Below are 57,671 nucleotides of genomic sequence, written 5' to 3'. Positions count from 1 at the left end.
CGAGCCGCCGCATGGCCTCCTGGAACACCGGGTACTCCTGCGCGCCCTGGAGGCCGAAGCGCTCCCCGACGACGAACGTGGGCACCGCGTTGACGCCCAGGGTCCGCGCCTCCTGGATGGCGTCCTCCACGACCTTCGTGTAGCGGCCCTCCTCGACGACGCGCTGCACCGCGTCCGAGTCCAACCCCGCCTCCTGGGCGGCGCCGCGGAGCGTGTCCCACTGCCAGAGGTCCTGGCCCTCGCTCCAGTAGCGGCGCAGGAGGGCGGCGTGGAACGGCTCCAGGCGGCCCTGCGCGCGGGCGTACTCGGTGGCCTCGTGTGCGCGGCGGGTGGATGGGATGAGGTCCCGCATCACCAGGGTGAGCCCGGCGGATTGGGCGCGGAGCTTCAGCGGGTTGTTCGGGTCCTTCATCTTCTCGCGCACGTAGTCGGGCAGGGGGAGGCCCTCGGGCGGCGTCTCCGGGCGCAGGTAGAAGGGCCGCCAGTCCACCTGGACGTCGTACTCCTGCTTCAGCTTCTGGACCTCGGCGTAGCCCACGTAACACCAGGGGCAGACGTAATCGGACCAGACGCGGACGGTGATGGGCTCGCTCATGGGGCCGTGTCTAACCGCGTCGAAGCGCCGCGTCATGACGGAGTGCGCCGGGGCCGCGCGTGGGTGGCACCCCGGGTACGCGGAGGTGGACAGCGCGGGCCGTAGCAGGCAGCGTCCACCCCCGACAACCGTGCCCGTGACGCGCCCCTCGGGTGGGGTGACGGCGGTGCGACTGAACCAGGAGTCTACCTTGTCGCTGTCGCTTCTCGCGGCCCTGGCCCTGAGCGCCACTCCGGCGCCGGCCCGGCCCCAGCCGTTCACCCACCACGACATGATTTCGATGCGACGGCTGAGCAGCCCGAGCGTCTCGCCGGACGGCAAGCAGGTCGCGTACGTCCTGCGCACCACGGACCTGGAGGCCAACCGGGGACGCACCGACTTGTGGCTCGTCGGCGTCGACGGAAACGCCGCGCCGCGCCAGCTCACCTCGCATCCGGACGCCGACTCCGAGCCCACCTGGGCGCCGGACGGCAAGAGCCTCTTCTTCCTGTCCTCGCGCGGCGGCTCCTCGCAGGTGTGGCGGCTGGCCGTGGACGGCGGCGAGGCCGTGCAGGTGACGAAGCTGCCCCTGGACGTGGGCGCCTTCCGCGTGTCGCCGGACGGCACGCGGCTGGCCGTGGCGCTGGAGGTGTTTCCGGACTGCCCCACGCTGGAGTGCACGCCGCAGCGCGAGGAGGAGCGCTCCAAGCGCAAGGCCACCGGCCGCACCTACGACAAGCTCTTCGCGCGTCACTGGGACACGTGGAAGGACGGGCGGCGCTCGCACGTCTTCGTCCTCCCCGTGGCCGGCGGCGCGCCCGTGGACGTGATGAAGGGCATGGACGCGGACAGCCCCTCCAAGCCCTTTGGTGGCGCGGAGGAGTTCACCTTCACGCCGGACAACAAGAGCATCGTCTTCGCCGCGCGGGACGTGGGCCGCACCGAGGCCTGGTCCACGGACCTGGACCTCTTCGTCGCGCCGATTGATGGCAAGGCGAAGCCGCGCAAGCTGACGGAGAAGAACCGCGCCACCGACACCAGCCCCGTCTTCAGCCCGGACGGCAAGACGCTGGCCTACCTGGCCATGTCGCGCCCCGGCTTCGAGGCGGACCGCTACCGCGTCATCCTCCGCACCTGGCCTGGCGGCCAGGAGCGCGTGCTCACCCAGGACTGGGACCGCTCCGTGGGCAGCCTCGCGTGGAGCGCGGACGGCAAGACGCTCTTCGCGAGCGCCGGGCACGTGGGCCAGCAGCCCGTCTTCGCGCTGGACGTGGCCACGGGCAAGCCCACCCAGTTGACGAAGGATGGCGCCGCGGGCGCGCCGCAGCCGGCCGCGGGAGGCCGGCTCGTCTATGTGTATGACGACCTGGATTCTCCCGCGGACCTGCATGTGATGAACGTGGATGGCTCGGCTTCGCGCCAGCTCACCCAGGTGAACCAGGACGCGCTGGCCCGCATCCGCTTCGGCGCCTTCGAGCAGTTCTCGTTCCCCGGCTGGAACAACGAGACGGTCCACGCGTACGTCGTGAAGCCGGTGAACTTCGACCCGAAGAAGAAGTACCCGCTGGCGTTCCTCATCCACGGCGGGCCGCAGGGCTCGTTCGGCAATCACTTCCATTACCGGTGGAACCCGCAGGTGTACGCGGGGCGTGGCTACGTGGCCGTCATGGTCGACTTCCACGGCTCCACCGGCTACGGGCAGGCCTTCACCGACTCCATCTCCGATGACTGGGGTGGCAAGCCGTTCGAGGACCTGCAGAAGGGTCTGGCCGCGGCGCTCAAGCGCTACAGCTTCATCAACCAGGACAAGATGTGCGCGCTGGGGGCGAGCTACGGCGGGTACATGATCAACTGGATTGCCGGCAACTGGCCGGACGGCTTCAAGTGCCTGGTGAACCACGACGGCATCCTCGACGAGCGCATGGGCTACTTCGACACCGAGGAGCTGTGGTTCCCGGAGTGGGAGCACAAGGGCACGCCGTGGGAGAACCCGGAGGGCTACAGCAAGCACAACCCGATTGAGCACGTCGCGAAGTGGAAGACGCCGATGATGGTCATCCACGGCGGGCAGGATTTCCGCGTGGTGGAGACGCAGGGCCTGGGCACCTTCACGGCGCTCCAGCGGAAGGGGATTCCCTCCAAGTTGCTCTACTTCCCGGAGGAGAACCACTGGGTGCTGCGCCCGGCCAACAGCGTGCAGTGGCACGACGAAGTCCTGGGCTGGCTGGACCAGTGGACGCGCAAGTAGTCACCGCGTGATGTCGTAGGACTCGGGGCTCGCATCGTGAGGTGCGGGCCCCGCTGTCGTTCATGGCTCAGGGAACGCCCATGCAGGCGCCGATGCAGGCGGTGCGAATCTGCGAGCAGGTGCGGCTGCCGAGGCAGTCCGCGCATTCGGCGACTTTGTCCCGGCGGCGGTCCTGGTCCTGCCGCTCCATCCAGGCTCTGAGGTCGTCCTCGCACGACTGGACGTTGAGCGTGTCCGAGAAGCACTCCTTTCGTTTCTCGCAAATGGTGTCCGTGTCGCTGAAGCAGCCGTTCAGCAGCGCGCCCACGGTGACGGCGAAGGTCAGGGTCAGCGTCCGAGGCATCATGCGAACCATCATGCCTCGTGCGCGTCCCCGGCTTCATCATCGGGATTCAGGGGTGTACGGCGTGTGAGCGCGCGCCGCGCGCCGGGTCAGGGCTTCGGCGGCGCTTCGTGCGCCGGGCCGGAGCCGCCCACGCCCGTGTCGCCTTCCAGCTTGCCCAGCATGGACCAGGCCTGGTGGCGGTGCGCGGGCACCTGCTTGCTGAGGTCCTGGAGCATGGCGGCGAGCTCGGGCGTGGCCTTGGGCATGGCCTTCTGGGCGGTGAGGACCATGCCCAGGACGGCGTCATGTCCCGCGACCTGCGAGGCCAGATAGGCGGAGTCGAAGGGGGCGCCGCGGATGACCTGGAGCTGCTCCAGGGTGGCCTTGTCCTTGGCCATGGAGGCTTCCTCCGCGTCGTTCATCGGCTTGGGGGCTTCGGCGAGCTTCAAGCCCTTGCTGCGCGCGTAGGACGTGAGCTTCTGGTCCAGCGCGGTGTGCGCCTTCATCATGATGGCGCCAAACGCCTTCACGTCCGGATTCTGCGAGCGCTGCTGGGCGAGCTGGCCCGTCTTGATTTCGTGCTGGTTCGCCAGGTGTAGCCGGTCGAGCAGCGCCTTCTCGTCCGTGGGGGCGGTGTAGCCGCGGTAGGTGGCCATGCCCTTTTGAACGGACACCGTGTCCTGTTGGGAGGGCGGGCTGTCGGGCATGCCGGACTGGGCGAAGGACGCGCTCTGGGTGAACAGCGAGGCGACGAGGACGAGCCCCGGGAGGGGATGTTTCATGAAGTGCTGCTCCTTGTGTGGGGGAATGCGGGCGCGCACGTTGGAGCGGCGTTGGCGCGAGATGCACGGCACGAGAGGACGTGTTCGTGCGCCACTTCACTCGGGGGAAGGGCTGGGTGCGGCGGAGGACGGTGGCGCTGCCCAGGTGGCCGACCCGCTGCGTTCAGTGCTTGACCGGACGTGGCGGGTCGGGCGCGGGCGGTGGGTGGCGCTGCGGGGTGGACGACGTTGGCGGAGGATGACCAGGGTCGGCGATGTCCTCGCGGTGTTGCCAGGGCCAGCGTCCCTCCAGCTCCACGGTGAGGGTGAGGCTGAGGAAGGTCCGGATGAGGACGATGAGGCCCAGCACCAGCACGGCATCCAGCGTGGGCCGCTGGCTGACGGTGCGGATGATGTCGGCGGCGACGAGGAACTCCAGGCCCAGGAGGATGGCGCGGCCCAGGTTCATCCGGAAGCGGCGGTAGGTTTCACCCGCGGGGAGCGGCTTGCCCGTGACGAGCAACACGAGGGCGAGCACGGCCCCCAGGACCATGCTGCCCACGCCGGCCCACTCCATGAGCTGGGCGGCAAGCGAGATGATGGATCCGACCTCCATCGAGCCTCCCGTGCGGGAAGCTAGGCATGGGAGTCATGGGACCAGGGAGCAGCCGTTGCAACGCCTGACGGCTCAGCTGCTGACGGCCCTTGGGTCAGGGCATCCCTTGAGCCGGTTCACCGCTGACCGCGACGAAGGGGCGCGACGCCATTGCTCTTCGCGGGTGCATGGAAGTCGGCGATGAGCCGGGCCAGGAGGTCGGGCTTCTCCACGAGGAGTCCATGCGTCGCACATGGGACCACGGCGAACTCGCCATCTGGAAGGGCCTCATACATTTCGATGGCGTGTTCAAAGCGGACCTCGTCATCATCGCCCATGACCACCAACACAGGGCGCTTCAGGCCGCGGAGGTCATCGACTCCGATGGCGGGCTCCCGCTCGTGGAGACGCGCGGATTTCGCAACGACGGCGGGCCAGTGTTCGAGGCCGTCGGGGGACAGCTCGGCGTAGGGCCTGGCCATGAAGTCTGGCAGCGGCTCACCCAAGACGCCGTCACGCCAGCCCTCGACGCGAAAGGGGGCTGCTCCGAATACGAGGCTCCGGACCAGGTCGGGCCTCGCGAGCGCCAGGTACAGGCCGACAATCGCCCCATCGCTCCACCCGAAGACGTGCACGTTCGAGAGCTTCAGCCGCTCAAGCAGGGAAGCTGTGTCCGCCGCCATGTGAGCGAAGCTCCAATCGCCCTCGGCGTCCGGCGTGCGCCCGTGACCGCGTTGTTCCGGCGTGATGATGCGATATCCGTCACCGAGTGCCGCGACGAGCGGCTGGAGCGCACGGGTATCGGTGCCACCTGGATGCAGGAGCAGGAAAGGCTCTCCTTGACCGTGCTCCGCGAACCATAGGTCGTGCATACGTGTCGCCGAAGCGCGCTTCATTTCCCCGCGTCCGGCTTCTCGGGCCGCGCTGCTTCCCGCGGCGTGTCCGACGTCCCCGACACGTTCATCTCCGACAGCCCGCCCTCGTCACGCAGGAACTGCTGCGCCACGCGGTCCACCTCTTCGGCCTTGAGGCCCGTGAGCAGCGCGCTCGCCTGCCGCGCGCGGCCCGCCAGCGCCGTTTCGCCCATGGAGTCGTGGATGCGCGTGAGGGCCAGGTGGATTTCCGGGTCGAACGGGTCCGACGCCAGCGCCTCCAGATAGGCCGTCTTCGCCTTCGGGTAGTCCTTCCGGTACAGCAGGATGCGGCCCAGGTGGACGTTCGTCGAAGGTGAGCCCGGGTGCACGCGCAGGCTGCCGCGCAGCACGCGCTCCGCCTCGTCCAGCCGCCGCAGCTCCAGCAGCGCCAGCGCGTACTTGTTGGACACCGACTCGTACTTGTCGCCCACCAGTTCGTGCGCCTTGGCGTACTCCTCCGCCGCGGCCTTCACGCGGTTGCGCTCGCGCAAGAGCTCACCCAGGTGCGCGAACTTGCGCGCCGGCACCTCCGTCACCTCCTGGAAGTCGCCGAAGGAGATTTCACGCCCCTTCTTCTCGCTGTCGTCCTTCACCTTGCCCTTGGCGTTCTCCTTCAGCACCACGCGGTCCTCGCGCGGCAGGAGCTCGGTCGGGAAGGGCTGCTTCTTGATGTGCGCCAGCCAGGACTTCTCGAAGAGGGCGAAGGGCATCCCCATGGCCGCCTCCACCGCCTTGCGGTCCTTCTGCCCGGCCTTCAGCTCCTGGATGATGGCGCGCAGGCCCGCCGTGCCCTTGACGCTGTGCACGTAGTCGATGGCGTAGAACACCTCCGCGAACGCGGTGGCCGCGTCCTCCGCCGTGGGCAGCAGCGCAATCGACGGGTGCATCTTCTCGAACGGGATGAGCGTGTCCGCCTTCACCCGCTTGCCCAGCAGCGCCTGCGTGGAGGGCGTCATCGCCAGCCCCGCCTTGCCGCGCCAGCGCGACTCCAGGAACTTGGCCAGCCCTTCATGCAGCCAGATGGGCACCGTGTTGCGGCTCATCTGGCTGATGACCAGGTGGATGTACTCGTGCGCCAGCGTGTCCTGCCAGTCGTAGCCGCGCGCCACCGCCTTGGGGCTGGTCACCATCAGCTTGTTGAACTTGCAGATGGCGATGGTGCCCGTGGTGCCAATCTGCTTCTCCGTCAGCGTGCTCACCTTCGACAGCTCGCGCGCGTTGCTCACCACCTCCACGCGAATCTTGCCGCCCGGCGGCGTCCAGCCCAGGTCCTCCTTCATCGCCCGGTGGATGCCCTCCAGCGTCTCCAGCGCGTAGGGCACCAGCACCGCTTCCTTCCCCTTGGGGTACTGGAAGATGAAGTGCTCGCTCTCCGCGCGCTCGTGCCCCTGGGTGATGGCGCGCGTGTCCTTGGCCAGCCGCAGGTAGCTGCCCGGCTTGTCCTCGATGTGGGCGCCCTCCAGGAGCGCCACCGCGTCGTCGTAGCGGCCCTCCTCGAAGGCCACCCGGCCCTGGAAGTACTTCAGCGGCTCCACGTCGGCGGGGAGGAGCTTCTCCACCTCGGACAGCTCTCGCCGGGCGCCGGGCACGTCCCAGTCGTCCAGCGCCGTCTCCACGCGCTCCAGCCGCTCCTTCACCTCGTCCTTGAGCGAGCTGGCCTGGGCCCACGTCGCCTGAGGCACGCAGAGCAGCCCCACGGTCATCGCCGCGACAAGGGCCCCGAATCCGGAAGAATGCTTCAGCGCGTGGCGGCTCACTTCACCAGCTCCTCGTAGTAGCGCTTCACCTGCTCCCGGTACTTCTCCGGAGCCCCCTGCTTCATCGCGTCCAGCAGGTCCTTGCGGAACTCCTTCGGCGCCTGGAAGGCATCCTCGTCCGGCAGCTCCACCTTCTGCTTCGGGTCTCTCCCGTTGCCTTGCTGGCGGCGGCCCATGCCCATGGGCAGCGGGAGCCCGCCCTTGCCGCCGCGCTGACCTTCCTGCATCTGCTGCTGGAACTGGCGCAGGCCCTCCAGCGCCGCCTGCTGCTCGCCGTAGCCACGGCCCGGGTCCTTGCCCTGCATCCGGCGGGCGGCCTCACCCATGCGCTGGCCGGCGCCCTCCATCTGCTGCGTGGCCTCCTCGCCGAAGATGGGGGCCATCTGCTGCATCTCCTCCATCTGCTGACGCAGGCCCTGCGCGCGCTCCTCCAACTGCGACTGCTGTTCGCCCAGTTGCTGGAGCTGCTGCTTCTCCTGCTGTGACAGCTGCGAGCCCGGCGGCGGGAAGAGCGACTGGAGCTGCCGGTTCACCTCCGACACGTTGCGCGCGTCCCGGTTGAGGCGCTGCGCCAGCTCCGTGGACTGCTTCACCACCTCTTCCGGGTTGCCAAACATCTCGTCCAGGTGGCGCTGCTGCTCGCCCATCATCGACAGCTGCCGGGCCGCGTCCTCCGCCCGGGCCGCCGCCTCCGCCGCCAGGTCGTAGTCGTTCACCTTCAGCGCGTTCTCCACGTTCTGGAGCTCCGCCTGGGCCTCCTCCAGCGGACGCGCGGCGCGGCTGTTGAGCTGGCTGGGCTCCAGCGCCTTGTAGTCCTCCTGCGCCTGCTGGACCTTGCGCATCAGGCTGTCCTTGATGGACTCGCCCTTCTCCGACAGCCGCTCGCGGTTCTGCGAGCGCGCCTGGTCGCGAAGCTGCTTCGTCTGGTCCGCGACGCGCTGCTGCTCCTGCACGGTGCCCTGCAGCTCCTCCATGAACTCGCCGAACTTCTCCGCCAGCTCGGGGTGCTGCTCGCCGCCGAACTCGTCGCCGGCCTGGTCCAGGTTCTCGAGCATCTCCTCCATCTGCATGCCCAGCTCCTGGAGCTTCGCCAGGGCCTCATCCGCCTTGCCCTCGCGCATCAGCTTCTCCACGTCGTCGAGCGCGCTGCGCATGTCCTGGTCCTTCATCATCTCGGACAGGGCCTCGGCGTTGAGGTGCTCGTCGCGGATGCCCTTGCGCATCTCCGCCATGCGCTGCATCAGCTCCTGGATGCGGGACTTGAGCTGCTGGAGCTGCTCCATCACCGCCTGCCGCGAGGCCTCGTCCGGATTGGACTTGTACTGCTCGATGAGGTTCGCCAGCTCGCGCCGCTCGTTGGACAGCTGTTTGGCCATCTCCTGGAGCGCCTCCAGCTTCTGCCGGTCCAGCAGCGACTCCAGGTAGAGGATGTCCTTCTCCAGCTCCGCAATCTCCTCACTGACGACGGCGGTGAGGCGGTTGCCCGTGCCCCAGTCCTCGCCGCGGGCGCGCTGGGTGCGCAGGTAGAGCCGGCGCAGCTCCGCGGTGCCGCGGATGTGACTGCCCAGGGACTCGGAGATGTTGCTCAGCGCCGAGACGAGCTCGGTGGGCACGTCGCGCTCGCGCGCCAGCTCCTGCGCCAGCGTCCGCATGTCCGCCACCAGGCTCTCCCCGCTGGCGTCCACCGTGGCCCCGGCGGTGATGGCCTGCGGGTCCTTCTGCCGCGCGCGCTCCGGGCCTTCCAGCCGGTCCGCGAGGTGGTCCACCATCCGGCCCCACAGCTGCTCCGCCTTCTCCAGCGCGGTGCGGCGGTGCTCGGCCGCGGAGTACACGCGCAGCACCTGCGTGCGGCTGACGCCCTTCTTGGGGCCCTCCACCGCGTCGTTGTCCTGCGCCTCCACGTAGTAGGTAATCCGGTCACCCGGATCGAGCTTGAGGTTGCCCAGGCTCCACGCGTACGTGCCCCGGTGGCGCCGGCCGTCCTCGCGCGGCAGCGGCACGCGCGTCTCCTGCTGGGCGCCGGGCGCGCGGAACACGAGCGCCATGCCGGACAGCCCGTAGTCATCCGACGCCTCGTACTTGAGCGTCACCTGGTCGCCCGGGTCGACCTCCAGCTCCACCGTGGGCGTCAGCAGCGACACCTCGGGCGCCTTGTCCGCCTCCACGGTGAGGGCGATGTCCGGCCCCACCGCGAGCGCCTTGTCCCGCGCGCCGTAGAAGGCGAAGCGGTAGTGGCCAGACTGCTTCGCGACGAAGCTGCCCTCCAGGTCCCGGTTGCCCGTCACCTTCAGCGGCAGCGCCTGGCCGTTGACCACCAGCTCCGCGCGCTCCACCGGACGGTCCGAGCGCGTCTTCAGCAGGATTTCCGTCCCCGCCGGCGCGCTGATTTCACCGTTCGTTCCGGGCACCGTGCGCGGGGCCAGCCCGGTGTACGCGGGGTAGCGGTACGTCAGCTCGATGTCGCCGGTGATGGGCTCCACCTGCGCCTGGGCCTTGGGGCTCGCCGCCACTTCGCGGATGCGCGCCATGCCCGCGGACCAGCGGTCACCGAGCACGACCATCAACACCAGCAGGGCCAGCAGCGCGCCGCCCGCGCCCAGGGCCACGCGACGCACCGGGCGGCTGTCCACCACGGTGCGGACATCCACCGTGCGCGCCCGCGTGTCCAGCTCCCGCAGGAAGGCGCGCGCGAGCGCCGGAGAGCCACTGCCCGGCGCGTCCGGCTCGCGCATCAGCTCCACCCCGGCGAGCACGTCCAGCGACAGCTCCGGGCGCTTCTCTCCCACCAGCCGCGCGGCGAGGACGTCGTCTCCCACGCGGCGGCGGGCCAGCCACAGACCGAAGACGCACGTCACCGCCACGCCCAACGGCAGCGCCGTCCATAGCAGGGACGCGCCCGCGCGCGGCGCCACCAGCGCCAGGAAGCCCCCGGCCACCAGCAGCAGGCACGCGGTGGCCACGCCCAGCATGAGGCCCTGGAGCCACAGGAACCGGCGCTGCCGGCCCTGGACGGTGGCGAGCAACGCCTCCACGCCCGGAGCCTCCAGGGGAACATGGGCCTGTGACGCGGGAGGTGACGGCGGGGGCGGAGGCGGGAGCTCGGGGCCTGGTGTCTGAGGTGTGTCGAGGTTCACGCTGTCCTGTCCGCTCAGTGGCGAGGCAACCCCTGGGAGGGCGGCCTATTTCCCGATTTTCTAGCAGCCTCCCCCTTCTTGCGAAGCATAACGACCCAGGAGCCCGGTCGAAGGGCTCCGGGTGTCTGGCGCTGGAAGGAGACGCAAGGGCGAGGGTCCGGGAGGTAACGCGGTCGAGCGGGCGGGCCGCCGGCTCATCGAACGACTTGCTTGCGGGCGCCCGCCTCGTCGAACTCGACCTCGGGCATGGGGACGCCGCCCAGCTCCTGGGCCAGCGCGGTGAGCACTTCCTGCGTCGCGACGATGCGAGGCCGCGAGAGGCGCGCCAGCACGCGCTGCACCGCCGACTCCACCGTGCCCTCGGAGGGGATGTCGAGCGAGCGCCCCTCGTCCGTCAGGGCGAACAGCGCCTTGCGCCCGTCGAGCGGGTCGGACTTGCGCTCCAGCAGGCCCCGCTTCTCCAGGCGCTTGAGCACGCCCGTCAGGGTGCTGGGATGGACGTGGAGAATCTGCGCGAGCATGCCCGCGGTGATGTCGGGGAAGCGCCCCACCAGGCGGATGACCAGGCGCTGCGGACCCGTGAGTCCCAGCGAGGACTCCATGCGCTTCGACGTGGACTGGAGCCCGTGGTCCACGGCCCAGAGCAGACGCATGAATTCGAGCACTTCACCGAGGGGAGGCCCTTTGTAGGTCCGCTCACCTTCGTGGGATTCCAGCGGCGCTCCTGCCGGGTCCTTCGGGGATTCTTCTGCCGTCACCTGCTGCCTCCGTGTCTCAAGCCAATGGTTTGAGTCGCAGCAGGTCTATCGCGTCGCCGTCCGACCTGCTGCTGAAAAACCATTGGCTGTTGACCGCCCGCGAACAGGACCGTCAAGCCCCCGCCCTGAAGGCCGGGGGCCAGGGGAGCGAGCGCTCAGAGCTCCTCGAGCGTGAGCCGGAGGATGGAGCCCGTGTCGTCCCGGTCCAGGACCTTGAAGGTGGCACCGGGCGGGATGAGCACCTCCTCCTCACCCGGCTTGAGCGAGGCGCCCTGGATGTCGCGGCCCGTCTTGGTCCGGATTTCGAGGACGGCGTCGCCATCGAACTTCGCGTCCGGGTTCTTCGCCGTGCTGGTGAAGGCATCCCGGGTGATGACGGCGTCCTTCGTGTAGGCGTCGTAGTACTGCTTGCTGTCGCCGCGGAACACGGTGCCCTGGAACTTCGGCAGCTCGTTGAGGGCCGCGCGGGTGACGGCAATGCCATCCAGGTTGTTGCGCAGCGCCTGGGTCGTGGGGCCGGCGCCATTCCTTGCCAGCGGGAAGAGGACCTGGCCGTTGTACGGCTTGAATTTCTCCTGTGTGTATTTGTAGATGGAGACCTTGCCCTCGTCGGAGAGCCCGTTGATGTCCGCCACGCTGGTGGCCGTCTTCGGGTAGTCCTTCTGGTTTTGCGTCAGGTGGGTGTTCGCCATCTCCACGTAGGGCTCGAACTTCCCCTCCGTGAGCACGCTCATCTGCTTGCGGTAGTTCTCCACCGTGGTGGTGTCCACGGTGAAACCTTCGTTGAACACGTTGGCCAGCTTGACGCGCTCCGCGTCACCCGCCTTCACGTGCGGCCCGCCCTGGGCGAACACCGCGCGGATGAGGTCGGCCTTGGGGCCGACCTCCGCCTTGAGGGTGGCGAAGTCGGCGGAGCTGGCATCACCCTGGCTGCGCTGCAGGCCCTGGAGCGCGGAGAAGCCGCCGTCGCTGATGTTCTTGATGGCGCCCCGGGGCACGCCCTGGGCCACGAAGGGCGCGATGACCGAGTCATCCCGGAGGACGCCGGGGCCGACCGCGACGGGGACTGTCGTCGGCGGGGTGGTGACGGGCGCCTTCGCGCCGCCCAGCGAGGGAGGCGGGGGCGGCGACGTGAGGCTCGGGGTGCGGACCGTGTTGGTGGGCGTGCCGGACACGAAGGCATCCGGCGGCGTCGGAATGCCAGTCGACGTCGACGGCGCCGAGGACGTCTTGGGCGGAGGCGGCGGAGGCGGCGTGCCGGTCGTCCGCGTGGGCGTGATGCTGGTCGTCTTCGTCGTCGTGTTGTTCGTGATGCGACCCATGGCTCTGTCCCCCTCCTCTTGGTGCGTGCCAGGAGGTTGATGTGCGCTTGTTCCCCATTCTCGGTGCCGGTGTGGCCGAGGTTGTGTCCGGAGGGGGGTGGAGCAGGAATCATCAGCCTGATGACGGATGCCTGGGCTGATGCGCACGGGACGCAGCGCCGGCCGGGGCGCGGGGAGCGGGCTCCCCGCTCCCGGACAGGGTGTTACGGCGCGGGGGCCACGGTGGGCTTGGGCACCGGCTTCTGCGCGGGCGCGGGGGCCGGAGCGGCGGGCTTGGCGGGCATCTGCAGCGCCTTGCCGTTCTCCTGGACGATGCGCCGGTACCAGGCCTCCTGGTACTTGGGGTGGTTCACCTTGCCCATCTCATCGCGCACGTTGCCGTCGATGTACTTCACGAGCAGCGTCTCACCGAGCTTGCGCCAGCGGGCGTGGACCTTCTCGCCCTGCTGGAGCGAGTAGTCGGTGAGGTACTGACGCGCCTCCTCGGGGCTGCGCTTGAACTGCTCCTGGGCGCGCTTCTCGATGTCGGCCTGGTCCGCGAGGAACTGGCCTTCCAGCGCGCCCTGCTCCTTCTGCACGTCATTCACCATGTCGCTCCAGCGCCCGTAGGCCTGGTTCGACACCCAGTTGAACACCCAGAAGGAGGAGTCCCAGGAGAACTCACCGCGGCTGGCCACGCCCTGCGCGAAGTTGCGCGGCACCTGCCGGATGCCGGCGTACATGGGCGTGTAGACGGTGGTGAAGGTGTCATCCACGCCGAACCAGAGCACGCCGCCAATGGGCGCCGGCAGCCAGTCCCGCATCTGCGCGACGAAGGAGAAGCCCGTCTGCTGCGTGGAGATGGCGCGCTCGTGGACGTACTGCTTGCCGTCCACCTCCCACGTCATCGGCCGCCAGCGGTACGGCAGCGCGTAGGGGCCCGCGCCCACGTCCTTCGACATGTCCAGCGGCGTGCCCCCGAAGTGGTCCCGCATCAGCGCCATGGTGTCCTGCACGGACAGCTTCTTGTCCGGCTTCACCCACAGCGGCAGCCGCTTCTGGGGCGTCGCGCCGGTCGCGTACTCCGCGCCCAGCTTCATCGACGGCGCCGCGCGCCGGAAGATGCTCCACACGCGCGCCTCGGAGAACCGCTGCCCGCCGAAGTCGATGGGGTTGTACGTCTCCGCGAAGTTGAAGTCCTTGTCCGCGCCCTTGAACCAGCCCTTCGCCCGGGCGAAGGAGATGACGTCCGGCGAGTAGAGCGTCGTCTGCTTCTCGTTCTGCGGGAACGTGCCGATGCGCGCCTGGTTGGCGTGCGCGGAGAGGTACCCGTCGGGCAGCTTGCGGGCCACCCACACCGCGCCCTTCTCGCCCTTGCCCTTGCCAATCATCTCCAGCAGCCAGGCCTCCTTCGGGTCGGCGATGGAGAACGACTCTCCGCTGGAGGCGTAGCCGTGCTCGGCGACCAGGGTCGTCATGACCTGGATGGCCTCGCGCGCCGTCTTCGCGCGCTCCAGCGCGATGTAGATGAGCGAGCCGTAGTCGACGATGCCCGCGGGGCCCGCCAGCTCCTCGCGGCCGCCGAACGTGGACTCGCCGATGGAGAGCTGGTGCTCGTTCATGTTGCCCACCACCGAATACGTCGCGGCGGGCTGGGGGATGCGGCCCAGGAACTTGCCCGTGTCCCACTCGATGATGTCGCGCATGGCGCCCGGCGCGTGGCGGCGCGCGGGCGTGTAGTACAGCTCGCCGTACAGCTCGTGTGCGTCCGCGGCGTAGGTGATGAAGGTGGCTCCATCCGCCGTGGCTCCCTTGGAGACCAGCATGCTGGTGCAGGCGAGCACGGGCGGAGCGACCAGCGCGGCGGTGACAGGCAGCGCGGTGAGCAGGTTCGTCAGGCGTCGGTTCATGGCGGCGGATGGTACCAATCCACTCCCGGATGGCTACCGCTCCCACGGGGCGCTTCCCTGTTTGCCCCTCATGGGCCCTTGCACCACGGGGCCGCCGCGCCAGGCCACGAGAGAAATCCCGGGCGGCGGCCCCCCTTGCCGGAGCTTCAGTCTTGGTTGTTCGTCGTGCTCACCTCCTTTCTCTCAGGAGGGGCGGGCACCTGTTCGACTCGCAGCGTCGTGGGCCCGCTCAGCGCCAGGTGCGCCTTGAGCTTGAGGAACTTCTTCTTGCCGAAGCCCTTCACGCGCACCAGCTCCTCCACGCGCTTGAAGGGCCGCTTCTGGCGGTGCGCGATGATGCGCTGCGCCGCCTTCTCACCGACGCCCGGCAGCAAATCCAGCTCCGCCGCGCTGGCCTCGTTGAGGTTGACCGTCCCCGTGTGCTGCGTGCGCAGCTTCGCCGCCCCCGCCACCCCGGGCCCGCACAAGAGCAGGCCCACCACCACCGCGCACAGCGCCCTCACGAGTGTCCACCCACCGGCGCCGCGTCCAGCCCCAGCTCGCCCGCGTAGCGGCCCCCGCTCATCCCCGCCGTGTCGCGCTTCTCCGCCGCCTCGCGGACATGCAGCTTCCCGTCCAGCGGCAGCACGTCCAGCAACACGTTGAGCGAGCCGTCCTTGTTCACGAAGGCGCTCCCCGCCCGCACCCAGATGCTCCCGCCCTTGCCCTCGCGAATGGAGAAGACCGCCAGTCGCTTACCCGCCGTCAGCATCATCCACCTCCACGCTCCGCATCGCGCCACCACGGCGCGGCTGCCTCGTCGGCTTGACCGCCTGAGGTCGGGGAGGGCTTGAGCAGCCCGCGTGCCAGCGGTGTTCTCCTCGGGGCGCCTTGCGCACACCGTGCGTGGAGGTGAGAACCGTCCAGCGGCGAGGACGGGCAGCGAGACTCCAGTGGCTTCTCAGCGGACGAGAGCGCGGCGCCACGCTCGGGAGGGCGCGAACGCGCGCTCAGGCATGGTTCGCGTCGAGGTGTCTGTCCGCCGGGGCCGGCCGCTGCGCGGCGGGTCCGCTGCGGGGAAGCGCGACCGTGAAGGTGGCGCCGCGCCCCGCCTCGCTCTGGACCCGGACCGCCCCTCCCAGCCGTTCGACGAGCTGACTGACGATGTGGAGGCCCAGGCCCAGCCCTCCATAGTGGCGCGATGACACCGCGCGCTCGAAGGCCCGGAAGATTTGCGCCTGTTGTTCCTCCGGGATGCCGATTCCCTGGTCCCTCACTTCCAGGAGGGCGGTCCTGGCGTCCCCGCTGACCTGGATTTCAATGGGCTTGCCCTCACCGTACTTGATGGCATTCGAGAGCAGGTTGGTGACAATCTGATCGAGCCGCGACCGGTCCCAGAGTCCTGGCATCGGCGTGTCGGCATGCACCCGGAGCGTGGCGCCGGAGAGGGCCAGCTCGGGCGCGAAGCGAGCCGCGATGTCTCGGACCAGCGCGGTGAGGTCCACTTCCTCCAGCTCGAGCTCGAGCCGCCCGGCATGGATGCGCGAGACATCCAGCAGCGTGTTGACGAGCTTCGCCATCCGCAGCGCCTGGCGTTCGATGCTTTCGACCGACTGGCTCACGGTCTCCGCCGACGCGGTGCGGAGCGCTCCCGACCGGGCGCGGCGCAGCAAGCCCTGCACGGACAACTGGAGGGAGGTGACCGGGGTCTTCAGCTCGTGAGAGGCAACGGAAAGGAACTCATCACGAAGGCCAATGGCCTGCTGGGCTTCCTGATAGAGCCGGGCGTTGTCCACGGCCATGGCCGCGCGGCGGGCCAGCTCCTGCGCGAGGGTGAGCTCGGCCGGGCCATAGCGGCTACCGTCGTCCATCCGGGCGAGGGTGAGCGCGCCGAGCGTCCGGCCACGCGCGAGCAGTGGCACCGACAGCCAGGACTGGAACTCGAGGCCGCCGCACCCGAGGGGCGTGGCGCCGCAACCCTCCAAGACGAACTCTGGCTCGCCGCGGCGGAGCACTCGCCCAGGGCCCTGCGTGGCATTGAGGTCCGGTGGCGCGTGGTCGTCCTGCGCGGACCACCGGGCTCGCAGCGCCTGGGATTGAGCCACCGCGAGCCGCTGAGGGGCATGCTCGTTGTCCAGCAGGTCGACCGCGCACCAGTCCGCGAACCGCTGGACGGTCAGCGCCGCCACGCTTCGCAGCGCGTCCTCGGGGGCGAGCGAGCCCGCGAGCAGTCCCGAGGCTTCCGCCAGGAACGCGGACCTCCCTTCCTGCTCCTCGGCGCGGGCCCGCGCTTGCTGCTCACGCAGGAAGGTCTGGTCTCGCTCCCGCTCGGCCCGGCGTTGCTCGGTGATGTCGATGCCCGTGCCGATGATGTACTCAATCGCTCCCGTCGGGCCGCGGAGGACATTGCTGGACCATGAGATGAGTCGGCGCTCTCCCGCTCGCGTGAGCCAGCTGCTCTCATCCTGCTCGTGCCCCTGGCCCGTGGTGAGCTGGGCGAAGTCCCGCTCGACGCGCGCCGCTTCTTCCGGAACCTGGAGCTGCTCCCAGAACCGCGCGCCGCGAACCTCCTCGAAGGAGTAGCCGGTCATCTCCTGGCATGCACGGTTGAAGCGGACGATTCTGCCCTCCGCATCCAGGACGATGACCAGCGCGCGGGCTGTATCCAGGACCGCCGAGCTGAAGTCCCGCTCGTGCTGGAGGTCCCGCTCCGTGCGCTGTCGAGCGGTGACGTCCCGGAAGTAGACGGCCCGCCCATAGTAGAGGCCGTCCGCGCTCATCACCGGGGCGTCGTACTGCTCGAAAATCCGCCCATCCTTGAGCCGAAGCGTGTCTAGTCCCGACGCGTCTCGGTGCTCGATGAAGAAGAAGGTGCGCGCCGTGAACCGGGCGGGCTCCTCCACGAGCTCCGCCGCCGCGCGGACCCACGCCCCGTAGGATGCGGACAGGAGTTCCTCCTCCAGCCCCCACAGCTGCACGAGGCGGCGGTTGTGCGTGAGGACCCTTCCTTCCAGGGTGGAGATGAGGATGCCCTCGTCGGTAGCTTCGCTCAGGGACTCCAGCAGCGTCTTCTGCTGGTGGAGCGCGCGCTCGTTGTCCAGGACCCGTGTGAAGAGCTGCCGGTGCATGAGCGCGGTACGGAGCACGCCACCGAGCCGCTCCACCATGCCACGGTACTGTCGCGGCAGGTGCGGCTCGCGGTCGAAGTACAGCAGCAGCGCGCTGGCGCTGTGCGCCGCGTCCGCTCCGATGATGGGAATGGACCAGCGCAAGAGCCCCGGCAGTTCCAGCTCCGGGAACGGCAGGCTCACCTCGGCGGGCCCTTGCTTCCCTCCGGGCTCGGAGCGGGCGGGAAGCGGAAGCTGGCGGGACGCCGCCGAGAGTCCACTCGCGCCCTGAAGGACGACCTGGCCCCGCGCGTTCACCTGGACCCAGAGCGCGACCATGCACCCCAGCCGCTCCGCGACACGGTCCATGAAGGCATCCGCGGGCTTGCTCGGGTCGAAGAGGTCGAGCGCCGCGACGGTGAGCTCCTGGAGCACGCTCAGCAGCGCGAGGCGCTCCTCGGTGAGCTTCCGGTCCGCGTCGTCGCAGGAGTCCACCATGTCCGACCTTGTCCCATCACCCTGGAAGGGCGAGCACCACCACCGTCTTGTTGTGGAACTGCGGAACGCCACCTCCCATGGCCCCCACCTCGCCAAGGGTCAGACAGCCCACGAGCGGAGTGCTCTCCCCGAGCGCTCCCTGGACGCGTGAGAGCTCGTCCAGGATTTCCTCGCCCAGGATGGGGTAGCGGGAGAAACAATCGAACACGACCGCGCCGCCCAGCGCGCCAGGGCTTCCTCTCCGAGCCAGGGTGGCCGCACCCGCGGCCGCGTCCAACAGGTCCGCGCGCGCTCCTTCCATCACCCGGACCAACGAGCCATCAGGTATCTCGGCGACGCAGCGGACCGAGCCGTCGGGTCCGATGGAGATGGGGTCGCGAATCACGAACTCTCCATTGGCCTGGGGAATCCCCAGCGGGTGGGTCATCGAAAAGCGGGCGAAGCCCTGCTCGTCCAGCGCGTCTCCGCGGCTCGCGGCCGTGCGCCGGTAGACCTCGAACGCGCTCTCGTAATCGAGCTCGATGGCGGTCGCGCCGTGGGCCTTCGTGACCTGGGTCGGTGGGCCGTAGGGATACCAGCCGTGCTGAATCCCGACGCCTATCGGCGCCTGGGCATCCAAGGCAATCACCACCGCCTGGTCCCGGTAGGCCTGCCCATCCGTGAATTGGGCCGTCGTGGCGCTCCGGAGGTTGCCTCCCGCTCCGCCCCCTACCCAGACGACGCCCGCCCCTGCCTCCTGCTGCGCCCCACGCACGACTTCCGTTGAATTCCCGCTCAGCGCGTCCGGGAAGACGAGCAGCACCCGGCGGCGCCCCGGCGGCATGGGAGGCAGCTTCCCAATGGCCCGTGCCACCGCGTCACGTCCGGCCGCTCGGGGGTCCTTGCTGACGGGCCCTCCCAGCCCCGTTCCGACCTGCACGTCCACCCCGCAGACGAGCGCGACCACCAGTCCCTGGAGCAGCAGCTCGGTTCCCGCGAAGACGCCCGCCGCGCAGCAGCCGGCCCAGGGAATGTCCCGGAGCTCCCGCCGGAGCGCCGACGCCAGGTCCACCGCGTCATATTGGTCCGTGCAGAAGACCAGGGCGAAGGTGGGCGCGTCCGCGCCTCGCAGCGCCTCCGCGCTCGCCTCCCGGGCGGCGACTTCGCCATCGGGCGAGCTGCTCTTTCCAATCCGCATCCGCATCCCACTGGAATCGATATCCACGCGCGTACTGGCGTGCAGGTGGCGCCGGCTTCGTCCGGCCGAAGCGGACGCCTTGTGGGCCTGCCTTGATTGACACCCCCTCGTTCGCCCGGTTGTATCCGCGTGCTCATCGAGTCAATGCAGCGTGTGCTTGAAAAGGGGGACCTCGTGAAAAGCGGAACCGTCATCTTCGCTCTGGCCGTCGTGATTTCCGTGGGGTGTGGCGATGCCGCGGACCCGGACCCGAGCGGGTGTCCCGAGACGGGCACGGGGACGTTGGAGTTGTCCATCCAGGGACTGCCGGCCTCCGCCAGCCCTCACGTCCTCCTCCGCCGAGGCAGTGAGTCCCGGGAGGTGCGCGCGGGTGGCCGGCTGGAGGGGCTCGCGGCGGGCATGTGGACGCTCTCTCCGGAGCCGGTGGCGGTGAGCGGCGGCCGGGTTCGCGCCGCCTATGATGCGCCGGCGCGCCAGCTCTGCGTCGTGGATGGCGAGGTGGCGAATGCGGCCCTCTCATACGCGCTCATCCCCAGCAGCCAGCGGCTGTGGCTGTCCACCAGCAACGGGGCGGCCGAGGTGGAGGCCTTCGCCGCCGCGGACCTGGAGGTCACGGGCGCGCCGTCGGCCGCCGTCCGGCTCGGTTCGAGCCCGGGCATTCCCCGGGCTTCAGGGCTCGCGTTCGACAGGCGTGGCAACCTCTGGGTGGCGCTGGGGTCGGGGGAGCTGCGGCGCTACCCCGCCGGTGACCTGGGCGCGTCTGGCGTCAAGAGCCCCGATGTCATCATGAGCGGCGGCGTGTTGAGCGCCGGGAGCCCGGGTCCCATCGCCATGGCGTTCGATGCCGCTGGCGACCTCTGGACCTCCATCGGGTTCAGCGACACCGTCATCCGGTTTGGCGCGGCCCAGCTTGTCTCCGGCACCGCTCCGGCGCCGCAGGTCGTGCTGAGCGGGCTGGGAGACCCCTCCACGCTCGCGTTCGACGCCATGGGCAACCTCTGGGTGGGAGACGTGACGGCCGGGGCCTCCCGCGTCCACAAGGTGGCCGCATCGAGCCTCCAGGTGTCCGGCGCCGTGACGCCCGTTGTGAGCATCGACGTGATGGAGGCCGCTCCGGGCAGGAGCTTCGCGGGCCCCGCGGGGCTCGCCTTCGATGGGGAGCGGAACCTGTGGGTTTCCTATGGCGCGAGCGGCGTCGTCGTGCGGCTCACGCCCGCTGACCAGGAGGGCTCCGGCGCGGTGAGCGTCGTTCCGAGCATCCAGATTGACGCGGGCGGCCCCAAGGAAGTCGCCTTCGACGAAGACGGGGGCCTGTGGATGGCCTACGACTCCGGGAGGATTTCCCGGCTGAGCCCGAGCCAGCTCAGCGTCTCCGGCGCGCCCACGCCTGATGTCGTCATCTCCAGCCCCGACCTCGGGGCCACGCATGGCGTCGCGGTGTATCCGGCCCCCGCGAACCTGCCGCTGTTTCACCGGTTGCCGTGACACGGCGCGGGCGGCTCGGTACTTCCCGCGCTGAATCGATTCGGGAGTTGACGGCAGTGAAGGGGGCGCGACGGCGATGGGGATGCAGGGAGTCCGTATAGAAGTCCAAGACGCCGTGTCGTTGTCGCTGGAAGGCGACGTCTTCGTCTTCACCGAGCTGGTGCTGCTTCCCAAGAGCCACTTCCAGGAACGCTTCGCGAGGCTCTGGGCTGAGGAGGGGCATCCGCGGCAGACGGTGCAGTTGAGGTGAGGGCTACGCCCGTGTTTCGGGATGACGCACTGTTGTTGCAACTACTCAACGATTGCCCCTGCCCAGACCAACGCAGCGCGGACGCAATGGAACAGCATGCGCCCCGACTTCCGGCGCCACTGGGCAAATCGATTTGGCGCGTGGCCCACCGACTGGGACAACATCGTTCCGTTCCCGCAGGACCTGCACCAGCAACTCCCGTCCGCGTACAAGCAGTGTTACGCGAACAACCCACCGTGACCAGGACCGGGGTGGACTATCCCTATGGAGAATGCCCCTTTCATAAAGGACCTTCTCGCGGAGGTGTCGCGCCTCCACTTCCCGAACCCTCCTGCGACGCCCGAGCAAATCGAAGCGTTCGAGCACAGCGCAGGTTGGCGTCTGGACCCGGACTTGCGCGCCTTCTATCTGCACTGCAACGGTGCGCGCCTCTTTGACCGCATGGACCCTGCCTTCGCCTTCGTTCCGCTGGCGGAGCTTCGTCGTGCCCGGCTCGTCATGCGTAACGACGACAGCGAAGATGCCGGGCCCGCGTCTTGGTATGCCCTCTGCCGTGTGCGGGATAGCAACTTCATCCTGCTTGACGTGAGCGAGCAGTATGACGGCCGCTACCCCCTTCGTGACGGCTACAACGAGGCGTTTCCAGACCCGGGCTACTGCCCCAAGATTGCCAGGTCGTTTCGGGAGTTCTTGATGGGGGCGCTCAGGTCGGAGGAGCGGTGGTTCTGGCTGTCAACCGACGATTAGTGGTGTCATCTGCCGGGTGCGCGGGTTGAAGAAGTCCGCGCCGCCTCGGGCGTCCACCTCCAACAGACGCCGCGCGGCCCGCTGTGGATGGGTTGGAAGCCGCATGGCCTGGGCCAGCCGCGCCACGGCCGTCTTGAACTCGCGCCGCTCCACCTCCACCGGTCTGGCTTCGCCGCTGCGTGGCGCATCGGCGCGATGACGCCCCGCACCCCGCACCGGCCTGCGCGTCAGGGCGACGCTCGACAGGCGGCGCGGCCGAATGGGGCCACCGTGACGAACTCCCCCATCCGACCGCGACCGCTCACATCATGGAAGCTCAATCCCTTGCAGTTCGCGCTCAGGGCCACTTCCCATAGATGACGCGCACGTTCTCCGAGGGCAACATGAGCGCCGCGCCCGGCCGGGAGCCAGGGAGCTTTTCCGCCCCACCGTTGAGCGACAGCGATATGCAAACATTTAACTCCGTTCCGTCCGGATGCACTAACCGGGTGTAGCGCCCCACCACGGTGTCACCGCCCGTCCACAGCCGACCATGAAGCCGTGTGCCAATTTCAATGTAGCCCGCACTGTCTGTGATTTCCGAGACAATCTCCCCGTCCCCCACCACGATGCTACAGCCCCAGCCACCGAAGTACTCGCGACCCGCCGCCTCGCAGTGCTTTACATTCAACCTGGGCTGCTTCACGTCCACCAGGACGGGAAGTTCCTGGCCGTCGTCGATGCCGTAGCTATCCATGTCCTTGACGGCTTCCTCGGGACAGCTCTGGGACGAGGGCCGCACCTGCTGCGCGGGGCACCCCATGAGGGCGGCGGACAGGGCCGTCGCCCCGGCGCACTTCGCGAGGAAGGCGCGGCTTGGGGGGAGCGAGGCAGTCCTTGGTGGCTTCTTGGCGGTGGGAGCGGGAGACGGCGGACGGTTGGAGGCACTCACGGAGGGACTTTCCTTCACGTCGGAAGACGGCTGGGGCGAAGACGCTATCGCACTGGCAGATGGCGCGGGTGGGGAAGGGGGCCCTCCGGCGGTGAGGGACATGCGCTCACGCTCTGCTCCAGCTTCGGCCTGGGGTGAAGACACCGTCGGGGTGGGCCGCGCGCCGGAGGGAGCGGAAGTGGGCGCGGCCTCGGAGGAGGAGGCCGTCGGCGCAGGCCGTTCGCTGGTGGGCGAGGGGTGGGGGGCGGACAGGGCTTCATTTGCGGCGGGGGCGGGCGGTGCGCCCGCGCTCGCTGGGAGCGGCATGGCGTGGGTCCCGGTGGGCGTCGCTCCCCGCTCGGGTTGGGCCTCCGTGGCGGTGGGCGCCAGCCACGGGTAGGCGAGGGTGCCCGCGACTGCGAGCGCCGTGAGGGCCAGCGCCAACGCCGCCACGCGCCACCTCCTCCCGAACAGTGCCCCCGCTGCCTGGGCCAGAGCGCCCCTGCCCACCGCCCTGGGCGGCTGCACGGTGGCCTCCCACGCCTCGCCACGCCGCTCGCCCAGCTCCTCCAGCGTCTCACGCATGGCCGCCAGCGCGGGGCGCCGCGCCTCCACGTCGCGCGTCATCCAACGCGCCACCCACGCGCTGAAGTCCTCTGGCACGCGCGGGTTGGCCACGCGCGCGTCCGGCGGCGGCATTGAAGCGCTGTTGACGGCGATGCGCGGCGCCTTGCGCGCCTCCGCCGGAGTGGCCGGCTCCGCGTCCGTCAGCGCGTCATAGAGGCACACCGCCAGCGAGTAGAGGTCGTCCTCCGCCGGGAAGGCATAGCGCGCCTCGGGGTTGTTCTGGTTCTCCTTGTAGAAGCTCACCGCCTCCGGTGAGCGGTAGCGCGTGGTGCCCGGCGGCAGCGGCGCGTCCGTCAGCCCATATGCCCCGGAGTACTCACCCGCCCCCAAGTCAATGAGGACGGGCTCGCCGTCCACCTTGCGCACCATGATGTTGGAGAGGGAGATGTCGCGGTGGCGCACGCCCCGCTCGTGCATGTACTCCAGCGCGTGCGTCAGCTTCGCGAAGAGGCGCGCCACCTGCTGGAAGGTGGGGCGCTGGCGCTCAATCCACTCCCCCAGCGTCCAGCCCTCCACGTACTCCAGCACCAGGTACCCGCGCCCATCCTGCGTGCGCGACCACCCCTTCACCTTGGCGATGTACGGGTGCTCCAGGCGCACCAGACACACCAGCTCCCGCAAAAGCCTCTCATCCGAGCGGCTGTTGTCCAGGCTGAACTGGCGGTGCTTGGACACCTTGACGGCCACGGGCAGGCCCGCCCGCACGCCCCGGTATACGTCGCCGTAGGCGCCGCCGCCCTTCCACTCACGAATCCGGCAGCCGTCCAGGCGCGAGCCGGGCTTGAGGAAGCCAAAGAGGTTCAGCGTCGACATGGGCTTGCCCTATTCCCCCGCGGGAGTTCCGTCCTGGAGCGCCATATCTGGAATGACCAGGGGGACGCCCCCGCTGGCCGCTTCTACCACCAGCCGGTACGTGCCCGAGGAATTCCCAGCCGTCCAACCGAACTCCACCACGACACGGCCAGCGTCGCCGTGGAGAGGGGCTGCCGGCGCGAACCGCACGGCGCGCGCCGCCACGCGCTGGCCGGTGACGGCGTCCTCCAGCCAGGCCCTGCCCGGACGCCAGGGCTGACTGGTGTCGTTCGCGACCTGCGCTTGGAAGACCACCCATGTCTTCGCCAGGAAGCGAGCGGCGTCATATACCGCGATGCTCACGGCGCTGTCCTGCCGAGGGGCATGAAGGCGGGCCACCTTGACGCCACGCGTATCCACCTGTCTGGACAGCACCCAGTCCGCGGGACCCTTCGACGCGCCACGCTCGCGTTGCTCGGCCAGGGCCGCTTCACAGGCGGCGCAGCGGGCCTCCAGCTCCGCCAGCCGAGCGCGCAGCAGCTCCGGCCCGCTGGCATCCCGGAACACCAGCACCTGCGCGTCCACCACGTCCGTCGCGGTGGTGAGCTTGAAGACGGGCGCCACCCGCGAGGACGCGCCGGACAGCGGCACGCGCAGCGTCACCGGCTTGCGCAATTCCGCCAGCGCCCGGAGCGTGAGCGAGCGCTCCCCCACGGCCAGGATTTCCACCAGGGTGGTGTCATTCAGCACGGCCTCTCGCCCATTGACGGGTGTGTCGAAGGTGAGCGTCGTGGGAATGGCCGTGGAGATGTGTACGGGCTCGGCTGCCATTGAAAGCGTGACGTTTCGCGTCCGGACCCTGCTGGGAGGGAATGTGCTCTCCGGGGACGCTGCCCACGCCGCGAGAGACCAGAACGTCAGAAGGAGGCTGGAAAGGCGTGTCGAGACACAGAACCCCATGCGTTGACGCTAACAGACGGCTCTCGCCTTGCGTGCCCAGCGGCATGCCAGCGACGAGGGTAGCAGGGCTGAGCGTCTTCCGTGCGCTTCGCTCATGACGCGCAACGAACCGTTGAGTGGCCGGGCGGGGGGCTTCCGTCCCCCGTTGCCAGGACGGTAGCGTTGCCCGCATGGCATCGGGCACCGTCTTGCTGCGACTCTGCGTGTTGGGAGGGCTCCTCGCGGGTTCCGCCTCGCTGGCGGCGGAGGCCACGGAGGCTCCCCGCGCCGAGGAGGCTCCCGGGTCCTACGAGTCCTCCTCCGTGCAGTGGCAGCTCCTGGTGGGCGGCCTCGCCTCGCTCGACGGCTACGCCTCAACGGGCTACCAGGGATGGTTGCTCGGGGCTGGCTGGGAGTTTCCCCGGCTGCGCATCCGCTTCCAGTACCTGGCAGGCCTCCCGTCGAGCATGGTGGACGCCCGCACCGAGGTGAAGCTGGAGCAGTACGTCTTCGGCTTCTGGCTGGACACGCCCGTGCTCCGCTCGGGTGCGTGGCGTTGGAGCGTGGGCGCGGGGGCGGGCTTCCTCCTCTTCGGCCGGACGGCTTTTGCCCGCGTGGGCGGGCTGGACACCGCGGGCCCCCGCTTCCTCCCCGCGCTCCTCACGGGGCCGGATACCTCCCTGCGCTGGCGCTTCTCCCGGTACCTCGCCGTGGAGGGCTCGCTGGCGATGGACGCCGTCTTCGGCCGCCCCCGCATCGGCTTCCAAGGCCCGCAGGGCTTCGAACCGCTCTATGAGGGCTGGGCCGTCCGGCCGCGGCTGAGCGTCGCGATGCTGGTCTTCCCGTGAAAGGTGGCCGTCCGATGAACAACCGTACTGACTTCGCATCGCACACGCCTCGCGGGCCCTTCCGGCACCTGCTCGCCCTGGCGCTGCTGGCCTGGAGCGCAGGCTGCGCCGTGGAGGACCCGATTGCACGACTGCGCGGCGCGGACAGTGGCACGGGCACCTTCTCCACCGACGACGAGGCCCTGCCCTTGGGTGAGGACAGCCTGGAGTTGGCGCTGCCGGATTGTGTGGAGGTGGATGCCGACTCGGGCGTGGCCTGCGAGGACGCGGGGACGCCGGACGTTCCGTAGTCGCCGGGTGGCAGGCGTGGGTGGACCTCCCACGCGGTGGGAGCCGGCGGTGAATCGCACGCCCCGAGGTCCAGGAACTGGCGCGGCCGGCGTCTCGTGTCCATGTTGCGCGCGTCCATCCGGTGAACAGGAAGGTGCGCGTGTTCCAGCCAGCTCCTCGCGATGCGCGGACCCAAGACGGGAGCTGGCCCGTGTTGCTGTGGGAGCCTGCTTCCCCTGGGACGTCGCGCTCAGCGGAGAAGGCGTCGACGCCCTGCGCCATGGGGCCCGTGGTGCTGGAGGTGCGCCCGCGGCTGCGCCCGGCGGATGGCGACGTGACGGTGGGCAGCGGCGCCGAGTGCGACATCGTCCTCGCCGAGCCCACGGTGTCCCGCCTGCATGCGCGCCTTCGTCGTGAGCCGCACACCGGGCTGTGGTGCGTGACGGACCTGGAGAGTGAGCGAGGGACGTACCAGGACGGGGTGCTCATCCTCCCGGGCCGGCCCGCGCCGCTGCTGTGTCGTTCCCGGCTCACGCTGGGGAACGTGGAGCTCCTGTTCCTCCGGACGTATGCCGTCGAGCAGTCCGTGCGCGCGTCCTCGCTGACGCCCCCGGTGCGCTTGACCCGCCGGAGGTGACCTCCTACAAAGGGCGCGCCCTTGGGTGCCCATGCCGGGCTTTCAAGAGGGAAGCCGGTGCGAGTCCGGCGCGGTCCCGCCACTGTGAACGGGCAGCCCTGAGGTCAGGGCCGGGGGCTTCGGTTTGTCGCCACTCCAGCCGCGGCCGAGCGCCGCTCCGGGGGAAGGCGGAAGTCCTCTTCTGGCATGACGCGCCGTGCGCCAGCCGCCAGAGTCCGTCAGCCAGGAGACCTGCCCAGGGGTGCGGCCGAGCCTTTCGCGGGCCCGGGCGGTTGGCCTTCTCTCTTCGTCGGAGGGAGCGGAAGGCGGAGCATGCGGTGGACCTTCCTCGCCGGGCCTGTCGTGTGCCTGGCGCTCAGCCTTCCACGTCCCGTCAGGGCGCAGCCCTCCGAGGCCGAGCCCGCCCCCACGCGCACCACCGTGGTTCGCGGCAGGACACCGCCTCCGCCTGAGTCTCCGGAGCGGAGGGACCCGACGGGCGCCATCACCGTCATCGACGCGCGGGAGCGCGCGGGCGAGGCGCGCGACACGGCGGAGCTGCTCGTGGGCTCGGTGGGGCTCGCGGTGCAGGACTCCGGAGGCTACGGCCAGAGCAAGAGCCTGGTGGTGCGGGGCGCGTCGTCCAACGGCGTGCTCGTGTTCCTGGATGGGATTCCGCTCAACGGCGCGGGCGGCCTGTCGGACCTGTCGCTCATCCCCTCCGCGCTGGTGGAGCGCTTCGAGGTGCTGCGAGGTGGCGCGGGCGCGCGCTATGGCTCGGGCGGCCTGGGCGGCGCCATCAACATCATCACCCGCGCGCCAGGGCCGAACCTTCGCACCAGCGGCGAGGTGACCTACGGGAGCTGGAACACGGCGCTGGGCCACGTCGCCGCCACGGGGCCGATGCTGGACGGGCAGGCGCTGCTGCTGGTGCACGCGGGCCGCTCGGATGGCGACTTCGCCTACGACGTGGACGACCTGCCAGCCGTGGACGGCAACCCCCAGGTCTCCGAGCGGCGTGCCCGCAACAACGCGCGGGGAGGGGGCGCGCTCCTGCGCTACCGGCGACGGCTCGTGGGAGGCTCGCGGCTGGATGCGCTCGCGGAGCTGTCCCTGGAGGACCGCGCCATTCCGGGCACCGTGCAGAACCCCCAGTCCACCGGAGACCAGTCGCTGGGGCGGCTGGCGCTGGGCCTCCGCTGGTCGGGCGTGCTCGACGGGCTGGGGCAGGGGAGCGCGCGAGGCTTCTTCCGGCGTGATGGCCTGGAGGTGACGGGGCACATCCCCGGCGCGGGTGGCGCGCAGCGGCACTCGGTGGGCGGCGTGGAGCTGGAGGGCCGCGGGCCGTTGGGAGCGCGCCAGGCGCTGACCGTCACGGTGGCGACCTCGGGTGAGACGGTGACGCAGGAGGAGGGCGCACAAGCCGCCTCGTGGTGGCGCGGCAGCGTGATGGCCATGGACGAGGTGCGGCTCTTCGGCGGCGCGCTGGACGTGGTGCCTTCCATGCGGCTGGAGCGGGTGGGGCCGTACTGGCTGCTGTCGCCGAAGCTGGGCGCCTCCGTCGAGTTGGGGCGCGGCTTCGGGCTGCGCGCCAACGCCGGTCAGTCCCACCGCGCGCCGTCCTTCCTGGAGCTGTACATCCGGCAGGGCACGCTGCTGCCCAACCCCGGATTGAAACCCGAGCGCGCCCTGTACGCGGACGCGGCGGTGAGGTGGCGCTCCGGCCTGGAAGACGGCGAGGACACCGCGCCGCGCTGGGGCCTCACGCTGGGCGGCTTCGCGGCGCTGTACGAGAACCTCATCGCCTATGAGCTGTACCCGCCGCTGATGGCGCGCCCGTACAACTTCGACGCCGCGCGCGTGTGGGGCCTGGAGCTGGAGGGCGAGGCGCGGCCCTTTCCCTGGCTCCTGGCCAGCACGGGCTACACGTACCTGCGCACGGAGAACCGATACGGGGACCCGCGCTTCTTCGGCAAGGACCTGCCGTACCGTCCCAGGCACAAGTGGGTGGGGCGGGTGCGCGCGGGGCCAGACTGGCTCAACGCCCGCGCGGAGGTGCTCTACCAGTCCGCGCAGCGCATCAACCGCACCGGCTCGCTCGACTTGCCCTCGCGCACGTGGGTGAGCGCGGGCGCGTCCAGCACCTTCCTGCAGGGGCCGGACCTCACCCTGTCCGTCGAGCTGAAGAACCTCCTCGACGTCCGGACCTTCGACTTCACGGGCTTCCCGCTGCCGGGACGCGCCGTCTACGTGACGCTCGCGGTGGCGCTCGAGCCAGGCGCGTCACCCTCTTCCTCCTCCACTCAGGAGCTCCATGACTCACCCGCGTCCCCTGTCCCCTGAGCCGCTCCTTCCAACCTTGCTGCTGGCGGCCGTGGCGGCGCTGCTGCTCACCGGGTGCCCGGAGGAGGGCGCGGTGTGCACCTCCGGCCTGTCCGTCTGCGGCGAAGCCTGCGTGGACCTGGGCGGCGATGCCGCGAACTGCGGCGCCTGTGGCAACGCGTGCGGTGACGGGCAGACGTGTCAGGCCGGCGTCTGTGCCTGTCGCCCGGGGACGGAGTCCTGCAATGGCGCGTGTGTCGCCACGGCGAGCGATGCCGCGAACTGCGGCGCCTGTGGCAACGCGTGCGCCGCCGGGCTCGTGTGCGAAGCCGGCGTGTGCCGCGAGGGCTGCTCCGAGGGCGGCTTGCGGTGCGGGGACTCGTGCGTGGACGTGCGCGCGGACGTGCTCAACTGCGGCGCCTGCGGCAACGTGTGCCCGGACGTACAGACGTGCCACGAGGGCCGCTGCGGCTACGACGTGGTGGCGGCCTGCTACACCAACGGGCAGCTCGTGGGCATCCAGGCGGGGACGGACCAGCTCGGGCCGCGGCGTCAGTTCGGTTCGGGGGTGCAGACGCTCGCGTCCTGGGACGGCTACGTGCTGGCCGCGGACGCCACGGCGTCCAAGCTGCTCCAGGCTGCGGGCGGCGCGCTGGGGACGGTGGTGGAGGAGGACTCGCTGGGCGGGGTGGCGGGCTCGCCCAACGACATCCTGGTGGACCCGCCTTATGTCTACGTCGTGGACTCGGTGAACAACACCTTGCAGGTGCTCAAGCGGGAAGGCCCCTCCCAGGGCGCGGGGCTGGGCCTGCGCACCGTGACGCAGGTGAACCTGGGGGCGAACACCAGCCCGCAGGCGGTGGCGAAGTGGGGCACCACGCTGTACGTCCCCTTGTTCGGCACGGGCGGCTCCATGTTCCAGTTCGGCAATGCCGTCGCGCGTGTGGACATCTCCAACCCCGAGCAGCCGCGCAAGGTGGACACGATTTCGCTCACCGGGCTGGACCTGAAGCCCTTCGACGGCGGCACGGTGTTGCCGCTGCCCTACTCCGTCGCGGCGACGGAGGCGGGGGTGTACGTGAGCCTCACCAACCTGAATCCCTACGACGGCTACAAGCCCAATGGCCCGGGCATGCTCGCGAAAATCGACCCCGCGAGCGGCGGCGTGAGCGCCATCGACCTGGGCGCGGCGGATTGCCTCAACGCGGGTTACGTGGAGGCCGTGGGTGAGCAGCTCGTGGTGGCCTGCCTGGGCGAGGCCGAGTACGACGAGGCCAACGGGCACAGCGCCAGCGCCGTGCGCGCCACCGGGCTGGTGCTGGTGAAGAACGACGCGCCCGTGGCGGCGTACGCGCTCAAGGCGGGGTGTGAGCCCGGAACGCAGGGCTGCAACCTCTCCGTGGCCAGCCGCTTCGCCGTGGCGGAGGGCGCGGTGTACCTGGCGGATACCAACGCGGGCCGCGTCTTCGTGGTGGCGGTGGAGGACGGGCGGCTGGTGGAGCGCCGCGGCTTCTCTTCGCCCCAGGCGCTGGGGCCCGCGCTGGAGGCGTGCCCCGTGGACCCGCGCCGGCCCGTGTCCAATGCCATTGACGTCACCGCCCTGCACTGAGGAAGCGCACGCCATGCCGATGATGACGATCTCTACTTCGCGTCCCCGCTCGGGCACGTCCGTCCTGCTCGCCACGGTGCTGTGCCTGCTCGCCGGGACGGTGAGCGCGGCGGAGACCTCGAGGCTGAGGACGCTGGGACCGCCCGTGCCTTCCAAGGTGCGGCGCGTGGTGACGCTGGCGCCCTCGCTGTCGGCGATGGTGCTGTCCCTGGGCGCGGGGAGCACGCTGGTGGGCGTGTCCCGCTTCGACGAGGCGAAGGACGTGGCGAAGCTGCCCCGCGTGGGCGGCTTCACGGACCCTTCCGTGGAGGCGGTGATTGCGCTCAAGCCGGACCTCGTCCTGGTGCAGCCCGGGCCGGGCAACCAGCGTCCGGTGGAGAAGATGGCGGAGCTGGGTGTGCCCGTGTTGCTCCTGCCGCTGCACTCCGTGGCGGATGTGCTCGCGGCCATGCGCGCGGTGGGGGAGGCGCTCGGACGGGAGAAGGAGGCGGAGGCGGTGGTGGTGGGCATCGAGGCCACGCGCGCGCGCATCCGGGAGGCGGCGAAGAAGCTGCCCGCGCCGCGGGTGCTGTTCGTCTATGGCTTCGAGCCGCTCGTGGTGGCGGGGCCCGGCTCCTTCGCGGACGAGCTGCTCCGGGACGCGGGCGGCGTCAACGTGGCGGCGGACGCGGGCTCCGCGTACCCGGTGTACTCGGTGGAGCGCGTGGTGCGGGCCCGGGCCTCCGTGGTGGTGGATGCCGCGGACGTGGACGTGGGCAAGGACAAGCTGCGGGCACTGCCCGGCCTGTCCAGCGCCCGCTGGGTGGACCTGCCCTCCATGTCGCTGCTGCAGCCGGGGCCTTCGCTGGGGCGGGGGCTGGAGGAACTCTTCCGTTTGCTGCATCCGGAAGGAACGGGTAAGGCCGCGCCGTGAGCGAGTCGGCGACATCCCAGCGTGCCCAGGGCGGAGCGGGAGGTTTTCGCGCCTCGCGCGCGGTGATGTTGTTCGGGGGCTTCCTCGTATTGGCGGTGGGGTGCCTGGCCGTGGCGGTGCGCTTCGGTGAGCAGTCCATCTCCCTCACCGCCGCGCTGACGGAGCCCACGTCCACGGATGCCGTCATCTTCTGGTCGCTGCGGCTGCCGCGCGCGCTGCTGGGGGCCATCGTGGGCGCGGGGCTGGCGGCCTCGGGCGCCACGCTCCAGGGGCTCTTGCGCAATCCGCTGGCGGACCCGTTCGTGCTCGGCGTGTCCGGCGGGGCGGCGATGGGGGCGACGCTGGCGCTCGCGGTGGGGCTCGGCACCGTGGGGGACGTGGCACCGGGCCTGGGCGGCGCCATGGCGCGACTGTCCGCGCCCGCGCTCTTCTCCTTCCTGGGCGCGGGGGCCGCCATCCTCTTCGTCCTCTCCGCCAGCCGGGGCTCCGCGTCGCGCGCGCCCTATGCCGCGCTGCTCACCGGCGTGGTGTTCAACGCGTTCGCCTCCGCGGCCATCACCCTGGTGAAGACGCTGTCCGACCCCGACCGGCTGGGGGAAATCCTCTACTGGCTCGCCGGCGCGCTGGGGTACGAGCGCGGCGGTACGCTGGTGCTCTCCGCGCTGCTCCAGGCCGGCGCGATTGGCGTCATGTGGGTGCTCTCCGCACGGTTGAACCTGCTGTCGCTGGGGGACGATGACGCGGCGTCCCTCGGTGTGCCGGTGGCGGCGACGCGCCGCTGGCTGCTGCTGGCCACCAGCGCGAGCGTCGCGGGCGCGGTGGCGCTCACGGGGTTGATTGGCTTCGTGGGGCTCATCGTGCCGCACCTGCTGCGGCTGGCCTTCGGGCCGGACCAGCGGCTGCTGGTGCCACTGTCGGCGCTGGGCGGCGCGGCCTTCCTCGTCCTGTCGGATTTGCTGGCGCGGCTGGCCTTCCCCTTGTTCGGGGCCGAGCCTCCCGTGGGCGTCGTCACCGCGCTGCTGGGCGGTCCGCTGTTCCTCGCGCTGCTGCGGCGGCGGGTGCGGCTGGGGGCCAGTCATTGACAATGGCTTGCACCCGCCATATCCCCGCCCGCGTCCTCGGTGTCGCCGTGAAGCCACGGCGACTCAAGGGAACCCGGTGTGAATCCGGGACTGCCCCGCAGCGGTGAGCAGGAACGAACGCCGTCACGTGAAGCACTGGCCCGGAGCGGGCTGGGAAGCGACGGCAAGTAGGTGGGTGCTCCGTGCACCCGCGCCTGCGAGTCCGAAAACCTGCCGAAGACCCGTGCCCCTGGCACGGACATCACCGAGGCCTCCGAGGGGAGGCGGCGGGGGCGGTGCTGTCCGGCGCGTGTGATGTGCGCCGGGGCGCTGCCTTCGGCCGTGTCCTCCTGGAAGCCCATCCGCCCGTGGGGGCGGAAGAGGGAGCGAGGACACCATGAAGTACGCCGATGTGAAGCGCGCGGGAGCCCGTACGAAGTCCCTGATGTTCGCCACGGCCAGCCTGGTGCTGGCGGTGGCCACCACGGGCTGCGGCTCCGAATGCGTGGACGCCTTCGACTGCCGCAGTGAGAACGGCCCCGCGCCCGAGGGCCAGGCGTGGACGTGCGCCTCCGAGAAGTGTGAGACGCGGCCCATCCAGCAGCTCCCCGAGGAAGACGCGGGCACGGAGCCGGACGCGGGCACGGAGCCGGACGCGGGCACGGAGCCGGACGCGGGCACGGAGCCGGACGCGGGCACGGAGCCGGACGCGGGCACGGAGCCGGACGCGGGCACGGAGCAGACGTGTGAGACGGCGCCGCACGACCCCGTGCTCGGCACCCTCCAGCTCCAGACGGGCTTCGAGGCCACGGGCTCCGCGCCGCTGCCGGCCGACGTGCTGGCGCTGGCCGCCTCGCCGGGCCCCACGTACACGGTCTACGCCGTGCGCGGCAGTGGCATGGGCATCGACGTCGGCATGTACTCGCTGGGCATCTGGCCCGACCTCCAGCCGGACGACACGAAGCTCTTCGACGTCGTCTCGCCCGCGGACCGCGCGGGGACGGCGACGGTGTTCTCGAACGGCTTCCTGGTGAACGACAGCCGGTATCTCTTCGCGGGCTACACCACGTCCGCGACGGGCGCGCTGGGCTCGGTGGCCGCGTATGACCTGGCGGCGCCCGCCGCGTCTTCCTACATCGATGCGCAGGCCAACTTCACCGCGGCCCACTTCACCGCGGGGGAGGACTCCGTGCTGCTCGTCAACAGCGTGGGCCTGGGCACCGCGGGGGGCGGCCTGGGCGTCTTCGGCCTGGTGACGTCCGAGACCCCCTTCCAGACGGTGCGCCTGGCCAACTTCCCGGCGGGCGAAGCGGGCGCCAGTGGCTTCACGGCGGTGGCGGACAATGGCATCGCGATGCTGGGCTTCTCCAGCAGCGTGGACTTCAGCAACAAGGCCCGCGTGGTGGCGCCGTCGGTGCTCGCGGATGCGCTGCGCGGCGGAACGCCCTTGGACCTGGGCACGCAGGCCGAGCTCGTGGTGGACAGCGACTTCAACGCGGCCTCCACCTTCGGTGAGGGCGTCGTCGTCAAGCGTGGCGGCTACAACGAGGACTGGCAGTTCGTCTCCACCGACGTGTCTCGCTACGCCCTGTCCCTGGGCATCGAGCCTGGCGCGGTCGTCATTGGCGAGCGCACGCCGGTGCTGTCGTTCGTGGATGCGTGCACCTCCGTGACGCAGCTGGCGCACCTGGGCTCGGACCTGCTGGTGGGCGTGGATGACAAGAACGGCCAGCGACTGGTGCGCATCCAGGTGGCCCGGTGAGCCGTCGCGGCCTCCGCCGCTTCGCCTGGGGCACGGCGCTCGCCGTGCTCCTGGGCGCCGCCGCGTGTGGTGACGCGTCCTCCAGCGTCGACGAAGACGCGGGAGCGCCGGATGGCTCCACGCCGCTGGAGCCCGATGCCGGACTGCCGCCCGAGGACCCCTACGCGGACGAAGTCGTCCTCTTCGAGCCGGGTGACAGCGCGGGCTTCGGGCAGGACCGCTTCCCGGACGTCGTGCTCGGGCCTCCTTCGGGGCTGGGGCCGGACAATGGCTCGCTGGACGTGCTCTCGCTGGGGCGGGGCGGCACCATCGTCCTGCGCTTCACCGACCTCGCGGTGGTGGATGGGCCGGGCGTGGACCTGCTCGTGTTCGAGAACACCTTCCTCGTCGGGGGCGGACCGGCCACGTACTCCGAGCGGGGCATCGTCTCCGTCAGCGACGACGGCGTCACCTGGTACGAATTCCCGTGTGCCACCACGGACGCCGCGGGTGGCTATCCGGGGTGCGCGGGCGTCGCCACCGTCCAGGCCAATCCGGCCAACGGCGTCAGCGCCACGGACCCCGCGGTGGCGGGGGGTGACGGGTTCGACCTGGCGACGGTGGGCCTGAGCCGCGCGCGGTACGTGCGCATCGTCGACGCGGGCAACAACCGCTACGGCGGCACCTCCGGGGGCTTCGACCTGGACGCCGTCGCGGTGGTGAACGGTGTGTCGCTTCGGAGCGGCACCCCGTGAAGCGGCTCCCGCCACGGCCATGTCCCCTGTCCGTGACGGGGGAGGTGGACCGCCGCGCCGCGCTCGGCACGCTGCTCAAGGGCACCTGTGCCCTGGCGGCGCTCGGGGCGGGGTGCGGTGACGGGTGGCGGGAAGCCGTGGTGCTCGACCCTCCCGATTCGGGAGGGCCGGGCCCGTCCTGCGCGCCGCGGGTGCCCTCGGGCCCGCACGGAGAGGACTGGGTGGAGGTCCCCCTGGCCGCTCATCCCGCGCTGGAGGTCCCCGGCGGCGCCGCGGAGGTCCGCCTTCCCCAGGCGCTGCTGGACGTGGTGGTGGTCCACACGTCACCTGGCTGTTACGCGGCGCTCTGGCGCATCTGCACGCACGGTGATTGCGCCGTGGGCTGGGTGCCGGCCGACGGCGTCATGGAGTGCCCCTGTCATGGCTCCCGCTTCACCCAGGAGGGACAGGTGCTGAATGGCCCGGCGACCCGGCCGCTCGCGGCCTTCCCCGTGGTGAGGCAGGGCGCCTCCCTCTTCATCCACCGGCCCCGCTGAGCAGCCGCTCGAAGCAGCCGTACCGCAGGTGAAATGACGCGGTGCGGAGAGACACGTCCTGGTGCGGGGTTGCGGGATACCCGCACCGAGTCAGTGTCTCCTTCTCTCAACAGGCGGGAGAGTCGTGTAAGGTCGTGCCCTCGATGTGGCAGATCATCATCAACGGGCCCGGCTACTTCGACACGTCGTACGATCTGCCTGAGGGCGTGACGAGCCTCGGCCGCGCGGACGAGAACGATATCGTCCTGGGCGGCGACCTCGTGTCACGCCGACACGCGCGGCTGTACGTCGACGGCGACGTGCTGCGAATCGAAGACCTGGGCAGTCGCAACGGCAGCCGCATCAACGGAGCGCCCTTGCAGGGCTCTCGGCAGCTCGTCGCCGGAGACTCGGTGGCGCTGGGGGAGAATGTCCTCGCCGTGCGCCAACCCAACACCGTGGAGAACGCGGCCACGGAGATGGTGGACCTGGGCGCGGGCGGCGTCGTGCGCTTCGGCCACGGCCAGGACGTGGGCCCCTCCGTCCTGCTGGCGAAGAACGTGCGCGACGCGGACGTGCTGCGGCTCCTGGACAACGTGGGCCCGGTCTCCTTCGACGACAGCTTCTCCGCGTCCGCGCCGTTGCCCGCCGCGAGCCCGCGCGTGGGGCAGGAGACGCTGGTGCTGTTGTTCCGCACCGCGGAGGCGCTCTCGTCGGCCGCCACGCTGTCGTCGTTTCTGGACACCACCATGGACCGGCTGCTGGCGGTCACGGACGCGACCACGGCGGTGGTGCTGCTCAAGCACGCCACGGGCGCCATGGTGCCCGCCGCCGTGCGCCACCGCGGCCGGCTGGCCCAGGGCGAGGTGCCCGTCTCGGATGCCATCGTCGAGGAGGCCCTGCGCCAGGGCCGCGCGCTCGCCGTGGGTGACGTGCGCGATGACCGCCGCTTCGCGGGCCGGGAGAGCGTCATCCTCTACGGCGTGGACCGCGTGCTGTGCATCCCCATCGGCGCCGAGCCGCCCTACGCGGGCGTGCTCTACGTCAACCTGTCCGCCAAGGGCGACGCCAGCGTGGAGTCGATGCTGGACACCTGCACCGCGGTGGCGCATCTGGTGGCCACCGGCGTGCAGAAGTTCTCCCCCCGCGAGGGCAGCCCCGCGGCGGACAGGCTGCGGCGCGACCTGGAGCGCTTCCATCCGCCGGACGTGGCCGAGCGCCGCGCCGCCGAGGCCCAGAAGCAGGGCGGCAAGCTGCCCGGCCTGGAGGAGCGCAACCTCACCATCCTGCACGCGGAGCTCGTGGGCTTCTCCGTGTTGTGCATGCGCATCGGCGCCGCGCGCGCCACGCAGCTGCTCAACGACTTCCACGCGCGGATGAGCGGCATCATCTTCAGCTTCGAGGCCACCGTGGAGGGCTTCCGGGGCGAGTCCCTTCGCGCCCTCTTCGGCGTCCCCTACGTGAAGGGCGAGGACTCGGTCCGGGCCGTCCGGGCCGCCCTGGCGCTGCGCTCCGAGTGGGAGCGGTCCATGGCGCGCCGGCCCCTGGACGAGCGCTGCGAGCTGCGAATCGCCCTGCACAGCACCCGGGCCCTGGTGGGGCTGATAGGCACCGAGGTGCGTCCGGACTACACCGTGGTGGGGGACGGCGTCGGGGTGGCGGGGTGGCTCGCCGGCACCGCCAGCCCGGGCCAGGTGCTCATCACCGGCAAGGTCCTGGCCACGGTGGGGGCCCGCTTCGACGTCCAGCCGCTGGGCGAGCGCCTCATCCGTCCCCCGAAGGACAAGGTAGCGGCCTTCGAGGTGCTGGAAGAGGATGTAGGCCAGTTGACCAATCCTGGCTTCCGCTGAGGGGCTCGCGGCCGGTTGACGGGTTGCTGCGACGTGCCGGGACAGGGTTCAATGTGGACCCCGTCGTGGTGAACCCCCGCACCGCATGAACTCGTCAACCCAACCCGCCCGGTTGAGACCTTTCCGGCCCCAGCCGTTTGGCCGGTACACGCTCCTGTCCCATCTGGCGACGGGGGGCATGGGAGAGATCTACCTCGCGCGGCTGGAGGGGGCGCAGGGGTTCGAGAAGCTCTGCGTCATCAAGAAAATCCTCCCGCAGCTGGCCGCGGACACGGACTTCGTCGAGCGCTTCGTGGGCGAGGCCCGCACCCTGGTCCGCCTGAGCCACGGCTCCATCGCCCAGGTGCTGGACATGGGCCTCCACGAGGACGAGGCCTACATGGCGCTCGAGCACGTGGACGGCAAGGACCTGCGCAAGGTGGGCGCGCGCGTCAGGGACAGGCAGATGCCGCTGCCCGTCACGTTCATCCTCTACACCATGGGCCGGGTGCTGGACGCGCTGGCCTATGCGCACCGCAAGAAGGACGACGACGGGGAGGACCTGAAGCTCGTCCACCGGGACATCTCGCCGCAGAACATCCTCATCTCCTACGAAGGGGAGGTGAAGGTCGTCGACTTCGGGCTCGCCAAGAGCCGGTTGTCGGCGGCGAAGACGAACCCCAGCATCATCCTGGGCAAGTTCCTCTACATGTCGCCGGAGCAGGCGCGGCACCAGCCGGTGGACCGCCGCAGCGACCTGTACGCGGTGGGGCTCTGCCTCTACGAGCTCATCTGCGGGAAGAACCCGTTCGACGGAGTCCACCCGGGTGAGCTCATGTCCCTGGTGGCGAACCCGCGAATCGCGCCGCTGGACCAGGTGGAGCCGCTCACGCCGCCCGCGGTGACGGCGCTGGTGGCCAAGGCGCTGGCGGTGGACCCGTCGCAGCGCTTCCAGACGGCGGAGGAGTTCCGCGGGCGGCTCCACGCCTGCCTGATGGAGATTGATTCGAGCGCGGGCCCGGAGAGCGTCAGCCGCTTCATGCGCGAGCTGTTCGCGGCGGACTTCCAGTCCGAGCGGCGCCTCCTGGCGAGCCTCAAGGACGTGCCGCGCCTGTCCACCGAAGAGGTCCGCGCGCAGGCGTCGATGCCGGAGGACCCGCTGGCGCCGAAGCTGACGCACGCGATGCTGCCGGCGAAGACCATCCGCCTGGATGGCCCGGTGGAGCCGCTGTCGTTCTTCCCCACGCCCCGCAGCCGCGAAGGCGGAGGTCCGGTGACGGACGGTGAGACGCGCCCGGGCGTCCCGATTGACGAGGCCACCCGCCCCGCGTTCCCCATCGAGGCGCTGGAGGAGGCGGCTCGGGCGCGGGGCGTGCGCCAGGACTCGGCGCCCTCGGTGGAGGTGGGGCCCGAGGCCTTCGTTCGCGGCGGAGGGGTGAGTCCTTCGGCTGCTCCGATTCCTCGCGCGCCCGCGATGACGCGCGAGGTCCAGATGACGTCGATGCCGCCCGAGGCGGTGCCGCCTGGCGTGGCCGCCGCGCGCGCGCTGCTTCCGTCGCACCTGCGGCCGACCGAGCTGGCGATGCCGAGCCTGGGCGGGCTGTCTTCTTCCTCGGACGCGTCCGTCCAGGTGGAGTCGACGGACGCGAAGGCCGAGTCGCTTCGGGGCAGGGCGTCCGAGGCGAGCCCGAGCGTGATTGCCTCGCTGGGGGCGTCCACGCCCGCGGCGCCGCCGCGTGGGGCGCCGCGTCCGCCGCCGCCAGGGGCCGAGCCGCACGCGCCCGGAGCGGCGCTGCAGCGCACCGGCGTGGTGGTGATGCCCGCGGTCAACGTGCCTGCTCCCGCGCCGTTGCCGCGCACTTCGGCGCAGGCGTCGATGCCTGCCGTTGAGGACTCGGAAGGGGCTGACGGATACGCGGATGATGACCTCGCGCTGTCCGAGGACGAGGCGGCGTTCAGCGAGCCGCATCCTTCTGGCCTGATGCCTCGAACGGCTTCGGTGGTGATGGAGGCCGTCCAGCCGCCTCCGCCGGGCCCGACACCGTCTCGCGCCATTTCCTCCGTGGAAGTGCCTGCGTTGGATGCGCGGGACGAGGCCGCTTCGGGGCCGGTCTCTTCCGTGGACATGTCCTCGGAGGACGGGATGGCATCGCGCACGGAGGTGCCCGCCGTGGACGGGCAGCTCGGTGATTCCCCTCCGCTGGGCATGTCCTCGCTGGGGGCGCCTCAACCTCCGAAGGGGGCAACGCCCTCGCGAGCCATCCCCGCCGCACCTGCGCCGGGAGCGCTGGCTTCCCGCTCCGAGCCCGTGGTGGACGAGCCTGTGGTGGACGCCACGCCCGCTCATGGCGGGCAGGCCCTCTCCCCCGAGGACGTAGCCACGGCCGCGCACGAGTCCGACGCGGGCGTGTCCGAGGATGAAGCCGGCCTTTCTTCGACCGACGCGCCGGCCCAGGCGGACGCCTCGTCGGAGCTGCCCGTGCTCTCCACCGACGAGGTGGGGCACGAGGACTCCGCGGCGCGCATCGCTGACGCCGACACGCATCCGCGTCTCCAGCGTCCGACGCGAACCGAGCGTCACGCCGACACCCAGCCCCGCGTCGCGCATCACGCCGACACGGACCCTCGCGTCACCGGCCATGACGACACGCAGCCGCGCGTGGTGCTGGACGCGGGCCTCTTCAACGACGTGGAAGGCGCCGAGGACGAGGAGCGGTCCGGCGTCTCCCGGCCCAAGGCACGGCGTACCCGGTCGTCTTCACCGGGGATGGCGCCGGCCAGCACCGCGCGCCGGACAGGCTCCGTCTCCGCCGTGCGTCCCCCCGCGCCCACCCCCGTCGCGACGGACGAAGAAGACGACGAGAGCGACGACGATGTCCGCGTCTCCCTCACGCCCAACGAGGAGACGCGGCGCACGACGATGCCCGTCCGCCCGGAGACGCGCTCGGCCGAGCGCATCGCGAAAGAGGACACCCGCCGCACGACGATGCCCGAGCGCCCCGAGCGCCGCCGCAAGGGCCCACTCGTGTTCGTGCTGGTGTTGCTGTTCATCAGCCTGGCCGTGGCCGGCGCCTTCTTCCTGGGGCCCCCGGAGCTCCGCGCCCAAGTGCTGAGCCTGTTCATGCCGGAGCAGTCCGAAGGGCCCCCGCCCGCGCAGCCCCTGCGTCCCTCCGCTCCCGGCGAAGCGCAGGCGGGCAAGGCCGGCCAGCCTCCCGAGGGCGCCGCGGCGCAGGCGGGGACCTCGACTCCGGGAGCGCCCGCGCCTACCAGTGCCACGCCCACCGCTCCCGCGCCCGACGGAGGCGCGCTCGACGACTCCTTCCTCGCGCCGCTGGACGCGCAGCCGAACACCGTGGCTCCCGCGAAGCGCGCGCCGTCGGTCCGCAAGACTCGCACCGCCCGCGCCCGTCCGCTCACCACGCTGGAGAAGGAGTGGCGCGACACGAACGCGCTCTTCAACCAGCTCAACGCGGAGCACTCGTGCGTGGTGCTCGGCCTCTGGTGCACGCGGTACGCCGAGGTGAAGAGCGAGGTGGAGGCCGCGGGCAGCAGCAACAACCCGGAAGCGCTGCGCAAGGTCCGGGCGATGAAGCGCTATCTGCTGCAGAAGCAGAAGGAGCTGTATTAGTCCCGTGGAGCCCCTGCTCGTCACCCGTGCGCTGGTCGCGGGCTACGGTCCTCGTCCCATCCTGCGGGGTGTGGCGTGCGAGGTCCGGCCCGGTGAGCTGTGGGCGGTGCTCGGCCCCAACGGGGCGGGAAAGAGCACGCTGCTGCGCGCGGTGCTGGGCATGGGGCCCTGGACGCGCGGAGAGGTCCGCCTGCTGGGCCGCGAGCGCGCCGCCTGGGAGCCCCGAGCGCTCGCCCGCAAGGTGGCGTGGGTGCCTCAGACGTTCGACTCCGCGGAGGGCTTCAGCGGCCTGGAGCTGGTGTTGATGGGCCGCAGCCCCCACCTGGGCCTCTGGGGCCTGCCGTCCGCGGGCGACGTGGCGCTCGCGCGGGAGGTGATGACGGAGCTCGGCATCGCGCACCTGGCCGAGCGGCCATCGGAGGCCCTCTCTGGCGGCGAGCGCCGGATGTTGATGCTGGCGCGAGGACTGGTGCAGCAGCCGGAGCTGTTGCTGCTGGATGAGCCCACCGCCTTCCTGGACGTGGCCCATCAAGTGGGCTCGCTCGACCGCGTGCGCGCGCGCGTGGACGCGGGGCTGGGCGCGGTGGCGGTGCTGCACGATGTGAACCTCGCCGCCACCTTCGCCACCCATGTGCTGCTCCTCCGGGACGGCCAGGTGCTCGCGCAGGGGACGGCGAGCGACGTGCTGGAGCGTGCCTCCCTGGAAGCGCTCTACGGGCTGCCCATGGAGACCGCGCTGGCTCCGTCCGGCGCCCGGCTCTTCGCGCCCCGAGCACCCTCGCGCTGAACCTTCTTCCTGGACCGCCAACATGTCCCGCTACGCCATCGCCATCTTCGCCAGCGCGTTCCTCCTGTTCGGCGTGCAACCCCTGGTGGGACGCTATTCCTTGCCGTGGTACGGCGGAACGCCCGGCGTGTGGACGGCGTGCATGTTGTTCTTCCAGGCGGTGTTGCTGGGGGGCTACGCGTACGCGCACGGACTCGCCTCGCGGCTGGCGCCTCGCACGCAGGCCCGCGTCCACCTGGGACTCTTGACGGTGGCGTTGCTGCTGCTGGGCGCTCGCGCGTGGTTGGCGGGCTCTCCGGTGGCGCCCGGGCCTGAATGGCGGCCGGAGGGCACCGCGCTGGCCGTGCCTCGGCTGTTGGCGATGCTGGCGGTCACCATCGGCCTGCCCTTCTTCGTGCTGAGCACCACCGGGCCGTTGCTCCAGTCGTGGTTCGCCCGCGCGCGGCCGGGCCGCTCGCCCTATCCGCTGTACGCGCTGTCCAACGCGGGCTCGCTGCTGGCGCTGCTCGGCTATCCCTTCCTGGTGGAGCCGTGGGTGGGGCGCGGCGACCAGGCGTGGAGCTGGGGCGTGGGCTTCGTCTTCTTCGCCGTGGCCTGCGCGGTGTGCGCATGGGACGTGATGAGGCAGCCGGACACGGCGACTGTCGCCACGGCCGCGCCCGTGACGGCCACGCCGCTGACGGAAGGTCCCACGGCGGAGGTCGGCGCCCAGGTGCCCCGTCCCACCGCGCGCGCCACGATGTCGTGGCTGGGGCTGAGCACCTGCGCGTCGGTGCTGCTGCTGGCGACGACGAACCAGCTCTCCCAGGACGTGGCGGCCGGCCCCTTCCTCTGGGTGCTGCCCCTGGCTGTCTACCTGCTGACCTTCATCCTCGCCTTCTCCCGCGAGTCCTTCTACTCGCGGACCGTCTACGCGGTGCTGCTCATCGCCTCGGGCGCGGGCGTGGCGCACGCGCAGACGCAGGGGCCGCAGTCGTCGCTCACGCTCCAGTTGGCCGCGTACTCCGTGGCCCTCTTCGCGGGCGCCATGGTGTGCCACGGCGAGCTGTACCGGCTGCGTCCTCCGCCGCGCCACCTCAGCGCCTTCTACCTGTGGGTGTCCGCGGGCGGCGTGCTGGGCGGGCTGCTCATCAGCGTGCTGGCCCCCGCCGCCTTCAGCGCCTACTGGGAGTACCCCCTGTCGCTGGGCGCGTGCTGCGTCGTGGCGCTGGTGGGCGTGGCGAAGCAGGCGGGCGAAGCGACGCGGACGCAGCGGCTGCAGCAAGTCCTGCGCGGCGCCATGCTGCTCCTGGTGGCCGGACACCTGACGTACACCATGGCCCGCGAGCAGGGCCGCGCGCGCTTCGCCTCGCGCAACTTCTTCGGTGTGGTGCGGGTGATGGAGCAGGGCGTGGGCTCGCCGGAGGACCACCGCTTCACGCTGCTGCACGGCGCCATCACCCACGGGCTCCAGTACGTGACACCCGAGCGCAGGGGCGTGCCCACGACGTATTACACGCCGGAGGCGGGCCTGGGGCTGGCCATCGCCGAGCAGCGCCGGCTGCGCGAAGCCGTGGGGCTGCCCGCGGGACTGCGCGTGGGCGTGCTGGGGCTGGGCGTGGGCACCAGCGCGGCGCTGCTCGAGGCGGAGGACACCGGGCGCTTCTACGAAATCGACCCCGCGGTCATCGCGCTGGCGCAGGGCGAGGGCGGCTACTTCTCCTTCCTGGGAGACACGCCGGCGAAGGTGGAGCTGGTGGAGGGGGACGCGCGCATCTCCCTGGAGCGGGAGCTGGAGGCGGGCGGCAAGCAGGGCTTCGACGTGCTCGCGCTGGACACCTTCTCCTCGGACGCGGTGCCGGTGCACCTGCTCACCCAGGAGGCGGTGGCGCTCTACCGCGCGCACCTGGCGCCCCATGGCGTGCTGGCGCTGCACATCAGCAACGTCCACCTGGACCTGGTGCCGTTGACGCTGGCCCACGCGCGGGCGCTGGGGCTGCACGCGGCGCTGGTGGTCAACGAGACGCAGGGGGACGCGCTGCGCAGCAACTGGATGGTGCTGAGCCCGGACCGCGAGTTCTCCTGGGGGCCGACGTTTACCCGGGCCTCCGCGCGCGTGCGCCGGCTGGGCCTGCGGGAAGACCCCGACTTCACCTGGACGGATGAGAAGAGCAGCGTGCTGCACGTGCTCCGGCGCGGTGGCCCCTCCTCCAGCGTCAAGGACGTGGAGGCCTCCTCCGGCCCGCCTGGCCCCGCGTCCGCCCAGCCCGGGACGGAGTGACTCAGGCGCGCGGCATCGCCTGGGGGCCGGAGGCGGCGACGGCGCTCAAGTCGAGCGCCACCAGCATCACCAGCACCACGCAGGGCACCGCCAGGGTGGCCGCGCCAAACCGGACGAAGAGCAAGGGCCCCAGCGTGCAGCCGCTCAGGAAGGCGGCGCCGAGCCCCAGGTGCAGCCGGGTCCGCTCGAACTCAACGGCGGTGGGCAGCGCCCCCAGCCGGCGGCGCAGGCCCGGGCCGCCCTGGCCCCGCGTGCCCTCGCGCAGCCAGGAGCCCAGCCGCACCAACTGGATGCCGATGTCGGTGATGAGGCCGGTGATGTGCGTGGTGCGCACCACGGCGCCCGAGACGCGCGTGACGAGCGCGTTCTGGAGCCCCATGGCATAGGCCAGGCCCCACATGAGCGTCGGCTCGCGCGTGCCGGGGTGGTACGACAGCCAGGCGCCGATTCCGCCCAGCGTCAGCGCCTCCAGCAGCAGCGCGGAGGAGTGCCGGCCCCGGGGACGCTGGCGCGAGGCCTCCAGCAGCACCGACGCGGACATGGCGCCCAGCAGGAAGGACAGCAGCAGCTGCGCGGCCAGCCAGGCCAGGGCCGCGTTGCCCGAGGCCAGCGACTCTCCCAGCGTGGCCATGTTCCCGGACATGTGCGACGTGTGCAGGCCCAGCGCCACGAAGCCCGTGGCGTTCACCAGGCCCGCCACGCCCGCGAGCAGCAGGGACAGCAGCGCATAGGCCCGCCGGTTCCCGGGAGACGATTCCGATGAGAAGGGCATCTCGGCGCCCGACGCTAGCACCGGCCCAGGGGTGGGGGGCGCGCGGGATTAGCCCGGCGGCCAGCCCAGCGGACGGCCCGCCAGCAGGTGCAGGTGGATGTGGAAGACCGTCTGGCCGGCGTGCGCGTGGGTGTTCATCACCACCCGGTAGCCATTGTTCGCGTCCGCGTGCCCGCGCTCCCGGGCCACCTTGGCGGCCGAGGTGAAGAGGTGGCCCACCAGGGCCTGGTCCTCCGTCGTGATGTCATTCACCGTGGGGATGTGCTTGTGCGGGATGAAGAGCAGGTGGGTGGGGGCCTGGGGGTTGATGTCCTCGAAGGCCACGCACGCGTCGTCGCGGTACACCACCTTGGCGGGGATGAGCCCGTCGCGAATCTTGCAGAAGAGACAGTCGGACATGATTTCCGGCTTACCAGCGGCGGGGGCCCCACGGAATGGCCTTCCGTGGCCTTCCGTTGCCTGCCGGAAGCCGCGCTCTACCGCCCGGTGGGGCGGCCGGGCCCCGGGAGTCCTACCTGGGCCCCTCTCGTTGAGGGCCCAAGGAAGGCCGCCCCCCATCAAAGGCCCCACCGGTGATATCCACGCCCTGACGATGAAATCCATCCGCATCTCCCAGCTCCTCGATGACCGCGACTACGACATGCGGCTGATGCTCGTCGCCGGCGGCGGCGGGCTGACGCGCGCCGTGGTGTCCTCGCGCATCCAGAAGCCGGGGCTGGCGCTGGCGGGCTTCACCGAGCACCTCCATCCGAACCGCGTCCAGGTGTTCGGCAACACGGAGATTTCGTACCTGGCCACGCTGTCGGAAGCGCGGCAGCGCGAGGCGCTGGCGCAGCTCTTCGGCGAGGAGGAGCTGGCGTGCGTGGTGGTGACCAAGGATTTGGACATTCCCCAGGCCCTCGTCTCCGCGTGTGAAGGGGCGGGGCTGGCGCTGATGAAGACGCCGCTGCTCTCCAGCGAGTTCATCATGCGGGTGCAGACCTTCCTGGAGGAGGCCCTCACCGAGTCCAGCAGCCTGCACGGGGTGTTGATGGACGTGTTCGGCGTGGGCATCTTGCTGCTGGGCAAGAGTGGCATCGGCAAGAGTGAGATTGCCCTGGACCTGGTGATGCGGGCCCACCGCCTGGTGGCGGACGACATCGTGGACGCCACCCGCCGCAAGGGGGCCGTCTATGGCGCTGGCAACCCGGTCATCAAGCACCACATGGAGATTCGCGGTCTGGGCATCATCAACATCAAGGACCTGTTCGGCGTGGCCGCGGTCCGCGAACAGAAGAAAATCGAGCTGGTCATCGAGCTCCAGGAGTGGGACCCCCACCAGGAGTACGACCGGCTGGGCGTGGAGGACAAGCACCTGCAGATTGTGGGGGTGGACATCCCCCTGTCGGTGGTGCCCGTTCGTCCGGGCCGCAACATGGCGACCATCATCGAGGTCGCCGCGCGCAATCAGTTGCTAAAGCTACAGGGCCACCACTCGGCGAGAGAGTTCGCCGAGCGGCTCAATCGGGCCATCGCCGAAGGGGCGATGCGCCGCACCCTGGGAGAAGAGGTCGAGTGACCGCCCCCGCGAAACAAATCGTCATCATCACCGGCATGTCCGGCTCCGGTAAGTCCACCGCCATCCGCGCGCTGGAGGATTCGGGCTTCTTCTGCATCGACAACCTGCCGGTGCTGCTCTTGCCCAAGCTCACGGAGCTGGCGGGAGGCGGCCACTTCGAGCGCATGGCGCTGGTGGTGGACGTCCGCGAAGGCGTCTTCCTCAAGGACGCGCCCCGCATCCTCGCCGAGGTCCGCCGCGCCGGGCACCAGGTGGAGGTGCTCTTCCTGGACTCCAGCGACGACAGCCTCATCCGCCGCTTCAGCGAGACGCGGCGCCGCCACCCGCTGGCGCCCAACGGCACCGTCGCCGAGGGCATCAAGGCGGAGCGCCAGGCGCTGCGTGACTTGCGCGAGCTGGCCGACCAGGTCATCGATTCGTCCACGCTCAACGTGCATGACTTGAAGCGCATGGTGCAGGCGCGCTTCAGCCCGGAGCCCGCCGCGGGCCCCAGCCTGTCCATCATGTCGTTCGGCTACCGCTACGGCGTGCCGCCCCAGGCGGACCTGGTGCTGGACGTGCGCTTCCTGCCCAACCCGTACTTCGTCCCGGAGCTGAAGGGGCTCACGGGCAAGGTGCCGAAGGTGGCGGCCTACGTGCTGGAGCGCGACGAGACGCAGCAGTTCCTCGAGAAAATCGTGGACCTCTGCCGCTTCCTCTTCCCCCGCTACCAGAAGGAGGGGAAGGCGTACCTCACCGTGGCCCTGGGCTGCACCGGGGGCAAGCACCGCTCCGTCGCCATCGCCGCCGAGCTCACCCGTCGCCTGACGGACGACGACACCCGCGTCCAGCTCTGGGATAGGGACATGGAAAAGGAATAGCGCCGCCAGAATGCGCGGAAGGGGCGGTCAGCTCGACTCGCCCAGGCTGAGGCGCTTGCTGCCCACGCCATTCTTGTCCGCGAAGGACGCCGTGCGCTCGCGGTTGAGGTGGGCCAGGGCGTCACGCGCCTGCTGTCCGCCCACGTCCTCGCGGTTCTCCAGCGCGAAGATGCCGCCGCTGCCGTGGTGCTCCTTGCCGGCCTGGACGGCGCGCTCCAAATCCCTGGCGGACACCCAGTACTCGCCGTTGACGGGGTCCTTCACGCGGAACACGTCGTCCGACGTGTCGGCCGTCCCGTTGCTGTTGACGCCGTCGATGGTGACCCAGTGGAGCTGGCCCGGCCCGTCGCGCCGCTGCTCGGGCGCGAGCGCGCCATTGAGGATGGCATTGGAGTCCACGAGCGCCAGGCCGAACTGACCGGCCTTCATCACCTTGCTCGTCGCCGCCGCGTCGAAGTCGGCGAAGCCGTCCGTGACTTCGATGCCCAGCCCCCCCAGCGCGGTCGCCATCTCCGTGGGCGTGGCGCCATCATCCAGGTTGACGTCCACCGGGGCGTGGACAGAGCGGGCGCCGCTGACCTGCGACGCGCGCTCGCGGACGGCCTCACGCTCCTGCTTCTCGCACAGGCTGCCCTTCGTCACGCTGCGGCTCGCCCGGCTCAGGAAGGCCAGCGTCGCCTCGCCGCAGCCCGTGTCCGAGTCCTGCGCGATGACCGACGCGGTGGGCGCCCAGCCCTTGTCGGCCTGGGCCTGCGCCGCTTCGTTCTCCGGCGCCAGGTCTCGCAGATAGGGAAGCTCGCTGGTTGCCGTGGTGTCCGGCACCGTCAGCCTGGGCACGCCCCTGGGGGCGGGCTTCGTGTCCTGGAAGGTGTCTCGCTCCGGACGGGAGGGCGCTGGCGCCGGGCTGCTCACCGCGCAGACAAGCGGGGCCCTCATGGGGGCCTGGGCGTCCTTCAACACCGAGGGCTGGGTGGGCTTGGACAGGGCCTGATGCGCTGAGTTGAACACGGTGGTGACATGCCTGGTCATGGCGGACCCTCCCGGACTTCCTTCGCCTGTCCTGATTATCGGCGACGTGTGTGTCTTGTTGCGCGCCAATCCTTCATGCGCGCAGGAAGGAGGCTCGCTTCCCAGTACACTTGCGGCATGGCCAACACCGATGACCGGGGTTCGGGGGCGGACGCTTCGCCAGAGCTGTCGACGCAGGTCGTGTCAGCGGACGAAGCGGGCGCGGCGCATCGGAGCGCGCCGCACACGGCGGGCGGTGACGCGCGAGGGCAGGCCTTGGCGCGCGGTCCGCTGGGCCAGCGGGTGGGGCGCTTCATCCCGCTGAAGCTGCTGGGGCAGGGCGGCATGGGCGCGGTGTACGCGGCCTATGACCCGGACCTGGACCGGAAGGTGGCGCTCAAGCTGTTGAGCGTGGAGGCCCGCTCCGCGGACGAGGAGGGCGGGCGCGCCCGGCTGCTGCGCGAGGCGCAGGCCATGGCGCGTGTCTCTCATCCCAATGTCATCCCCATCTACGAGGTGGGCACCTGGGACGGGCAGGTCTTCTTCACCATGGAGCTGGTGGCCGGTGGCACGCTGGCGGACTGGCGGCGGGAGAAGCTCCGTTCCTGGCGTGAGGTGCTGGAGAAGTACCTGCAAGCGGGACGCGGGTTGGAGGCCGCGCACGCGGCGGGGCTGGTGCACCGCGACTTCAAGCCCGCCAACGTGCTGGTGGGGCGTGACGGGCGCGTCTGTGTCACCGACTTCGGCCTGGCGCGTCCCGTGGACAACCTGCCCCTGGACGAGCAGCCCACGCTGGCGCGCGTGCGCGACGCCTCGGAGACGTCGCGTCCGCTGCACGACCCGCTCACCGAGACGGGCGTCGTCCTGGGCACGCCGCCGTTCATGTCCCCCGAGCAGTTCCGCGGCGAGTCCCTGGACGCGCGCTCGGACCAGTTCAGCTTCTGCGCGGCGCTGTACCGGGCGCTCTACAACCAGCGCCCCTTCGACCCCGACGCGCTCTCCCGGGCCGCGAAGGCGCTGAGGTCCGCGCCCGCGAAGGTGACGGCGCCGTTGGAGCGGGCCGGGCGGGAGCCCTCGCCCATCCACGAGCCGCCGAGCGACGCCCGCGTCCCCGCCTGGGTGCGGCGCGCGGTGATGCGCGGGTTGTCGCTGGAGCCCCAGGCGCGCTTCGACAGCATGGGGGCGCTGCTGGAGGCGCTGTCCCAGGAGCAGCAGCGCGCGCGGGCTCGCAAGGCGGGAGGCCTGGCCGTGGCCACCGCGGCGCTGGTGGGCGCGGTGGGCGGCGGCCTGTGGTTTCAGTCCAACGTCTGCGCAGGCGCGGAGGGGCTGCTGGCGGACAGTTGGGGGCCCGAGGCCAGGCAGCGGCTGTCCTCGGCCTTCGCTGCGACGGGCAGCCCGCTGGCGGGGGACATGGCGGGCCGGGTGGGGCAGGTGCTGGATGCCTATGCCAGCGGTTGGGCGCGGCAGCACACCGACGCGTGCGAGGCCACGCGCCTGCACGAGGTGCAGCCGGAGGCGCTGTTCACCCAACGCGTGGTGTGTCTGGAGCGGAGGCACAAGAATTTGCGCGCGCTGGTGGGCGCCCTGTCCCAGGTGGACACGGCGGGCGTGGAGAAGGCGCTGGACGCGGCGTATGCGCTGCCCTCGCCCGAGGACTGCGCGGACGTGGAGGCCCTGGCGAGCCAGCAACCCCGGCCCGCGGACCCGGCGCTGCGCGCGGAGCTGGAGTCCTTGGAGGGCGCGTTGTCGGAGGTGAAGGCGCTGGTGGACACCAGTCGCTATCCGCAGGCGCTGGCGGCGGCGAACGCGGTGGAGTCGCGGGTGCTGGCCGCGCGGTACGCGCCGCTGACGGCGGAGCTGCGCTTCCACCAAGGCTGGCTCCTCGCCGTGCTGGGGGAGAAGGAGAAGGGCGCGGGGCTGCTGGAGCAGGCCGTCTATGACGCCACGGCGGGACGGGCGGACCGGCTGGAGGTCTCCGTCCTCAACAAGTTGTTCTACGTGGAGGGGGAGCGCGGGCGCTTCGAGCACGCCTCGCGATGGGCGCGCCTGGGCCAGGCGACCCTCCAGCGGCTGGGCGGGGACGCGGTGCTGCGGGGCGACTTGCTGGTGAACGGGGCCAACCTCGCGTTGATGCGTGGGCAGACTCGAGAAGCCCGGGCGTTGCTGGAGGAGGCCAACACGGTGCTGGCGGACGCGCTGGCGCCGGGTCACCCGAAGCGCGCGCGGGTGACTTTCTTGCTGGGGCGGGTGCTGCTGGAGCTGGGGGACTTCGCGGAGGCTGCGCGGGTGATGGAGGCGGCGCTGCGCCAGACGGAGGCCGCGGTGGGGCCCAGGCACCTGGACGTGGCCCGGCGTCACCAGGGCCTGTCCATGGCGCTGCGTGAGCAGCGGGAGTTCGCGCGGGCCTTGGAGCATGCCCGGGCCTCCGTGGCGCTGCACCGCGAGCTGCTGGGCGACAGTCACCTGAAGCTGGCGGAGGCGCTCGACGAGGAGGGCATGAGCCTGCTCGCGCTGGGGCGCAATGAAGAGGCGCTGAAGGTGTACGAGGCGGCGCTGGCGGTGAAGCGCGCCCAGCTGGAGCCCGACGCCGAGGACCTCCAGTACTCCTACGACGGCGTGGGGCAGGCCCTGCTGGGGCTGGGGCGCACGCGCGAGGCGCTGGTGCCGCTGCGCAAGGCGGTGGCCTTCACGGGCGCGCAGGAGGACTCGCTGGGGGAGTCCGGCTTCGCGCTCGCGCGGGCGCTGTGGAAGGAAGGGCAGGGCGCGGAGGCGCGGGCCGAGGCGGCGAAGGCGCGTGAGCGCCTCACCGCTTCGGGCCGGACGCTCCAGGCCGATGCGGTGCGGGCCTGGCTGGAGGCGTTGCCTCCGGAGGCGAAGGCGGCGAAGCCCGCCCGTCCCCAGCAGCGCAGGCGCCGCTAGGGACGGGAGGCGCTGTCGCTCACGGCGTGCTGAAGAAGGAACTGGTCGTATCCGCCGAGTAGATGGGCAGGAGCTCGCTCGTGGAGAACGGCCTCCGCGTCACCTCGGCGTTGGGGCTGTCGATGGCCATCACCCGCACCGCATACACGGTGTCGGGCTCCAGGATTCCGGGAGGCAGCCGGACCTCGGTGGCCGTTCCCGGCAGGTAGAAGTAGTTCTGGCCCATCAGGGTGTAATACTCCTCGGAGTAGCGCTGGAGGGTCACCCGGTAGGCGGTGGGTGCGCCGTTCGCGGGCGGCTGCCAGGAGATGATGGGGCTGGTGTTGCCCACCACGCGCTGGGACGTCGCGGGGATGCCGTCGATGGTCAGCGCGCGCGGCGGCGTCAGCCGGGGGACGATGGGCGCCGCGACCAGGTTCTCCAGATAGTCCATGCTCGCGATGGAGCCGGACAGCGAGCGCAGCAGCCCGCCGGAGCCAGGCGGCGCCTCCATGGCGCGGAACGCGTAGTGGGCACTGGCTACCAGTCGCCAGTTGGCCGGGTAGGGATTGCCGTACGGCAGGCGGTCCGTGAGGGTGAATGACGCGCCCTGGGGCAGCAGGAAGCTGAGGACCTCTCCTGAATAGCCAATCCAGCCCTCCTCCGGGCCATGGGCGGAGACGTCGATGTAGAAGGACGGCGTGCGAGGCGTGGCGGCGGGATGGACGTCCGAGGCGTAGGGCGTGAACGCGCCCAGGCGCCACTCGAGGGAGACGTTCGACGGGGGCACTTCCTGCAGGGCGCCGCTGATGGTGAGCGGGGTGATGCCATCCGCAGCGAAGTCGAAGGGCGGCACCTGCATGCTTCGGACGAGGCTGTTGACGACCAACGGCGCGCCTGTCGTCGGCAGCGGCTTTCCGAAGACGTTCGTGAGCTGATTCACGTACAGCCCGTCGCCCTTGGCGGCCTCGAAGATGGGGACGAAGTTCGCCATGTTGTTGGCCACCGCGTCCGACGTCTCCAGTTCGGTCGTGCCGGTGGGGATGGCGTTGTAGAAGTTCGCTTCGCCCGCGAAGTCCACGTTGCCTGAGACGAACTGCAGCCGGCTGCCATAGGCGAGCCCCCCGGCCTGTTGCCAGGGCGCGAGGTTCGTGAGGTTCACGGACAGCGGCGTGTCGTAGCTCGGGGTGAAGACGGTGTCCTGCCGGCCCAGGGCGTTGCGGCCGATTTCTACGTGCCGCTCGTCGGTGAGGACATAAACGCGTCCGGTTCTCAGGTAGTACTCGCCCTGCGGGACGCCCAGGAAGCGGTAGCCCCCGTTGTACGGTGCGCCGGTGATGCGGGTGAAGCCGCTGTGGGTCCGGAGGAGCACCTCGGGAGGATCGGACGACATGTCCTTGCCCCGGACCGCGACGCCCACCGACGTGAAGAAGCGTTCGGTGTTCATCACGAACACCGTGTCCTGCCCGGTGATTTCGCTCTCGTCGGGCTCCTTGGCGCCGCCAGGGATTTCCCCCGTGACAATCCCGTCGCCCGAGGGGCCACTTGGCGTCGCGGGCCCCAGGTCCTCTTGTAAATCATTGGGCATGCCGGGCCCGCCTTCGGCACAGCCCGTCAAGACGGCACACATCGAGACATACGCCAATCCAAGGCGATAGAGTCGCATGAACTTCCCTTTTCTGAGAATGATGACAGGGACGTCCCGGGGAAGGGACGTTGGCTCAGGAGTTTGGGGAAGTCACACGGATGCCGCAACCCAGTCAGGCCGGGTCCGCGGAATTGCTTCTCAAATGAGGGTTACCTCTCCATGCCGATGTCTGGATAGAGCGGCAGGGTACTTCATTTGTCGAAAGTCAGGCGCTCACGTCTCAGCTGCCTGCAAAGGCATCCATCCCGCCATGACAACTCCGTGGCGCCCGGCCCCCCGAAGAGGGCCGGGCTCCACGTCAGGACGCGCTCAGTCCGCGGTGAAGTACACGTTGTCCAGCAGGAGCGTGTCCGCGGCCGGGCCCGCGCCGGCGATGAAGACGAACGGCGCCTGCACCGCGTTGAGCTGCAACCCACCCGCGACGAAGTCCGCCAGCGGAATGGCCAGGTGGTGCCACTGCCCGTCATTCGTGTAGCCGTACTGCGCCGCGGGGAGCTGGACGCTCTGGTCGTCGTTCATGCCAATGGACACGTTGGCGAAGCCCGGGTCGGCCGAATTGAGGCTCACGTGCAGCGTCGTCCAGCCATCCAGGTTGCGCGGGGTGCTCCAGTGCACGCCGAAGCCCAGCCACGCCTTGCCCGCGTGCACCACCAGGTCGGACTGGCGGCCCTCGATGCGCGTGGTGGAGGGCTCCAGGGAGAGGGTGCCCTCGTAGAGGTAGATGTGCACGGTGGTGTTGTCCACCGGGATGTCCTGGGAGCGGCCTCCCTCGTAGAAGCCCACGCCCAGGCGCCGCTGGCCCTCGACATAGGGAAAGGGGCCCGGGAGCGCCTCGTCGTTGGGCTCCTCGCCCGCGTCGGGCCGGTTGTAGCCCTGGTCCGTGTAGTCCGGCACGCCCGGGTCGGGACGGCAGCCCGCCAGGAGCAGGAGCGCCGCGAAGCCCGCGCGCCTCATGGCCGCACCGCCCGGTCTCCGCCGCCAGCCGTGCTCATCAGCACCCAGCCGCCTTGCACCGCGCCGCCCATCTCCACGATGCCCTTGTACGCGGGCGTCGCCAAGTCGTAGGCGTAGGTGCCCGTGGCGTCGTACGTCACCGCGTCCGGGAAGGAATCGAGCATCGTCTGGTACGCGCGGATGGCCTGGAGCCGCACCTGCGGCAGGTCCTCCTGCCGCGCCTCACCGTTCTGGTAGATGGCGAGCAGGTTGTTGCCCACGTAGAACTGGGCCTCGCCGCCCGGCTCGCGGGCCAGCACCGTGGCCCACGAATAGAACGCCGCCACGTTGCCGGCGCGGGATTCGATGTCCCACTTCGTCTCCGCGCCGGGCGTGCTGGCGCGGAACGGATTGTTCGGGTCCTCCAGCACGGACTGGTCCGGGTAGATGCCGACGTCCGGGCTGTGGAACTGGAGCGTGAGCCCGTCCAGGGATTCGCCATACACGAAGCTGGCGGGCTCGTAGCAGCCGGTGACGCCCCCGGCGCAGGCCAGCAGAAGCCACGTCTTCATACGTCCTCCGTTAAAGAGACAGGATGGCATACGCGCCCACCTCGAATTCGCGGCCCTCGAGCCCCTGCTCGAGCGCCGTCGCATTGAGCCCTTCCGAGTACTGGTCGAGCATGCGCACCAGGCCGCGCAGGCCGAAGCGCGTCGTCACCGTCCCCATCACCGGACGCTTGAGGCCGTAGGACAGGTCTCCGCCGAGCTGGATGGGATAGGTGAGGTTGAAGACGCGGTGGTAGTCATACGGACCCCAGTTGTTGAAGTGGAGCTGCGTGGTCAGCATCAGCGTGTCCCACAACACGGAGGCATCCACGCCAAAGCGCCGCACCTGCCGGTCGTCCTCGCCGGAGGACTGGTTGCTGCCAGCGAAGGCGGCGCCGAAGATTTTCAGCCGCTGCATCGGGTTGGTCACCACCCGCAGCGTGGCCTCCCATTCGTCCCGGGCGGACGGCGCGTTGCCGAAGGCCACCATGCTGCCGTCCGCGAGGATGGCGATGCCCGCGTCGCGCGACGTCGGCTGTCGCCGGTACACCAGGTCCAGCCCCGCGGCGAAGGGCGCGTCCTCGCGCATGTCGCGGTCCCACTGCCAGAACCAGGTGCCGGGCGTGGGGTCGAAGGTGAGGAGCAGCTCGGCGCCCAGCGTCTCGCGGTTGTCCAGGACGGTGAAGGCATCCACCAGCACGTTGCGCGGGCGCACGCCGGCGAAGTACCGCCCCGACTCCGGGTCGAACGCGTCCTCGATGCGCGGGTTGGGCCCGATGAGGGGCTTCTGGTACAGCAGGTTGGGCGACACCTGGAACGAGCTGCCGACCTGCACCACCGCGCCGGCCTGTCCGCCGAAGTGGTTGCCACGGCCGCTCTCGCGCAGGCTCCAGCCCGTCAGCAGGATGCCCTGCTCCGGACCGCCGTCCGCCACCAGGCCGCGGTAGGAGCCCTGGAGGAACGTGCGCACCGCGCCCAAATCGTAGGTGAGGCGGGCCTTGGCGCCCAGGGTGTCGAGCATCTGGATTTCGTCCCGCAGCACCTCGTAGCCGCTGTTGAGGTAGCCAGGGCCCGCGGTGGGGCGTGACCAGGTGAACTCCTCGCCCACGCGCTGCGGGGCCGCGAGGATGCCGCCCACCTCCAGTGACATGGGCCCCTTCGTCCAGCCCAGCGACAGCGTCGACCTGCGCGCCACGCGCTCGCGGATGACGGAGGCGGTGAGCTGGGTGGCGCCCCGGGCGATGTCCTCCTGGTGCATCAGCGTCAGCGTCACCGGCCCCACGTTCCGCCGGTACTTGGCGACGATGGACGGGTTGGCGCCCCAGTAGAGCTCCGGGCCCACCGCCACCTTGAGGCCCTCCAGGTGGTTCTTCCCGGTGAAGACGACGCCGAAGGGCGCGTTGCCCTTGTAGATGTCCAGGGCGGGGCCGTAGTTCGCCTCGCGGTACAGGCCGAAGAAGTCGCCTTCCTCGCCCCAATGGAAGTGGGCGGTGCGGTAGAAGCCCTCCAACTGGAAGTCCGCGCGGTCCAGCTTGAACTCGGCCTGGTACAGCGCGAGCCGGTCCAGGCCCAGCGGCTGCTGTCCCGCCGGGTTGCTCACGCCGGGCACGGGGGCCTGGCCCACGCCGCCGTTGGCCGTCGCGGGCGCGGGGGGCGTGCCGCGGTTCTCATAGAAGATGTTGTTGAGGCGGTTCTGCGCCACGTTGCCCACGACGTTGAACGAGGCGCGCCCGTACACGCCCGAGGTCGGCTGGAGCGCCAGGTCGAAGAAGACGGACTCCGTGTGGTCCGCGGACACCTGGTTGGGTCGCACCGTGGCGATGCTCCCGCGCGACAGCGAGCTGTCCATCATCAGGCGCAGGTTGGAGACGCGCACCGCGCTGAGGTCATCCGCCCGGGCCAGCGCGATGGACGACTCATAGCCGCGCGACAGCTCCGTGGGGCGGATGGACGCGAAGTGCTCGCGGATGGTGTCGGGGTTGGTGGTGGGGGCGTACGGGTCCATGCGGAAGGCCGCCTGGAGGACGTAGTACGCGGTGCGCGGCTGGAGGCGCGCGATGCCAGCCTCGTCCTCGGGGCCCAGCGCGCAGATGCCGAACCACTCCTCGTTCATGTTGTTCTGGCCAGCCACGAAGTCGGACGCGTAGCCGGCGTTGGGCCAGGACGCGGTGGTGTCGTGGATGGAGAGGTTGGCCTCCTGGTTGTACTTCCACCAGCCGTCCACCCACTGGAACACGAAGCCGCCCAGGGCGTTCTGCGCGCGGCCCTGCCCGTAGGCCTGGGAGTAGATTTCCTCCCACTGCTTGCGCAGGTACTCGGCCTGCGCCAGGTGGTCCTCGCGGCCGGCCTTGGCGTCGTAGGCGTCCGCGCCGAACTCGGTGAACATGACGGGCTTGTTCAGCTTGCGCAGCACCTCGTCGAACAAGTCCCGGGCGGAGGGGCCGCGGTAGACGTTGGAGCCCAGGATGTCCAGCTCGGGCATCAGCCGCGCGATGAGGTCGATGTACTGCAAGTCGCCATTGGCGATGGAGACGGGGTGCAGCGTGTCGCGCTGCTTGATGGTCCGCACTGCCTCGCCCATCAGCGAATACAGGTGCTCCGCGCGGGCGGTGTCCTCCTGGCCGGGCAGCGCCTCGATTTCGAAGCTGGTCCAGTGCAGGCCGTAGTTGTTCTCATTGCCCAGCATCCACATCAGCACGCCGGGCACGTCCCGGTACTTCTCCACCTTCTGCGCCAAATCATTGAGCAGCGCGCGGCGGTGGTTCGGGTTGGAGTAGTCCGTGTTCGGCACCATGACGCCGTCCACGTTCGTGCCGTAGCGGCCCATGAGCGGGTTCACCACGGTGTAGATGCCGTAGTTCTCGTGGATGTACGTCACCCACCGCGGCGGGATGTCGTCGAACTGCCGGATGGCGTTGACGCCCATGTCGCGCAGCAGCGTCATCTCGCGGTGCAGCACCGCGCGGATGAAGTCCTCCTGCTGCGTCCACAGCGAGTACCGGTAGTTCTCCCCAATGGGCGTGTAGCCCCAGTTCATGCCGAGGATGGGGAAGTCCCGGCCGTTGACCTGGAGCTTGAAGCCGCGCTCGTCCTGGTGGACGCGGACGGCCTGCGCCGCCGCGTTGACGGTGACGGGGGGCACCCGCACCACCGGCGCGTCCAAAGCAGGCGCGGGCGTCTGGGGCACCACGGGCTTGTCGGCGGCCGGCTCGGTGGCGGAGGGCTCCGCGGGCTGGGGCCCGGCCACCGTCGGTGTCTGCGTGGGGGGGACCGCGGTCTCCGGCCCGCTGGGCGGCGGCACCTGACCCAGCGTGAGCGCGAGGCTGGTGACAAGGAAGAGGGCGTTCACGCGGCGAGCTCCACATCCAGGCCGTTCTTCGCCACCAGGGCCTTGTAGAGGTGCGCGCTGTCCTTCGGGATGCGGCGCTGCGAGTCGTAGTCCACGTAGACCATGCCGAAGCGCTTCTGGTAGCCGAAGGCCCACTCGAAGTTGTCCATCAGCGA

45 protein-coding genes, 1 pseudogene and 2 riboswitches (2 of these 48 running past the window's edge) are annotated in these 57,671 nt (G+C 70.5%); of the genes and pseudogenes, 21 read left to right on the top strand and 25 right to left on the bottom strand.

The window, feature by feature from the left end; genetic code table 11:
• A protein-coding gene (locus KGD87_RS21945) for a DsbA family oxidoreductase (RefSeq protein WP_284662336.1) crosses the window boundary here: on the bottom strand, window positions 1–595 show its 5' portion. The gene continues 26 nt to the left of window position 1, outside the view; 595 of the gene's 621 nt are visible here — the first part of the coding sequence; the start codon lies at window positions 593–595; the stop codon falls past the left edge of the window.
• Window positions 596–785: 190 nt separating this feature from the next.
• On the opposite strand from KGD87_RS21945, the gene KGD87_RS21940 reads away from it, so the two are divergent.
• Window positions 786–2,822: a S9 family peptidase gene (locus KGD87_RS21940; protein WP_284662334.1), complete on the top strand. Its 2,037-nt coding sequence runs from the start codon at window positions 786–788 to the stop codon at window positions 2,820–2,822.
• Window positions 2,823–2,889: 67 nt separating this feature from the next.
• Here the strand turns inward: KGD87_RS21940 and KGD87_RS21935 are convergent, their stop codons facing one another.
• The 13 genes from KGD87_RS21935 to KGD87_RS21875 all read right to left on the bottom strand — a co-directional run bounded on the left by KGD87_RS21935 (window position 2,890) and on the right by KGD87_RS21875 (window position 19,044).
• On the bottom strand, window positions 2,890–3,168 hold the full coding sequence (locus KGD87_RS21935; RefSeq protein ID WP_284662333.1) for a hypothetical protein: 279 nt from the start codon (window positions 3,166–3,168) through the stop codon (window positions 2,890–2,892).
• An 86-nt stretch (window positions 3,169–3,254) separates the two neighbouring features.
• Window positions 3,255–3,929, bottom strand: a complete 675-nt coding sequence (locus KGD87_RS21930) for a DUF4142 domain-containing protein (protein WP_284662331.1) — start codon at window positions 3,927–3,929, stop codon at window positions 3,255–3,257.
• Window positions 3,930–4,092: 163 nt separating this feature from the next.
• Window positions 4,093–4,524, bottom strand: coding sequence for a DUF1622 domain-containing protein (locus KGD87_RS21925; protein WP_284662329.1), 432 nt, complete (start codon window positions 4,522–4,524; stop codon window positions 4,093–4,095).
• Window positions 4,525–4,640: 116 nt separating this feature from the next.
• Window positions 4,641–5,375, bottom strand: coding sequence for an alpha/beta fold hydrolase (locus KGD87_RS21920; protein WP_284662327.1), 735 nt, complete (start codon window positions 5,373–5,375; stop codon window positions 4,641–4,643).
• 20 nt (window positions 5,376–5,395) lie between these two features.
• Window positions 5,396–7,174: a peptidase MA family metallohydrolase gene (locus tag KGD87_RS21915; protein WP_284662325.1), complete on the bottom strand. Its 1,779-nt coding sequence runs from the start codon at window positions 7,172–7,174 to the stop codon at window positions 5,396–5,398.
• The gene (locus KGD87_RS21910) at window positions 7,171–10,308 is read right to left on the bottom strand and encodes a DUF4175 family protein (protein ID WP_284662324.1); all 3,138 of its coding nucleotides are present in this window, start codon (window positions 10,306–10,308) and stop codon (window positions 7,171–7,173) included. The genes KGD87_RS21915 and KGD87_RS21910 overlap by 4 nt, the downstream gene beginning before the upstream one ends.
• A gap of 194 nt (window positions 10,309–10,502) precedes the next feature.
• The gene (locus KGD87_RS21905) at window positions 10,503–11,066 is read right to left on the bottom strand and encodes a MarR family winged helix-turn-helix transcriptional regulator (protein WP_284662323.1); all 564 of its coding nucleotides are present in this window, start codon (window positions 11,064–11,066) and stop codon (window positions 10,503–10,505) included.
• A 155-nt stretch (window positions 11,067–11,221) separates the two neighbouring features.
• The gene (locus tag KGD87_RS21900; RefSeq protein ID WP_284662322.1) at window positions 11,222–12,388 is read right to left on the bottom strand and encodes an ADP-ribosyltransferase domain-containing protein; all 1,167 of its coding nucleotides are present in this window, start codon (window positions 12,386–12,388) and stop codon (window positions 11,222–11,224) included.
• 203 nt (window positions 12,389–12,591) lie between these two features.
• Window positions 12,592–14,277, bottom strand: a complete 1,686-nt coding sequence (locus KGD87_RS21895; protein WP_284662321.1) for a dipeptidase — start codon at window positions 14,275–14,277, stop codon at window positions 12,592–12,594.
• A gap of 146 nt (window positions 14,278–14,423) precedes the next feature.
• Window positions 14,424–14,780, bottom strand: coding sequence for a ComEA family DNA-binding protein (locus KGD87_RS21890; protein ID WP_284662320.1), 357 nt, complete (start codon window positions 14,778–14,780; stop codon window positions 14,424–14,426).
• On the bottom strand, window positions 14,777–15,028 hold the full coding sequence (locus KGD87_RS21885; RefSeq protein ID WP_171410524.1) for a hypothetical protein: 252 nt from the start codon (window positions 15,026–15,028) through the stop codon (window positions 14,777–14,779). Before KGD87_RS21885 ends, KGD87_RS21890 begins: the two co-directional genes overlap by 4 nt.
• A 238-nt stretch (window positions 15,029–15,266) precedes the next feature.
• Window positions 15,267–17,861 carry a PAS domain-containing sensor histidine kinase gene (locus tag KGD87_RS21880; protein ID WP_284662319.1) on the bottom strand — a complete coding sequence of 865 codons (2,595 nt, stop codon included), beginning with the start codon at window positions 17,859–17,861 and terminating at the stop codon, window positions 15,267–15,269.
• Window positions 17,862–17,877: 16 nt separating this feature from the next.
• The gene (locus KGD87_RS21875; protein ID WP_284662318.1) at window positions 17,878–19,044 is read right to left on the bottom strand and encodes an FIST signal transduction protein; all 1,167 of its coding nucleotides are present in this window, start codon (window positions 19,042–19,044) and stop codon (window positions 17,878–17,880) included.
• 168 nt (window positions 19,045–19,212) lie between these two features.
• Between KGD87_RS21875 and KGD87_RS21870 the strand changes: the two genes are divergently transcribed.
• The 3 genes from KGD87_RS21870 (at window position 19,213) to KGD87_RS21860 (ending at window position 21,520) form a co-directional block, all read left to right on the top strand.
• A complete protein-coding gene (locus KGD87_RS21870; RefSeq protein ID WP_284662317.1) occupies window positions 19,213–20,523 on the top strand; it encodes a Vgb family protein in 1,311 nt (436 codons plus the stop codon).
• Window positions 20,524–20,638: 115 nt separating this feature from the next.
• Window positions 20,639–20,773, top strand: a complete 135-nt coding sequence (locus KGD87_RS21865) for a hypothetical protein (protein WP_284662316.1) — start codon at window positions 20,639–20,641, stop codon at window positions 20,771–20,773.
• A gap of 264 nt (window positions 20,774–21,037) precedes the next feature.
• Entirely contained in the window at window positions 21,038–21,520 is a 483-nt protein-coding gene (locus tag KGD87_RS21860; RefSeq protein WP_284662315.1) for an SMI1/KNR4 family protein, read from the top strand.
• Here KGD87_RS21860 and KGD87_RS21855 read toward each other — a convergent pair.
• The 3 genes and pseudogenes from KGD87_RS21855 to KGD87_RS21845 all read right to left on the bottom strand — a co-directional run.
• Window positions 21,518–21,703: pseudogene (locus KGD87_RS21855) on the bottom strand (AHH domain-containing protein); the annotation flags it as partial. The gene KGD87_RS21860 and the pseudogene KGD87_RS21855 sit on opposite strands and share 3 nt — an antisense overlap.
• A 154-nt stretch (window positions 21,704–21,857) precedes the next feature.
• A complete protein-coding gene (locus tag KGD87_RS21850) occupies window positions 21,858–23,870 on the bottom strand; it encodes a serine/threonine protein kinase (RefSeq protein WP_284662313.1) in 2,013 nt (670 codons plus the stop codon).
• A gap of 9 nt (window positions 23,871–23,879) precedes the next feature.
• Complete coding sequence (locus tag KGD87_RS21845) at window positions 23,880–24,809, bottom strand: DUF2381 family protein (RefSeq protein WP_284662312.1); 930 nt, start codon at window positions 24,807–24,809, stop codon at window positions 23,880–23,882.
• A gap of 170 nt (window positions 24,810–24,979) precedes the next feature.
• Between KGD87_RS21845 and KGD87_RS21840 the strand changes: the two genes are divergently transcribed.
• From KGD87_RS21840 to KGD87_RS21775, 14 genes are all read left to right on the top strand, one after another.
• Window positions 24,980–25,636, top strand: coding sequence for a hypothetical protein (locus tag KGD87_RS21840; RefSeq protein WP_284662311.1), 657 nt, complete (start codon window positions 24,980–24,982; stop codon window positions 25,634–25,636).
• 14 nt (window positions 25,637–25,650) lie between these two features.
• A complete protein-coding gene (locus KGD87_RS21835; RefSeq protein WP_284662310.1) occupies window positions 25,651–25,926 on the top strand; it encodes a hypothetical protein in 276 nt (91 codons plus the stop codon).
• 140 nt (window positions 25,927–26,066) lie between these two features.
• Window positions 26,067–26,543 (top strand): FHA domain-containing protein, encoded by a 477-nt coding sequence (locus KGD87_RS21830; RefSeq protein WP_284662309.1) that lies wholly within the window; start codon window positions 26,067–26,069, stop codon window positions 26,541–26,543.
• Window positions 26,544–26,549: 6 nt separating this feature from the next.
• Window positions 26,550–26,796: riboswitch (cobalamin riboswitch) on the top strand.
• Between the two features lie 59 nt (window positions 26,797–26,855).
• A complete protein-coding gene (locus tag KGD87_RS21825; protein WP_284662308.1) occupies window positions 26,856–28,865 on the top strand; it encodes a TonB-dependent receptor plug domain-containing protein in 2,010 nt (669 codons plus the stop codon).
• Complete coding sequence (locus KGD87_RS21820; RefSeq protein WP_284662307.1) at window positions 28,837–30,453, top strand: MXAN_6577-like cysteine-rich protein; 1,617 nt, start codon at window positions 28,837–28,839, stop codon at window positions 30,451–30,453. Before KGD87_RS21825 ends, KGD87_RS21820 begins: the two co-directional genes overlap by 29 nt.
• Window positions 30,454–30,466: 13 nt before the next feature.
• Window positions 30,467–31,366: an ABC transporter substrate-binding protein gene (locus KGD87_RS21815; protein WP_284662306.1), complete on the top strand. Its 900-nt coding sequence runs from the start codon at window positions 30,467–30,469 to the stop codon at window positions 31,364–31,366.
• Window positions 31,363–32,448: a FecCD family ABC transporter permease gene (locus KGD87_RS21810; RefSeq protein WP_284662305.1), complete on the top strand. Its 1,086-nt coding sequence runs from the start codon at window positions 31,363–31,365 to the stop codon at window positions 32,446–32,448. Before KGD87_RS21815 ends, KGD87_RS21810 begins: the two co-directional genes overlap by 4 nt.
• A 20-nt stretch (window positions 32,449–32,468) precedes the next feature.
• Window positions 32,469–32,680: riboswitch (cobalamin riboswitch) on the top strand.
• A 144-nt stretch (window positions 32,681–32,824) separates the two neighbouring features.
• Window positions 32,825–34,189, top strand: coding sequence for an ICP22 family protein (locus KGD87_RS21805; protein WP_284662304.1), 1,365 nt, complete (start codon window positions 32,825–32,827; stop codon window positions 34,187–34,189).
• Window positions 34,186–34,923 (top strand): cell surface protein, encoded by a 738-nt coding sequence (locus tag KGD87_RS21800; RefSeq protein ID WP_284662303.1) that lies wholly within the window; start codon window positions 34,186–34,188, stop codon window positions 34,921–34,923. The genes KGD87_RS21805 and KGD87_RS21800 overlap by 4 nt, the downstream gene beginning before the upstream one ends.
• A 32-nt stretch (window positions 34,924–34,955) precedes the next feature.
• Window positions 34,956–35,459 carry a QcrA and Rieske domain-containing protein gene (locus KGD87_RS21795; protein WP_284668677.1) on the top strand — a complete coding sequence of 168 codons (504 nt, stop codon included), beginning with the start codon at window positions 34,956–34,958 and terminating at the stop codon, window positions 35,457–35,459.
• A gap of 143 nt (window positions 35,460–35,602) precedes the next feature.
• A complete protein-coding gene (locus KGD87_RS21790; protein ID WP_284668676.1) occupies window positions 35,603–37,288 on the top strand; it encodes an adenylate/guanylate cyclase domain-containing protein in 1,686 nt (561 codons plus the stop codon).
• 85 nt (window positions 37,289–37,373) lie between these two features.
• Window positions 37,374–40,895, top strand: coding sequence for a serine/threonine protein kinase (locus tag KGD87_RS21785; RefSeq protein ID WP_284662302.1), 3,522 nt, complete (start codon window positions 37,374–37,376; stop codon window positions 40,893–40,895).
• A 4-nt stretch (window positions 40,896–40,899) separates the two neighbouring features.
• Window positions 40,900–41,682 carry an ABC transporter ATP-binding protein gene (locus KGD87_RS21780; protein ID WP_284662301.1) on the top strand — a complete coding sequence of 261 codons (783 nt, stop codon included), beginning with the start codon at window positions 40,900–40,902 and terminating at the stop codon, window positions 41,680–41,682.
• Window positions 41,683–41,704: 22 nt separating this feature from the next.
• Window positions 41,705–43,942 carry a fused MFS/spermidine synthase gene (locus tag KGD87_RS21775; protein WP_284662300.1) on the top strand — a complete coding sequence of 746 codons (2,238 nt, stop codon included), beginning with the start codon at window positions 41,705–41,707 and terminating at the stop codon, window positions 43,940–43,942.
• A gap of 1 nt (window position 43,943) precedes the next feature.
• Here KGD87_RS21775 and KGD87_RS21770 read toward each other — a convergent pair whose 3' ends face one another.
• Window positions 43,944–44,714, bottom strand: coding sequence for a YoaK family protein (locus KGD87_RS21770; protein WP_284662299.1), 771 nt, complete (start codon window positions 44,712–44,714; stop codon window positions 43,944–43,946).
• Window positions 44,715–44,762: 48 nt separating this feature from the next.
• On the bottom strand, window positions 44,763–45,113 hold the full coding sequence (locus tag KGD87_RS21765; RefSeq protein WP_284662298.1) for a histidine triad nucleotide-binding protein: 351 nt from the start codon (window positions 45,111–45,113) through the stop codon (window positions 44,763–44,765).
• A gap of 193 nt (window positions 45,114–45,306) precedes the next feature.
• Between KGD87_RS21765 and hprK the strand changes: the two genes are divergently transcribed.
• Window positions 45,307–46,272, top strand: a complete 966-nt coding sequence (hprK, locus tag KGD87_RS21760) for an HPr(Ser) kinase/phosphatase (RefSeq protein ID WP_284662297.1) — start codon at window positions 45,307–45,309, stop codon at window positions 46,270–46,272.
• Complete coding sequence (gene rapZ, locus KGD87_RS21755) at window positions 46,269–47,132, top strand: RNase adapter RapZ (protein WP_284662296.1); 864 nt, start codon at window positions 46,269–46,271, stop codon at window positions 47,130–47,132. Before hprK ends, rapZ begins: the two co-directional genes overlap by 4 nt.
• A 27-nt stretch (window positions 47,133–47,159) precedes the next feature.
• Here rapZ and KGD87_RS21750 read toward each other — a convergent pair whose 3' ends face one another.
• Window positions 47,160–48,161, bottom strand: coding sequence for a hypothetical protein (locus tag KGD87_RS21750; protein WP_284662295.1), 1,002 nt, complete (start codon window positions 48,159–48,161; stop codon window positions 47,160–47,162).
• Between the two features lie 117 nt (window positions 48,162–48,278).
• On the opposite strand from KGD87_RS21750, the gene KGD87_RS21745 reads away from it, so the two are divergent.
• Entirely contained in the window at window positions 48,279–51,059 is a 2,781-nt protein-coding gene (locus KGD87_RS21745) for a serine/threonine-protein kinase (RefSeq protein WP_284662294.1), read from the top strand.
• A 19-nt stretch (window positions 51,060–51,078) separates the two neighbouring features.
• Here the strand turns inward: KGD87_RS21745 and KGD87_RS21740 are convergent, their stop codons facing one another.
• From KGD87_RS21740 to KGD87_RS21720, 5 genes are all read right to left on the bottom strand, one after another.
• Entirely contained in the window at window positions 51,079–52,704 is a 1,626-nt protein-coding gene (locus KGD87_RS21740) for a fibronectin type III domain-containing protein (RefSeq protein ID WP_284662293.1), read from the bottom strand.
• Between the two features lie 291 nt (window positions 52,705–52,995).
• A complete protein-coding gene (locus tag KGD87_RS21735; RefSeq protein WP_284662292.1) occupies window positions 52,996–53,640 on the bottom strand; it encodes a hypothetical protein in 645 nt (214 codons plus the stop codon).
• Complete coding sequence (locus KGD87_RS21730; protein WP_255217429.1) at window positions 53,637–54,191, bottom strand: hypothetical protein; 555 nt, start codon at window positions 54,189–54,191, stop codon at window positions 53,637–53,639. Before KGD87_RS21730 ends, KGD87_RS21735 begins: the two co-directional genes overlap by 4 nt.
• A 10-nt stretch (window positions 54,192–54,201) precedes the next feature.
• A complete protein-coding gene (locus KGD87_RS21725; protein WP_284662291.1) occupies window positions 54,202–57,516 on the bottom strand; it encodes a glycoside hydrolase family 2 TIM barrel-domain containing protein in 3,315 nt (1,104 codons plus the stop codon).
• Window positions 57,513–57,671 carry the final stretch of a GH1 family beta-glucosidase gene (locus KGD87_RS21720; protein WP_284662290.1) on the bottom strand. Its footprint extends 1,212 nt past the window's final position, so the window shows 159 of its 1,371 coding nt (coding positions 1,213–1,371); the start codon falls outside the window, past its right edge — the gene reads right to left on this strand; the stop codon is at window positions 57,513–57,515. The genes KGD87_RS21725 and KGD87_RS21720 overlap by 4 nt, the downstream gene beginning before the upstream one ends.

Source organism: Myxococcus sp. SDU36 (genome assembly GCF_030168875.1).
GTDB classification, from domain to species: domain Bacteria; phylum Myxococcota; class Myxococcia; order Myxococcales; family Myxococcaceae; genus Myxococcus; species Myxococcus vastator.
This window is presented reverse-complemented; position numbering and strand designations above follow the sequence as displayed.

What these genes read in the sequence shown, in the direction of transcription:
- KGD87_RS21935 (WP_284662333.1), bottom strand. Translation starts at nt 3,168, where the DNA reads ATGATGCCTCGGACGCTGACCCTGACCTTCGCCGTCACCGTGGGCGCG.
- KGD87_RS21930 (WP_284662331.1), bottom strand. Translation starts at nt 3,929, where the DNA reads ATGAAACATCCCCTCCCGGGGCTCGTCCTCGTCGCCTCGCTGTTCACC.
- KGD87_RS21925 (WP_284662329.1), bottom strand. Translation starts at nt 4,524, where the DNA reads ATGGAGGTCGGATCCATCATCTCGCTTGCCGCCCAGCTCATGGAGTGG.
- KGD87_RS21920 (WP_284662327.1), bottom strand. Translation starts at nt 5,375, where the DNA reads ATGCACGACCTATGGTTCGCGGAGCACGGTCAAGGAGAGCCTTTCCTG.
- KGD87_RS21900 (WP_284662322.1), bottom strand. Translation starts at nt 12,388, where the DNA reads ATGGGTCGCATCACGAACAACACGACGACGAAGACGACCAGCATCACG.
- KGD87_RS21895 (WP_284662321.1), bottom strand. Translation starts at nt 14,277, where the DNA reads ATGAACCGACGCCTGACGAACCTGCTCACCGCGCTGCCTGTCACCGCC.
- KGD87_RS21885 (WP_171410524.1), bottom strand. Translation starts at nt 15,028, where the DNA reads ATGCTGACGGCGGGTAAGCGACTGGCGGTCTTCTCCATTCGCGAGGGC.
- KGD87_RS21880 (WP_284662319.1), bottom strand. Translation starts at nt 17,861, where the DNA reads ATGGTGGACTCCTGCGACGACGCGGACCGGAAGCTCACCGAGGAGCGC.
- KGD87_RS21875 (WP_284662318.1), bottom strand. Translation starts at nt 19,044, where the DNA reads ATGCGGATGCGGATTGGAAAGAGCAGCTCGCCCGATGGCGAAGTCGCC.
- KGD87_RS21860 (WP_284662315.1), top strand. Translation starts at nt 21,038, where the DNA reads ATGGAGAATGCCCCTTTCATAAAGGACCTTCTCGCGGAGGTGTCGCGC.
- KGD87_RS21850 (WP_284662313.1), bottom strand. Translation starts at nt 23,870, where the DNA reads ATGTCGACGCTGAACCTCTTTGGCTTCCTCAAGCCCGGCTCGCGCCTG.
- KGD87_RS21845 (WP_284662312.1), bottom strand. Translation starts at nt 24,809, where the DNA reads ATGGGGTTCTGTGTCTCGACACGCCTTTCCAGCCTCCTTCTGACGTTC.
- KGD87_RS21840 (WP_284662311.1), top strand. Translation starts at nt 24,980, where the DNA reads ATGGCATCGGGCACCGTCTTGCTGCGACTCTGCGTGTTGGGAGGGCTC.
- KGD87_RS21835 (WP_284662310.1), top strand. Translation starts at nt 25,651, where the DNA reads ATGAACAACCGTACTGACTTCGCATCGCACACGCCTCGCGGGCCCTTC.
- KGD87_RS21825 (WP_284662308.1), top strand. Translation starts at nt 26,856, where the DNA reads ATGCGGTGGACCTTCCTCGCCGGGCCTGTCGTGTGCCTGGCGCTCAGC.
- KGD87_RS21820 (WP_284662307.1), top strand. Translation starts at nt 28,837, where the DNA reads ATGACTCACCCGCGTCCCCTGTCCCCTGAGCCGCTCCTTCCAACCTTG.
- KGD87_RS21815 (WP_284662306.1), top strand. Translation starts at nt 30,467, where the DNA reads ATGCCGATGATGACGATCTCTACTTCGCGTCCCCGCTCGGGCACGTCC.
- KGD87_RS21805 (WP_284662304.1), top strand. Translation starts at nt 32,825, where the DNA reads ATGAAGTACGCCGATGTGAAGCGCGCGGGAGCCCGTACGAAGTCCCTG.
- KGD87_RS21790 (WP_284668676.1), top strand. Translation starts at nt 35,603, where the DNA reads ATGTGGCAGATCATCATCAACGGGCCCGGCTACTTCGACACGTCGTAC.
- KGD87_RS21785 (WP_284662302.1), top strand. Translation starts at nt 37,374, where the DNA reads ATGAACTCGTCAACCCAACCCGCCCGGTTGAGACCTTTCCGGCCCCAG.
- KGD87_RS21775 (WP_284662300.1), top strand. Translation starts at nt 41,705, where the DNA reads ATGTCCCGCTACGCCATCGCCATCTTCGCCAGCGCGTTCCTCCTGTTC.
- KGD87_RS21770 (WP_284662299.1), bottom strand. Translation starts at nt 44,714, where the DNA reads ATGCCCTTCTCATCGGAATCGTCTCCCGGGAACCGGCGGGCCTATGCG.
- KGD87_RS21765 (WP_284662298.1), bottom strand. Translation starts at nt 45,113, where the DNA reads ATGTCCGACTGTCTCTTCTGCAAGATTCGCGACGGGCTCATCCCCGCC.
- hprK (WP_284662297.1), top strand. Translation starts at nt 45,307, where the DNA reads ATGAAATCCATCCGCATCTCCCAGCTCCTCGATGACCGCGACTACGAC.
- KGD87_RS21750 (WP_284662295.1), bottom strand. Translation starts at nt 48,161, where the DNA reads ATGACCAGGCATGTCACCACCGTGTTCAACTCAGCGCATCAGGCCCTG.
- KGD87_RS21745 (WP_284662294.1), top strand. Translation starts at nt 48,279, where the DNA reads ATGGCCAACACCGATGACCGGGGTTCGGGGGCGGACGCTTCGCCAGAG.
- KGD87_RS21740 (WP_284662293.1), bottom strand. Translation starts at nt 52,704, where the DNA reads ATGCGACTCTATCGCCTTGGATTGGCGTATGTCTCGATGTGTGCCGTC.
- KGD87_RS21735 (WP_284662292.1), bottom strand. Translation starts at nt 53,640, where the DNA reads ATGAGGCGCGCGGGCTTCGCGGCGCTCCTGCTCCTGGCGGGCTGCCGT.
- KGD87_RS21730 (WP_255217429.1), bottom strand. Translation starts at nt 54,191, where the DNA reads ATGAAGACGTGGCTTCTGCTGGCCTGCGCCGGGGGCGTCACCGGCTGC.